51 protein-coding genes and 1 pseudogene (1 of these 52 running past the window's edge) are annotated in these 56453 nt (G+C 73.0%); 25 read left to right on the top strand and 27 right to left on the bottom strand.

Annotated features, from left to right (window positions below; all coding sequences use genetic code 11):
• A protein-coding gene (locus AMK11_RS25500) for a winged helix-turn-helix transcriptional regulator (protein ID WP_073730402.1) crosses the window boundary here: on the bottom strand, nt 1–398 show its 5' portion. It extends 268 nt beyond the left edge of the window; 398 of the gene's 666 nt are visible here — the first part of the coding sequence; its start codon is at nt 396–398; its stop codon lies beyond the left edge, outside the window.
• A gap of 87 nt (nt 399–485) precedes the next feature.
• On the opposite strand from AMK11_RS25500, the gene AMK11_RS25495 reads away from it, so the two are divergent.
• Entirely contained in the window at nt 486–1694 is a 1209-nt protein-coding gene (locus AMK11_RS25495; protein WP_073730401.1) for a pyridoxal phosphate-dependent aminotransferase, read from the top strand.
• Here the strand turns inward: AMK11_RS25495 and AMK11_RS25490 are convergent.
• On the bottom strand, nt 1675–2766 hold the full coding sequence (locus tag AMK11_RS25490) for a hypothetical protein (protein WP_073730400.1): 1092 nt from the start codon (nt 2764–2766) through the stop codon (nt 1675–1677). The genes AMK11_RS25495 and AMK11_RS25490 overlap by 20 nt on opposite strands.
• A gap of 133 nt (nt 2767–2899) precedes the next feature.
• A complete protein-coding gene (locus tag AMK11_RS25485; protein ID WP_073730399.1) occupies nt 2900–3733 on the bottom strand; it encodes a helix-turn-helix transcriptional regulator in 834 nt (277 codons plus the stop codon).
• Between the two features lie 99 nt (nt 3734–3832).
• Between AMK11_RS25485 and AMK11_RS25480 the strand changes: the two genes are divergently transcribed.
• The 3 genes from AMK11_RS25480 (at nt 3833) to AMK11_RS25470 (ending at nt 5609) form a co-directional block, all read left to right on the top strand.
• Nucleotides 3833–4438 (top strand): histidine phosphatase family protein, encoded by a 606-nt coding sequence (locus tag AMK11_RS25480; RefSeq protein ID WP_073730398.1) that lies wholly within the window; start codon nt 3833–3835, stop codon nt 4436–4438.
• Between the two features lie 37 nt (nt 4439–4475).
• Nucleotides 4476–5114 carry a hypothetical protein gene (locus tag AMK11_RS25475; RefSeq protein WP_073730397.1) on the top strand — a complete coding sequence of 213 codons (639 nt, stop codon included), beginning with the start codon at nt 4476–4478 and terminating at the stop codon, nt 5112–5114.
• Nucleotides 5115–5186: 72 nt separating this feature from the next.
• Nucleotides 5187–5609 carry an acyl-CoA thioesterase gene (locus AMK11_RS25470; RefSeq protein ID WP_073730396.1) on the top strand — a complete coding sequence of 141 codons (423 nt, stop codon included), beginning with the start codon at nt 5187–5189 and terminating at the stop codon, nt 5607–5609.
• A 154-nt stretch (nt 5610–5763) separates the two neighbouring features.
• Here the strand turns inward: AMK11_RS25470 and AMK11_RS38725 are convergent, their stop codons facing one another.
• Nucleotides 5764–6294: a hypothetical protein gene (locus AMK11_RS38725; RefSeq protein WP_073730395.1), complete on the bottom strand. Its 531-nt coding sequence runs from the start codon at nt 6292–6294 to the stop codon at nt 5764–5766.
• Nucleotides 6295–6681: 387 nt separating this feature from the next.
• Here AMK11_RS38725 and AMK11_RS25460 point away from each other — a divergent pair, with 387 nt between their 5' ends.
• Together AMK11_RS25460 and AMK11_RS25455 are read left to right on the top strand one after the other, a co-directional pair.
• Nucleotides 6682–10278, top strand: coding sequence for an ALF repeat-containing protein (locus AMK11_RS25460; RefSeq protein WP_073730394.1), 3597 nt, complete (start codon nt 6682–6684; stop codon nt 10276–10278).
• Nucleotides 10278–10649: a DUF6086 family protein gene (locus AMK11_RS25455; protein WP_073730393.1), complete on the top strand. Its 372-nt coding sequence runs from the start codon at nt 10278–10280 to the stop codon at nt 10647–10649. The genes AMK11_RS25460 and AMK11_RS25455 overlap by 1 nt, the downstream gene beginning before the upstream one ends.
• A 158-nt stretch (nt 10650–10807) precedes the next feature.
• On the opposite strand, the gene AMK11_RS25450 is transcribed toward AMK11_RS25455, so the two are convergent.
• The 8 genes from AMK11_RS25450 to AMK11_RS25415 all read right to left on the bottom strand — a co-directional run bounded on the left by AMK11_RS25450 (nt 10808) and on the right by AMK11_RS25415 (nt 18040).
• Nucleotides 10808–12196: a nucleobase:cation symporter-2 family protein gene (locus AMK11_RS25450; RefSeq protein ID WP_073730392.1), complete on the bottom strand. Its 1389-nt coding sequence runs from the start codon at nt 12194–12196 to the stop codon at nt 10808–10810.
• Nucleotides 12197–12434: 238 nt separating this feature from the next.
• Nucleotides 12435–13850 carry an 8-oxoguanine deaminase gene (locus tag AMK11_RS25445; RefSeq protein ID WP_073730391.1) on the bottom strand — a complete coding sequence of 472 codons (1416 nt, stop codon included), beginning with the start codon at nt 13848–13850 and terminating at the stop codon, nt 12435–12437.
• A 72-nt stretch (nt 13851–13922) separates the two neighbouring features.
• Nucleotides 13923–15338, bottom strand: a complete 1416-nt coding sequence (locus AMK11_RS25440; protein ID WP_073730390.1) for a nucleobase:cation symporter-2 family protein — start codon at nt 15336–15338, stop codon at nt 13923–13925.
• A gap of 64 nt (nt 15339–15402) precedes the next feature.
• Nucleotides 15403–16338, bottom strand: a complete 936-nt coding sequence (gene pucL, locus AMK11_RS25435; RefSeq protein ID WP_073730389.1) for a factor-independent urate hydroxylase — start codon at nt 16336–16338, stop codon at nt 15403–15405.
• Between the two features lie 7 nt (nt 16339–16345).
• A complete protein-coding gene (gene uraH, locus AMK11_RS25430; RefSeq protein ID WP_073730388.1) occupies nt 16346–16747 on the bottom strand; it encodes a hydroxyisourate hydrolase in 402 nt (133 codons plus the stop codon).
• 2 nt (nt 16748–16749) lie between these two features.
• On the bottom strand, nt 16750–17259 hold the full coding sequence (gene uraD / locus AMK11_RS25425; RefSeq protein WP_073730387.1) for a 2-oxo-4-hydroxy-4-carboxy-5-ureidoimidazoline decarboxylase: 510 nt from the start codon (nt 17257–17259) through the stop codon (nt 16750–16752).
• Nucleotides 17260–17408: 149 nt separating this feature from the next.
• The gene (locus tag AMK11_RS25420; protein WP_073730386.1) at nt 17409–17777 is read right to left on the bottom strand and encodes a helix-turn-helix domain-containing protein; all 369 of its coding nucleotides are present in this window, start codon (nt 17775–17777) and stop codon (nt 17409–17411) included.
• Nucleotides 17774–18040 (bottom strand): hypothetical protein, encoded by a 267-nt coding sequence (locus AMK11_RS25415; RefSeq protein WP_073730385.1) that lies wholly within the window; start codon nt 18038–18040, stop codon nt 17774–17776. The genes AMK11_RS25420 and AMK11_RS25415 overlap by 4 nt, the downstream gene beginning before the upstream one ends.
• A 141-nt stretch (nt 18041–18181) precedes the next feature.
• On the opposite strand from AMK11_RS25415, the gene AMK11_RS25410 reads away from it, so the two are divergent.
• The 5 genes from AMK11_RS25410 to AMK11_RS25390 all read left to right on the top strand — a co-directional run bounded on the left by AMK11_RS25410 (nt 18182) and on the right by AMK11_RS25390 (nt 22967).
• Complete coding sequence (locus tag AMK11_RS25410) at nt 18182–19021, top strand: TIM barrel protein (RefSeq protein WP_073730384.1); 840 nt, start codon at nt 18182–18184, stop codon at nt 19019–19021.
• A 47-nt stretch (nt 19022–19068) separates the two neighbouring features.
• Nucleotides 19069–19959 carry a 2-hydroxy-3-oxopropionate reductase gene (locus AMK11_RS25405; protein WP_073730383.1) on the top strand — a complete coding sequence of 297 codons (891 nt, stop codon included), beginning with the start codon at nt 19069–19071 and terminating at the stop codon, nt 19957–19959.
• Between the two features lie 176 nt (nt 19960–20135).
• Nucleotides 20136–21599 carry a catalase gene (locus tag AMK11_RS25400; protein ID WP_073730382.1) on the top strand — a complete coding sequence of 488 codons (1464 nt, stop codon included), beginning with the start codon at nt 20136–20138 and terminating at the stop codon, nt 21597–21599.
• 443 nt (nt 21600–22042) lie between these two features.
• A complete protein-coding gene (locus AMK11_RS25395) occupies nt 22043–22294 on the top strand; it encodes a hypothetical protein (RefSeq protein WP_073730381.1) in 252 nt (83 codons plus the stop codon).
• A 55-nt stretch (nt 22295–22349) separates the two neighbouring features.
• Nucleotides 22350–22967 carry a TIGR04222 domain-containing membrane protein gene (locus tag AMK11_RS25390; RefSeq protein WP_073730380.1) on the top strand — a complete coding sequence of 206 codons (618 nt, stop codon included), beginning with the start codon at nt 22350–22352 and terminating at the stop codon, nt 22965–22967.
• 63 nt (nt 22968–23030) lie between these two features.
• Here AMK11_RS25390 and gcl read toward each other — a convergent pair whose 3' ends face one another.
• The gene (gene gcl / locus AMK11_RS25385) at nt 23031–24815 is read right to left on the bottom strand and encodes a glyoxylate carboligase (protein WP_073730379.1); all 1785 of its coding nucleotides are present in this window, start codon (nt 24813–24815) and stop codon (nt 23031–23033) included.
• A gap of 154 nt (nt 24816–24969) precedes the next feature.
• Between gcl and AMK11_RS25380 the strand changes: the two genes are divergently transcribed.
• The 5 genes from AMK11_RS25380 to AMK11_RS25360 all read left to right on the top strand — a co-directional run bounded on the left by AMK11_RS25380 (nt 24970) and on the right by AMK11_RS25360 (nt 32487).
• A complete protein-coding gene (locus AMK11_RS25380; protein WP_073730378.1) occupies nt 24970–25656 on the top strand; it encodes a hypothetical protein in 687 nt (228 codons plus the stop codon).
• A gap of 462 nt (nt 25657–26118) precedes the next feature.
• Nucleotides 26119–29472 (top strand): ALF repeat-containing protein, encoded by a 3354-nt coding sequence (locus tag AMK11_RS25375; RefSeq protein ID WP_079187698.1) that lies wholly within the window; start codon nt 26119–26121, stop codon nt 29470–29472.
• Nucleotides 29473–29638: 166 nt separating this feature from the next.
• On the top strand, nt 29639–30454 hold the full coding sequence (locus AMK11_RS25370) for a hypothetical protein (protein WP_073730377.1): 816 nt from the start codon (nt 29639–29641) through the stop codon (nt 30452–30454).
• Nucleotides 30409–31416 (top strand): DNA/RNA non-specific endonuclease, encoded by a 1008-nt coding sequence (locus tag AMK11_RS25365; RefSeq protein WP_073730376.1) that lies wholly within the window; start codon nt 30409–30411, stop codon nt 31414–31416. The genes AMK11_RS25370 and AMK11_RS25365 overlap by 46 nt, the downstream gene beginning before the upstream one ends.
• Nucleotides 31417–31446: 30 nt before the next feature.
• Complete coding sequence (locus tag AMK11_RS25360) at nt 31447–32487, top strand: hypothetical protein (protein WP_073730375.1); 1041 nt, start codon at nt 31447–31449, stop codon at nt 32485–32487.
• Between the two features lie 12 nt (nt 32488–32499).
• Here the strand turns inward: AMK11_RS25360 and AMK11_RS25355 are convergent, their stop codons facing one another.
• Both AMK11_RS25355 and AMK11_RS25350 read right to left on the bottom strand, forming a co-directional pair.
• Nucleotides 32500–34107 carry an AMP-binding protein gene (locus AMK11_RS25355; RefSeq protein WP_073730374.1) on the bottom strand — a complete coding sequence of 536 codons (1608 nt, stop codon included), beginning with the start codon at nt 34105–34107 and terminating at the stop codon, nt 32500–32502.
• Nucleotides 34104–35777, bottom strand: coding sequence for an AMP-binding protein (locus tag AMK11_RS25350; RefSeq protein ID WP_073730373.1), 1674 nt, complete (start codon nt 35775–35777; stop codon nt 34104–34106). The genes AMK11_RS25355 and AMK11_RS25350 overlap by 4 nt, the downstream gene beginning before the upstream one ends.
• Before the next feature lie 123 nt (nt 35778–35900).
• On the opposite strand from AMK11_RS25350, the gene AMK11_RS25345 reads away from it, so the two are divergent.
• From AMK11_RS25345 to AMK11_RS25315, 8 genes and pseudogenes are all read left to right on the top strand, one after another.
• Nucleotides 35901–36743, top strand: coding sequence for a helix-turn-helix transcriptional regulator (locus AMK11_RS25345; RefSeq protein WP_073730372.1), 843 nt, complete (start codon nt 35901–35903; stop codon nt 36741–36743).
• A gap of 109 nt (nt 36744–36852) precedes the next feature.
• On the top strand, nt 36853–39705 hold the full coding sequence (locus AMK11_RS25340; RefSeq protein ID WP_073730371.1) for an ATP-binding protein: 2853 nt from the start codon (nt 36853–36855) through the stop codon (nt 39703–39705).
• A 464-nt stretch (nt 39706–40169) separates the two neighbouring features.
• Nucleotides 40170–40397: pseudogene (locus tag AMK11_RS38215) on the top strand (RNA polymerase sigma factor); the annotation flags it as partial.
• A gap of 530 nt (nt 40398–40927) precedes the next feature.
• Complete coding sequence (locus tag AMK11_RS38720) at nt 40928–41074, top strand: hypothetical protein (RefSeq protein WP_241847083.1); 147 nt, start codon at nt 40928–40930, stop codon at nt 41072–41074.
• 29 nt (nt 41075–41103) lie between these two features.
• Nucleotides 41104–41241 (top strand): hypothetical protein, encoded by a 138-nt coding sequence (locus AMK11_RS38715; protein ID WP_241847082.1) that lies wholly within the window; start codon nt 41104–41106, stop codon nt 41239–41241.
• A 90-nt stretch (nt 41242–41331) separates the two neighbouring features.
• Nucleotides 41332–42225 carry a polysaccharide pyruvyl transferase family protein gene (locus AMK11_RS25325; RefSeq protein ID WP_073730370.1) on the top strand — a complete coding sequence of 298 codons (894 nt, stop codon included), beginning with the start codon at nt 41332–41334 and terminating at the stop codon, nt 42223–42225.
• Nucleotides 42226–42281: 56 nt separating this feature from the next.
• On the top strand, nt 42282–42590 hold the full coding sequence (locus AMK11_RS25320) for a DUF3040 domain-containing protein (protein ID WP_073730369.1): 309 nt from the start codon (nt 42282–42284) through the stop codon (nt 42588–42590).
• Nucleotides 42591–42668: 78 nt separating this feature from the next.
• Nucleotides 42669–42869 carry a hypothetical protein gene (locus AMK11_RS25315; protein WP_073730688.1) on the top strand — a complete coding sequence of 67 codons (201 nt, stop codon included), beginning with the start codon at nt 42669–42671 and terminating at the stop codon, nt 42867–42869.
• A gap of 78 nt (nt 42870–42947) precedes the next feature.
• On the opposite strand, the gene AMK11_RS25310 is transcribed toward AMK11_RS25315, so the two are convergent.
• From AMK11_RS25310 to AMK11_RS25255, 12 genes are all read right to left on the bottom strand, one after another.
• Nucleotides 42948–43844, bottom strand: coding sequence for a glycosyltransferase family 2 protein (locus tag AMK11_RS25310; protein ID WP_073730368.1), 897 nt, complete (start codon nt 43842–43844; stop codon nt 42948–42950).
• Nucleotides 43841–44776, bottom strand: a complete 936-nt coding sequence (locus AMK11_RS25305; RefSeq protein ID WP_073730367.1) for a glycosyltransferase family 2 protein — start codon at nt 44774–44776, stop codon at nt 43841–43843. Before AMK11_RS25305 ends, AMK11_RS25310 begins: the two co-directional genes overlap by 4 nt.
• Entirely contained in the window at nt 44773–45801 is a 1029-nt protein-coding gene (locus tag AMK11_RS25300; RefSeq protein ID WP_079187696.1) for a glycosyltransferase family 9 protein, read from the bottom strand. Before AMK11_RS25300 ends, AMK11_RS25305 begins: the two co-directional genes overlap by 4 nt.
• Nucleotides 45798–47192, bottom strand: a complete 1395-nt coding sequence (rfaE2, locus tag AMK11_RS25295) for a D-glycero-beta-D-manno-heptose 1-phosphate adenylyltransferase (RefSeq protein WP_073730366.1) — start codon at nt 47190–47192, stop codon at nt 45798–45800. Before rfaE2 ends, AMK11_RS25300 begins: the two co-directional genes overlap by 4 nt.
• A complete protein-coding gene (locus tag AMK11_RS25290; RefSeq protein ID WP_073730365.1) occupies nt 47189–47788 on the bottom strand; it encodes a D-sedoheptulose-7-phosphate isomerase in 600 nt (199 codons plus the stop codon). Before AMK11_RS25290 ends, rfaE2 begins: the two co-directional genes overlap by 4 nt.
• Nucleotides 47788–49005, bottom strand: a complete 1218-nt coding sequence (locus AMK11_RS25285; RefSeq protein WP_073730364.1) for a glycosyltransferase family 4 protein — start codon at nt 49003–49005, stop codon at nt 47788–47790. Before AMK11_RS25285 ends, AMK11_RS25290 begins: the two co-directional genes overlap by 1 nt.
• On the bottom strand, nt 49002–49952 hold the full coding sequence (locus AMK11_RS25280; protein WP_073730363.1) for a glycosyltransferase: 951 nt from the start codon (nt 49950–49952) through the stop codon (nt 49002–49004). The genes AMK11_RS25285 and AMK11_RS25280 overlap by 4 nt, the downstream gene beginning before the upstream one ends.
• A complete protein-coding gene (locus AMK11_RS25275; RefSeq protein WP_073730362.1) occupies nt 49949–50938 on the bottom strand; it encodes a glycosyltransferase family 9 protein in 990 nt (329 codons plus the stop codon). Before AMK11_RS25275 ends, AMK11_RS25280 begins: the two co-directional genes overlap by 4 nt.
• Nucleotides 50935–51606, bottom strand: coding sequence for a D-glycero-alpha-D-manno-heptose-1,7-bisphosphate 7-phosphatase (locus AMK11_RS25270; protein WP_073730361.1), 672 nt, complete (start codon nt 51604–51606; stop codon nt 50935–50937). Before AMK11_RS25270 ends, AMK11_RS25275 begins: the two co-directional genes overlap by 4 nt.
• Entirely contained in the window at nt 51603–52637 is a 1035-nt protein-coding gene (locus AMK11_RS25265; protein WP_079187695.1) for a glycosyltransferase, read from the bottom strand. The genes AMK11_RS25270 and AMK11_RS25265 overlap by 4 nt, the downstream gene beginning before the upstream one ends.
• A complete protein-coding gene (locus AMK11_RS25260) occupies nt 52634–54274 on the bottom strand; it encodes a carbamoyltransferase family protein (protein ID WP_073730360.1) in 1641 nt (546 codons plus the stop codon). The genes AMK11_RS25265 and AMK11_RS25260 overlap by 4 nt, the downstream gene beginning before the upstream one ends.
• Nucleotides 54275–54443: 169 nt before the next feature.
• A complete protein-coding gene (locus tag AMK11_RS25255; protein ID WP_073730359.1) occupies nt 54444–55436 on the bottom strand; it encodes a UDP-glucuronic acid decarboxylase family protein in 993 nt (330 codons plus the stop codon).
• A 130-nt stretch (nt 55437–55566) separates the two neighbouring features.
• Between AMK11_RS25255 and AMK11_RS25250 the strand changes: the two genes are divergently transcribed.
• Nucleotides 55567–56355, top strand: a complete 789-nt coding sequence (locus tag AMK11_RS25250; protein WP_383580111.1) for a polysaccharide deacetylase family protein — start codon at nt 55567–55569, stop codon at nt 56353–56355.
• Nucleotides 56356–56453: the final 98 nt, after the last annotated feature.

Genomic DNA, 56453 nt, shown 5'->3' with positions numbered 1-56453 from the left:
CCGGCCTCCCGCAGCGCCCGCCGCAGGGGCAGCGCGGACCAGTGCGCCCGGACGGCGTCCGTGGGCCGCCGCTCCCCCAGTTCGCGGGCGCCCCACGCGCCGAGCGCCTCCAGCACCGGCAGCAACCCGCTGCCGCGCTCGGTGAGTTCGTAGACGTACGCGGCTCCGGGCGGGGGCAGCCGGCGCCGGGTCGTCAACCCCTCGCGCTCCATGTCCTTCAGCCGTGAGGCGAGTACGTCCGTGCTGACGCCGGGCAGGTCGGCGTGCAGGTCGGTGTAGCGCCGCGGACCGGCCAGCAGCTCGCGGACGATCAGCAGGGTCCAGCGGTCGCCGACGGCGTCGAGGGCGCGGGCGGCGGAGCAGTACTGGTCGTAGCTTCGGCGAGGACGAGGTGACATGCGACGCAGTGTAGACAAGTTGTTGGACTTTCCAAGCTGCTACTTGGTAAAACCAAGCAACACCAGATTCCGGAGGGGTAGCGGCGCATGGAGTTCCGGCAGTCGAACAAGCTCAGCGAGGTCTGTTACGAGATCCGCGGCCCGGTGATCGAGCACGCCAACGCGCTGGAGGAGGCGGGGCACAGCGTGCTGCGCCTGAACACCGGCAACCCGGCCCTCTTCGGCTTCGAGGCGCCGGAGGAGATCCTCCAGGACATGATCCGGATGCTCCCGCGGGCGCACGGCTACACCGACTCGCGCGGCGTCCTCTCCGCCCGCCGGGCCGTCGCCCAGCGGTACCAGGCGCTCGGCCTGGAGGTGGACGTGGACGACGTCTTCCTCGGCAACGGCGTGTCCGAGCTGGTCTCCATGGCCGTACAGGCGCTGCTGGAGGACGGCGACGAGGTACTGATCCCCGCCCCCGACTTCCCCCTCTGGACGGCGGTGACCACACTCGCGGGCGGCAAGGCGGTCCACTACCTGTGCGACGAGCAGGCGGAGTGGTACCCGGACCTGGCCGACATGGAGTCGAAGATCACCGACCGCACCAAGGCGGTCGTCATCATCAACCCCAACAACCCCACCGGCGCGGTCTACCCCAAGGAGATCGTCGAGGGCATCCTCGACCTCGCCCGCCGGCACGGTCTGATGGTCTTCGCCGACGAGATCTACGACCAGATCCTCTACGACGACGCCGTCCACCACTCGGCCGCCGCCCTCGCCCCCGACCTCGTCGTCCTGACCTTCTGCGGCCTGTCCAAGACGTACCGGGTGGCGGGCTTCCGCTCCGGCTGGCTGGTGGTCACGGGTCCGAAGCAGCACGCGAAGGACTACCTGGAGGGCCTGACCATGCTGGCCTCCATGCGGCTGTGCGCCAACGCGCCCGCCCAGTACGCCATCCAGGCGGCGCTCGGCGGCCGCCAGTCCATCCACGAACTGACCGCACCCGGCGGACGCCTGCGCGAACAGCGGGACGTGGCCTGGGAGAAGCTGAACGAGATCCCCGGTGTGTCGTGTGTGAAGCCCAAGGGGGCGCTGTACGCGTTCCCGCGCATCGATCCGGCCGTGCACAAGATCCACGACGACGAGAAGTTCGTCCTGGACCTGCTGCTGAGGGAGAAGATCCAGGTGGTCCAGGGCACCGGCTTCAACTGGCCGAGCCCGGACCACTTCCGCATCCTGACGCTGCCGCACGCGGAGGACCTGGAGGCCGCCATCGGGCGGATCGGGCGGTTCCTCAGCGGATACCGGCAGTAGCCGCCGCTTCAAAACCCGGGGAGTGCGTCCTTGGTGCGGCCGTCCCCTGGTCGAGCGGCAGGCTGGAGACCGTGAAGGGGAGGCTCTCCGGTGGAAGACCGGCGACCCAGCGGTTGTACTGGCTGTTCACGACGAGAAGGCGGTCGTGGTCGGTGAGGGCCGCGGCGGACGGATGCAGGAGCCCGTCCGGCGGCACCAGCCGGTCGACGAAGCGGCCGTGGGTGAGGTCGTCGTCCATCTCGACGACGGCGACCTGCGGCTGGGTGCCGGGATCGGCGTACAGGTTGCCCTGGGTCACGTAGAGGCGGCCGTCCCGCCAGGCCAGGGCGTCGCCGTTGGCCAGGGTGCGTCCGCCGAGGTCGACCTCGGCGGTCCGGCCGGTGGAGCGGTCGATGCGCCACAGCTTGCCGGTGTTGCTCTGCACGGCGAGCAGGTGGCCGGTGCCGACCGCGACGATGCCGTTCAGGTTGTGCTGTCCGGCGACCCAGTCGATGCCCGAGGCGGCGACGTCCAGCCAGTGCTCCAGTTTCCACCGGCCGCGCTCGTCCTCGGTCAGGCGGTACACGACCGGCTTGAAGGAGTCTGTGACGTAGGCGGTGCCGTCCGCGGCCACCGTGACGTCGTTGACGAAACCGCCCTTCGCGCCGTGTTGTGTGGTCAGCAGGGTGCCGGTCGCCGTGTCGTAGACGCGCAGCGTGCCGGTGCCGCCCCCGTTGACGTAGAGCCGCCCCTCGCTGTCGATGGTCATGCCTGCGGTGAAGGAGCGTCCGTCCCTCCCGGCGGGCGACCAGACCCGTGCGGTGGGTTTGCGCACATGCCCTCGGTAGAGGGTCCCGTCCTGGGCGCTGCCCACGTAGTAGTGCCCGCTGCGCGGATCGTAGGCCACGCCGGTGGGGAAGGCCTTCTCCCCCGGGATCACATAGTGGTCGGGGAGCCGTGCGGCGGCGGTCCCGGACCCGGTGGCGGGTGCGGAGTCGCTGGCGGGTGCGGAGCCGGTGGCGGCCTGGGAGCCGGTGGCGGCGGTGAGGGCGAGCGCGGTGACGGCTGCCAGGGCGGACGCGAACAGGCGCATGGAGGACCTCGCGGGGCCGGTGGGGCGGATGGTCCTGTCATCCTGGTCGGGTCGCGGCCCGGCTCCCTCCGCTCTGTCTCACCGAGGGCACGCCGAACCTGGGTACTCCCAGTCCCCCCTCACCGGCCTAGGCCTAGGCCTTGGCCATGACCCGCAGAGCCTCCTCCTCGGGCGAACCCGGAGCCGCCGTGTAGACCAGGAGGCTGAGTTCGGGGTCCTGGGGGAAGTGGGTGATCTCGTACGAGAGGGTGAGCGGGCCGGCCTCGGGGTGGTCGATGCGTTTGAGACCGTGGGACTTGGTGCGCACGGTGTGCTGCCGCCAGTGCCGCCGGAACTCCTCGCTGCCCTCGTTGAGCTCGTCGACCAGCCGCCACAGTTCGGGATCCTCGGGAAAGCGGCCCGCAGCGATGCGGAGATGGCCCACCGCCTCGCGGGCGATCATTTCGCGGTCCGGGTAGCGGCGGCCGATCTCGTCGTTCAGCAGGTGGAGCCGGCACAGGTTGCGCTCGGCGACCGGCAGTGCGGCGAAATCGGTGATGAGGGCGCACAGGGGCCGGTTCCAGGCGAGTACGTCCATCCGGCGGCCCATGGCGAGCGCCGGAGCGGTGATCCAGTCCAGCAGCCGACGCACTCCGGGGCGCGTCGCCCCGTCGACGGCCTCCTCCCGCGCAGTGTCCGGTTCCGGCTGCCGGGGCCGCGCCAGCCGGAAGAGGTGGGCGCGCTCGTCATCGTCCAGCCGCAGCGCGGCGGCCACCGCCCCGAGCACGGCGTCCGAGGCGCTGCGGTTGCGGCCCTGCTCCAGGCGTACGTAGTAGTCGATGCTCACCCCCGCCAGGTGCGCCAGCTCCTCACGGCGCAGCCCCGGCACGCGCCGCAGGCCCGAGCCGGAGGCGAAGCCGACGTCCTCGGGCCGGATCCTGGCCCGCCGCGAACGCAAGAAGTCCCCCAACTCGCCGCGTGACTGCATGATTTCATTATCACCTTCCTGCGCTCTCACCGTCCGCGGGCTGTGCGTCGCAGGCGCCTGCGCACCGATCGCCGGGCCTGCGACCGTAACCTGGGCGCCATGGGTGATCTTTTTCTGATCCGGCACGGTGAGACCGAGTGGTCGCGGTCCGGGCGGCACACCGGGCTGACGGACGTGCCGCTGACCGAACACGGGCGGGAGCAGGCACGGAGTCTGGTGCCGTTGATCCGGTCGCACCGCATCGGGGCCGCCTTCGTCAGCCCCTTCCAGCGGGCCCGGGAGACCGCCGAGTTGATCGGACTGCAGTCCGACGAGCTGCGCGTCGATCCGGACCTGCACGAGTGGGACTACGGCGGGTATGAGGGGATCACGACCGTCGAGATCCACCGGAGCCGGCCGGACTGGTTCCTGTTCACGGACGGGGTCGACCCCGGGCCGCCGGAGCATCCCGGGGAGACGCCCGAGCAGGTCGGCGAGCGGGCCGACCGGGTGCTGGCCAGGGCGGAGGCCGCGTTCGCCAACACCGAGGGGTGCGTGGTGCTGGTGGCGCACGGGCACTTCCTGCGGGTGCTGACCGCGCGGTACCTGGGGCTGCCGCCGTCCGACGGCGCCCTGTTCCAGCTGGGCACGGGGACGCTGTGCCGGCTGGGCACGGAGCACGCGCGTCCGGTGATCGCCGCGTGGAATGTCAGACCCCCGTCGTAACCTTCCGAGGTGTGGGCCAGGAGGGGAGGAGGACGCCGTGGCACTGTCGCCGACCGCCGCGCAGCGGCGTGTCATCGCCGCCGCCGACCCCGTGACCGGGCGGCTGAAAGGCACGGACGCGCAACTCGCGGCGCTGGTGAAGCGGGGGCTGGCCTTCCGGCATCCCCGTCCGCCGCACGATCACTTCCTGACCCCGGCGGGGCACCGGATGCGGGAAGCCCCGGCGGGGGATGCGGCGCCTTCGGCCGACCGGCCGTCCTCCCCGGACTCCGGTGGCGTGTTCGCCGCGCGGGTCGGCGGCGAGGATCCCGCGCCGGCAGGCGGTCCGGCGCGGCTGCGCGAGGTGCTCAGCGCCTGGCAGGGACTGCTGGAGCTGCGCCGGATGACGCATTCCGACGGGGCGACGGACCGGCCGTGCGGGTGGGAGCGTACGCATCTCGTGCCGGCCGCCGCGCTCGCCCTGGAGGCCGCCGGGCACACCCCGGCGACGGGTGACGGTCACGGTTACCGGGTGCGCGCGACGCCGCAGCCCGAGGCCGTCGCCGTGTACGAGCCCGACGGCACAGCGCTGCGGGCCTGTGCGGCGACGCTGGAGCGGGCGGGCTGGCAGGTCGGGGAGCACACCGAGCCGCGCAGCAGGGCCCGTTATCTGCTGGCCTCGCCGCGGAAGGTGTGACGCCCGCATGTCAGGATCGGCCGGTCAGCAGACGCAGTACGCGCAGTACGTGTGTGAGGAGAGGCAGCAGCCGTGAGCGAACCGTTCTCCGTGCCCGTGACCGTCCGCGGGTACGAGACCGACACACAGGGCCATCTCAACCAGGCCGTGTACCTGAACTACGCGGAGCACGCCCGCTGGTCGCTGCTCCAGGCCGCCGGCATCCGGCAGGCCGACCTCGTGGCCCGGGGTGTGGGGCCGGTCGCCCTGGAGACGACGATCCGCTTCCGGCGGGAGTTGTTCGCCGGTGACGAGGTAGAGGTGACCTGCGCCTTCGAGTGGGGCGAGGGCAAGACGTTCCGGATCGTCCAGGCCGTCCGCAAGGCGGACGGCACCGTGGCCGCCGAGATCGAGGGGGTGGGCGGGCTGATGGACCTGAACGCCCGCAGACTGGTGGCCGATCCGCTGCGGCGGTTCGCGGAACTGGCCGCGGAGCCCGGAGTCCTCGGACTGTGACCCGCGGCCCCCGGGCCTCCATGGACGGGTGCGGGTGACCGGCGCCCGAACGGCCCCCAGGGCCGGCCCCGAAGGCGGCCCAGCCCGGTATCGGCACCGGGACGTTCAGGGGCCGTCCGGCCGGTCATCCTCATGTGGCCTCAGTCGGATTCGGTCAGCCTGTGACGCGGATTTCGACCAGAACGGACTGCTTACCCCCGGAAGGAAGGTCTCCCTCGCCCACGGTGACGAACTGCCCCTCGGCGACATTCACGGTGGTGGTCTCGCCCTCGGCGGTCAGGTCGGCACTGATGGGTCGGTCCGCGGCCTCCAGAGCGAACACGCGCGGAAGTTCCAGGGTGATGTAGCCGGACGCGCCAGTGGCCTTGAAGCAGTACAGCTCTTTCCGGCCCACCGTCGGGTCAGCGACGGTCTGCACCCGGATCTGATCGACCGAGAAGTCACAGTCGGCCAGCGTGACGTGGCCGTCGCCCCTCTTCAGGAGAATGCCTTCCTCTTCGAGGACACGCTCCGCGTTCGGGTAGTTGAAGTCCTCGACCGCGAACGGGGGCGAGTCCGCCGCTGCGGCGCCCGCCGAAGCCGAGGACGGGGGCGACGCGGCGAAGGCGATCGAGGTCACCCCTGCCACGGACACGGCCGTCGCAGCGATACCGACCAGCATGCGTCTGCGTACGCGTGATGTCATCAAAGGTCCTTTCAGGCAGCGCGGGGTGACACCAAGTCCGAAACGGCGCACCCAGACCCTTGCCTCCCGTCACGCTGTACCAGCTGACGATCAGAATCCCGCTGAAGATTAACTTACCGTCAGGTGGCGCCGCCTGTGCGATCCGTCACATGCGAGGCCACTCGCCTTCCGGAATCGATCACCTTCCCGGCGGCGTCCGACAGCGAAGGCCGAAACACACCGCTTTACCCAACTACCCCCGCCGCGCACTCTTCTCACAAGCCGTCACCCGAAGCCTAAGATCACGCGACACCGTGATCGGCAGCCGGTGAGAGCTGCCTCGGACGAGACGAGTATCTGGTGAACCGAAGAACCCAAGGGCCGAGAGGCCCGCGCGGGACCTGGCGTGTGATACGCGCCTCCGCGCTGGGCTTGTTGCCCTTCGCCCTGACCGTGAGCCTGCTGGGGTCCACACCCGCCGTGGCCGAGGAGGCGCCGGCGTCGGCGGTGCAGCTCGCCATCCTGGCGGAGGCGACTCCCACGGACCGCGGCCGGGTCGTGGACTACTGGAAGGAGGGCGGCCCCGGGGTCAAGGCAGCGGCCGAGGCCGCCCTGACCGGGACCGATGCCGACCTCCAGGCGTTCCTCGCAGCTGTGGACGGGATCGCGCACCAGGACAACCGCGTGACCACCGCCCAGATGGCCAGTGTCGGCGGCACGGAGCTCCTGACCGCCGCACGAGCCGCACTGTCCGACACCCCGGCCGCGCTGGAAGACTTCCTGGACGACGGCTGGCAGGATCCGCTGGAGCAGGATCAGCGTGTTCAGGTCGCGCAGATCATCAGCACCGCGGGGCCGAACGTGCAGGACGCGGGGCGGGCCGCGCTGAACGGTACGGCGGAGGACGTCAGCGCGTTCCTCGGCGAGGGTCAGTACACCGCCCGTGAGCAGGACGAGCGGGTGCAGGTCGTCCAGATCATCAGCGTGGGCGGCGCCAATGTGCAGGCCGCGGGGCGTCTGGCGCTGTACGGCACACCGGAGGACCGCCGGGAGTTCCTGGAGGTCGGCCAGTTCGTCGCGCGCAACAAGGACGTGGAACACGCCACGGTTGCCCAACTGGCCCGGCAGACGCAGGAGGCGGGCCGGCAAGCGGCCAAGGAGACCAAGGCTGCCAAGAAGGCATCGGCGGAAGCGATCGAGGCGTCCAAACTGGCCAAGGAAGCGGCTCTGAAGGCCGCAGCCGAGGCCGAGGCCGCCAAGGACGACACCGACAAGGCCGCCCGTGCCGCGGGCCGTGCCGCCAAGGCCGCCACCCAGGCCGCCGCCGCGGCCCAGAAGGCGATCAACGCGGCCCGGGCCGCCAACAATTCCGCGCGCGTAGCGGCGAACGCGGCCTCTCAGGCGGCGGCCGCCGCGGCTGCCGCGTCGCAGGCCGCCGCACGCGCCCAGGCCGCGGCAGCCGACGCCGCCGTCGACGCGGACAACGCGGACGCCGCGCGCACCGCCGCGGAGAACGCGCGCAACATCGCCAAGGGCGCCGACCTGGCCGCTGACGCCGCCGACGAGGCATCCAAGGCAGCCACTGCGGCCGGTGACGCCGCCGCCTCGGCCAAGAGCGCGGGCAGCAATGCCAATCTCGCGGCTGACGCCGCGACGGCGGCCAGTGGCTACGCGGGGGACTCCAGCGCCGCCGCCGCCGAAGCGCGTGCCGCCGCTGCGGCCACCAGGCGCCACGCGCAGGAGGCCAACCGCGCCGCCGCTGAAGCGGAGAGACTGGCCCGCAAGGCCGCCACGGCCGCGGGGGACGCCCGCGACGCCGCTCGATCGGCGGCGACTCACGCGAGGAACGCCGCGACCGCGGCGGACGATGCAGCCGAGCACGCGGGTGACGCCGCCACGGCGGCCACCAAGGCCACCGCGCACGCCAACGCCGCCACCACGGCAGCGAACACGGCGTCGACCACCGTGGCCAAGGCCCAGGAGATCTACACGCTCGCTCGCGAGGTGGAGGCCGCGGAGCTGCTGGGCCGCACCAACGCCGGCATCGAACGTGCCAGGGACCAGAAGGCGGCGTACACCGCCCACGCCGAGGGCCAGGCGGAGTTGGAGCAGGCAGTCCTGGACCGGGACGCCGAACGCGACCGGCTGGTGGCGCAGGCCGCCGAACCGGGCGCCGACCGGGCCGCGACAGCGACTCAGGGCCGGAAGCTGGCCGTGCTGGCGATGAAGAACGGAACGGCCTGGGGACGAGCGGCAGCCGAGGCCGCACTGGCCGGTCCGGACGACGTCGTCCTCGACTACCTGGAGAACGGCTGGGAGACCGCCGAGCAGCAGGAAGCGCGCTCCTACGTCGCGCGCCTCGCCGAAGAGAGCGCGACCCCGGAGATCCGGGCAGCGGCCGAGGCCGCACTGGACGGTGACGCCGCGACCATCACCGCCTTCATCAACGGCGGCCAGTACCAGGCGGCCGCCCAGAGCATGCGCGTGGCCATCGCACAGATAGTCTCCGAGGCGGGCCCGGTCGTCACCGAGACGGGCAGGGCGGCGCTCAACAGCGGCGACCCGAAGAAATACAGTGAGTTCCTGGTCGAGACGCAGTACACCGCGCGGAATCAGGACGAGCGGGTCGCAGCCGCGCAGCTGGTCTCCGTCGGCGGGCCCGAGGTCAAGTCCGCGGCCCGGATCGCGCTGGAGGGCTCGCCTGCGACGCTGCACGCCTTCATTGCCTCCGGCCAGTACAAGGCGGCGCGCAAGGACCACCTCACGGCCACTCACGTGGCCCAGGTCCAGAAGCTGATCGCCGACGCGTCGAAGGTCGCGGCGAACGCCCAGAAGGATGCCGCGCTCGCGCAGAAGGTGGCCGCCACGGCCCGTAAGGCCGCCGAGGAGGCCAACGGCTGGGCGGCGAAGGCGGACGAACACGCCGACCGGGCCCAGGGATACGCCGACGAGGCGGCCCAGCACGCCAAGGACGCCGAAGCCTCGGCGGCCAGCGCTGCCGAGTCCGCCGCGACCGCACGCTCCGCAGCCCGGGACGCCGACCTCGCAGCCGAGGACGCCGCCCTGTCCGCCACGGACGCCACCCTCTCCTCGGAGATGGCTCAGGTGTCGGCGTCCCGCGCATGGGTCGCCTCCGACCAGGCACGCGCCTCGGCGATCGCCGCCGGCAAGGACGCCGATGCCGCACTCGCAGCCGCCACCGAGGCCTTCACCATCGCGGTCAAGAAGTATCGGGAAGAGGAGGAGGCCCGCCGCAAGGCCGCCGTCGCCGCCAAGCAGGAGGCGATGAACGACCCTGGTGCCCAGGCCCGCAAGCAGTACCGCTGCGGACAGGCGATCGTCCCCTGCGACCCGCAGGAGTTCGCCCGCTGGTGTCAGCACAACGAGGTCTACTGCGACATCATCGCCTACGGGGACGAGTTCGGCGACGCCATGGAAGAGCTGTGGGGCGTCACCGCAGAACTCACCGGCCTCACGGAACTCGAAGCGTGCCTCGACAAGAAGGACCTCTCCAACTGCGGATCCCTTGCGGTGGATGTCCTCATCTCCAGCAAGCTCAAGGCACTGAACAAGGCCTACGAGGGCCTTACCTGGGCCAGGCGCGGCTGCAAGGTCGTCTCCGGTGTGACGACCATGATGGCCGCGCAGGCGGCGGGAGTCGGCAAGGGCTGCCTCGAGGGCAAGAAGGACTACGATGTGTTCGACCCCGACACGGGGAAAAAGATCACAGACATCGACCTCTTCGAGGACGACGTCCTGTGGGAGGACAAGAGCGTTCTCGGCTACTGGGCCGACGAGGGCTGGCTCAATAAGCACATCGAGGAGAAGTTCGAGAAGTACCTGAAGGCCCGCAAGCAGCTTCCCGAGCACTACCGGGATGCCTCGATCGGCTTCCGGTTCACCCGGCCGGACCAGGACCCGAAGTTCGTGGAGGCGGTCGAGGCCCGGTTCCAGAAACTGAGGGAGAAGTACCCGGACGTGCACATCATGACGAAGTGGTTCTGATGGGTTACCCGTTCCAAGCCGCTGACAGGTCAGGGACTCTGTGGGATCCGGCACTCAGGGTGGGAGAGGCCTATGTGGCGCTCGCCCGGCAGGCCGGTGAACTGCACGGTGAGCAGACGGGCCTGACCGAGAACGAGCGACTCGGTGGCAGTGATGTGGACCTGGCGGTGTTCCAGCAGTTCACCCAAGGGCTCTACGACAGATACTGCTCCACGAACAACCTCGTCCTGCACGGTCTCCTGCGCGGGCTCTTGCTGCCCGCGATCGTGATGCTCGACAAGGGCGGCGCCTCGATCACTCGGACCCCCGAGGACGAGGATGGTCTGCTGGAAGACCTTGACTCCTACGTGCGCGCCATGTGGACGGACTGAGCCGGCCTTCGTGTGAACTCAGTGGCGGCCGGGCAGCCGGTCGCCCGCCGTACCGCCCCCGGAGCGCGTGTGCTTCGACGCCGGAACACGTGCGGGCCGGCGCCTCCGATCGAGGCGCCGGCCCCTCTGTAACGCCCGGGGTTCGCCCGGTGCCGGCCTCACGGGGCGGCCGGGGCCCGGGTGGCCTCGGTGATCTCCTCGCCCGCCTCCATGGGGTGGGTGACCTCCTCCGCGTCCCGCTTGCGGCCGCCGATGTGGTTGAAGACCAGGTTGAGCAGGACGGCGACGACGCAGCCGGTCGAGATGCCCGAGTCCAGGATGATCTTCGCGTTCTCCGGGAACGCGTGGTAGAACTCCGGCTCCGCGATCGGGATGATGCCGACGGCCAGGGAGACCGCCACGATCAGGACGTTGTTGTCCTTGTCCAGGCTCGCCCGGACCAGGGTCTGGATGCCGCTGGCCGCGACGGAGCCGAAGAGGACAATGCCCGCGCCGCCGAGTACCGGGCGGGGGACGACGGCGATGAGCGAGGCGGCCATCGGACACAGGCCCATCAGCACCAGGAACCCGCCGCCCGCGGCGACGACGTAGCGACTGCGGATCTTGGTCATCGCGACCAGCCCGATGTTCTGGGCGAAGGCGCTGCACATGAAGCCGTTGAAGAGCGGGCTGACCGCCGAGCCGAGGGTGTCGGCGCGCAGGCCGGCCGCGATGGTCTTCTCGTCGGCCTTGCGGTCGACGATCTCACCGAGGGCGAGCATGTCGGCGGTGGACTCGGTCATCGAGACCACCATCACCACGCACATGGAGAGGATCGCGGCGACCTGGAACTGCGGGGCGCCGAAGTGGAACGGGGTCGGGAAGCCGACGATGCTCGCGTCCGCGACCGGCCCGAAGTCCGTGACGCCGAACGGGATCGCGATGAGCGTGCCCGCGACCAGGCCGAGGAGCACGGCGATCTGCTTGACGAAGCCCCGGGTGAAGCGGCGCAGGACGAGGACGATGACCAGGGTGATGGCGGCCAGGCCCAGGTTGGTCGAGGAGCCGAAGTCGTCGGCCTCGGGGCTCGGTCCCTGTGCCCACCCGAAGGCGACGGGCAGCAGGGACACGCCTATGAGGGTGATGACGGTGCCGGTGACGACCGGCGGGAAGAACCGGATCGCCTTGCTGAAGAAGGGTGCCGCGAAGAAGCCGAGGAGTCCGGCGACGATGACGGCGCCGAAGATGATCGGCAGCGCGTCGGACTTGTCCTCGGTGGAGGCGACGATCGCGGTCATGGGGGCGACACCGGCGAAGGTGACGCCGTTGACGAAGGGCAGCCGGGCACCGATCTTCCAGATGCCGAGCGTCTGCAGGAAGGTGGCGAGGCCCGCGGTGAACAGGCAGGCGCCGGTGAGGAAGGTCAGTTCGGTCGCGGAGAGGCCGATGGCCGCACCGACGATCAGGGGCGGGGCGACGACTCCGGCGTACATGGCGGCCACGTGCTGCAGGCCGGTCGTCGCCATTTTCAGTGGCGGGAGTTTCTCGTCAACAGGGTGGTCGGCCACGGCGGCGTTCCTCCGGTCGGTTACACGTCGGCATTGACGCGGGTGTCAGGGAGGTGGTGCGGGTGGTCGTGCGGGACCGGGACGGACCCCGTTCGGGGAAACGGGAACCGCTCCGGGGGCGTGCGTATGGGACGCACGCCCCGGAGACGGCCGCCATGGGCCCCGCTCGGGTCCATGGCTACCGGCCGGGAGCCGTCCCTCCCGGCCGGAGATCAAGTGGTGTTCGGTTCTTCGGTGTTCAGGTCTGTGCGGCCATCGTCGCCAGTCGTCGTGCCTCGTCCCGGGTGGAGCGGGCCACGGCGTCCTCGTCGACCGTGAGCAGCCGGCCGTCCTCGACGATCTGGCGGCCGTCGGCGAACGACGCCGTGACCGGCGCCGCGGCGCCGAAGACCAGGGCGGTCACCGGGTCGGCGATCGAGGAGTGGGCGAGCGTGTCCATCCGCCACAGCACCAGGTCCGCGAGCTTGCCGGCCTCCAGGGAGCCGGTCTCGGCGGCGCGGCCCAGCACCCGGGCCCCGCCGTACGTGCCCAGGCGCAGCGCCTTGCGGGCGTTCAGCGCGGCCTCGCGGTGGGCGCCGAGGCGGTTGACCAGCAGGGCGCCTCGGAGTTCGGTGTGGAGTTCGCCGGACTCGTTGGAGGCGGTGCCGTCGACGCCGAGGCCGACCGGGACGCCGGCGGCGAGCATGTCGGGGACCCGGGCGATGCCCGCGGCCAGGCGGGCGTTGGAGGACGGGCAGTGGGCGACGCCGGTCCCGGTGCGGGCGAAGGCGGCGATGTCGGAGTCGGTCATGTGGACGCAGTGCGCCATCCACACGTCGTCGCCGAGCCAGCCGGTCGACTCGAAGTAGTCGGTCGGGCCCATGCCGAACAGCTCGTGGCAGAACTTCTCCTCCTCCACGGTCTCCGACCCGTGGGTGTGCAGCCGCACGCCCAGCCGGCGCGCCAACTCAGCTCCCTGGCGCATCAGTTCGGTGGAGACGGAGAAGGGCGAGCAGGGCGCGACGGCGATCTGCGTCATCGCGTCGAAGGAGGCGTCGTGGTGCTTCCGCACGGTGGCCTCGGTGGCGGCGAGCGCGTCGTCCAGGCTCTCCACCGCGAAGTCCGGCGGCAGTCCGCCGTCGGACTCGCCGCGGTCCATGGAGCCGCGGGCGAGAGTGAAGCGGACGCCCGTCTCGCGGGCGGCGCGGATGATCGCGCCGGACAGGTCGCCGGCGCCCCGGGGGTGGATGTAGTGGTGGTCCGCCGCCGTGGTGACGCCGCCCCGGGCCATCATCGCGAGGGAACCCTGGGCCGCCGCGTACGCCATCGGCTCGTCGATGCGCGCCCAGGTCGGGTAGAGCGCCACCAGCCAGTCGAACAGGTTGTGGTCGGTGGCCAGGCCCCGGGTGAGCCACTGGTAGAAGTGGTGGTGGGTGTTGACCAGACCGGGCGTGACCAGGTGTCCGGTCGCGTCGATCCGGCGTACGACGTTCTCCAGGTCCTCGGGTGCCCGCCCCGCGCCGACCGTCTCGATCCGGTTGCCGGCGAGGACGACGTGGCCCGAGGCGTACTCGGTGTCGTCCGCGTCGACGGTCGCGATGGCGCAGTTCTCGATGACGATGCGATCGGGTGCCGTGGTGGCGGCGACGCGATCGGCTGCCGCTGATGCTGCCATGCTGCTTCCTTCTCTTTCGGTGCGGCCCGCGGGCGGGGAGTCGAGTACCCGCGGGGAGGGCACGGCAGGACCCTAGGAGGATTTGAGTGCCGCGGCCGCGGGGCGGCCTCGGGTGCCGAGATGGTGGAAGAACAGGTTGAGCGTGACCGCGACGAGCGCGCCGGCGCTGATGCCGGAGCCGAGCACGGTCTGCGCCCAGGCGGGGAACTCGGCGTAGAAGGTCGGGGCGGCCAGCGGGATGATGCCCGCGCCGAGCGCCACGGCGACCAGGATGATGTTGGAGCTGTCGTCGAGCCCGGCCTCGGACAGCGTACGGATGCCGCTGACCGCGATCGAGCCGAAGAGGACGATGCCCGCGCCGCCCAGGACCGGCATCGGCACCAGGGAGACCACGGCGCCCAGGACGGGGAAGGCACCGAGGACCAGCAGGGTGGCGCCGGCGACGGCGACGACGTAGCGGCTGCGGACCCGGGTGAGCGAGACAACGCCGACGTTCTGCGCGAAGGCGGAGGTGGGGAAGCCGCCGAAGACGGGGCCGACCAGGGTGGCGAGGCCGTCGGTGCGCAGGCCGCGGGTGATGACCTTGGAGTCGGCGCGGCGGTCGCAGATCTCGCCGAGGGCGAGCATGCCGGCGGACGACTCCGTCATCAGGACCAGCATCACGATGCACAGCGACAGGATGGCCGCGGGCTGGAACTCGGGGGCGCCGAAGGCGAAGGGCGTGGGCAGGGCGGCGACCGGCGCGGACTCGAGGCCGCTGAAGTCGGCCATGCCGAACGGGATGGCGGCCAGGGTGCCGATCAACATCCCGAAGAGCAGGGCGACCTGCTTGACGAAGCCCTTGCCGAAGCGCTGGATGACGAGGATGACGCCGAGGGTGAAGGCGGCGAGCGCGAGATTGCGCATCGAGCCGAAGTCGGCGGCGGCCTTGTCGCCGCCCTGGGCCCAGCCGACCGGGACCGGCATCAGCGTGACGCCGATGAGGGTGATGACCACGCCGGTGACCAGGGGCGGGAAGAAGCGCAGCAGGCGGCCGAAGAAGGGGCCGACGGCGAGGCAGAAGACGCCGGCGACCATCACCGCGCCGTAGATGGCGGGGAGTTGGCTGCCCTCGCTGTTGGTCTCGGCGATCGCGAGGATGGGCGCGATGCCGGCCGAGGAGGCGGCGTTGACGAAGGGCAGGCGGTTGCCGACGAAGCCCTTGACGCCGATGGTCTGGATCAGGGTGGCGATGCCCGCGATGAGCAGGCTCGCCGCGATCAGCCGGGTGCGGCCCTCGATGTCGAGGCCGACGGCCTGGCCGATGATGAGCGGAGGAGTGACAACGCCCGCGTACATGGCGGCGATGTGCTGGAGCGCGGCGGGGACGAGCCGCGAGGGGTGGAGCTTCTCGTCGACCGGGTGCACGGACGTGACGGCGTCCTTCGTGTGCTGTGGTGACGGGGTGGAACTTGAGCCTTTCGCCGGCTCCGTTGCAGGCTGTGCCATGGTGTTCCCTCCGGTGTGGCGCGCCACCGGCCCGAGCGGCCGGGCCGGTGGCGCGCGTCCCGCGTCAGAGGTTGGTCATGTCGACCGGGATCAGCTGTTCGGCGCCGTCCCGCAGGATGGTGGCCTCGATCAGGCCGTAGGGCCGGTCGGCGGCGTAGTACACGGCGCCGTCCTTGGCCTCGTTGTCGATCCCGAACGGCGACAGGTCCGAGCGGAAGTGGTGCTTGTTGGGCATCGAGAAGCGGATCTCGTCGACCTCGTCGCGCGAGTTCAGCACCCGCACACCCATCTCGAAGAGGGTCTGCTGGAGCGAGTACGAGTACGTCTCGGCGAAGGCCTGGAGCGCGTGCTTGCGCACCCCGTTGTACGACCGGTCCCAGTCCGGGGCGTGCGAGTCGACGCCGTCCCAGTTGTGCCGCCACCAGGTGGAGACGGTGGTGGCGAGGATGCGGTCGTAGTCCTCCTTGAGGGTGGTGTACTTGTCCTTCAGGTAGCCGAAGAACTCGGAGTTGGTCGAGTTCAGGACGGTGAGGTCCTTGAAGCCGGAGAGCACCTGGATGCCGTGGCCGTCGTAGGTGATCTCCGCGACGCGGGTCTCCTGGCCCGTACGGACGAAGGAGTGGGCGATCTCCTCGGAGCCGACGAAGCGGGCGCCGCCCTTCGAGGTCTCGATCCGCTCCCAGCCGAACTCCTCGATGCGGATGCGGGCCCGGTGGATCGGCTCGTTGTTGTCGACGAAGTGGCGGGCGAGCTTGACGCCGAGGTCCTCGGCGCTCTCGATCCCGTGCTCCTTGGCGAAGGCGAACACCGTGTTCTTGGTGGTGTCGGTCGGCAGGACGTTCGCGTTGGACCCGCTGCGGTGGACCTCCTCCATGTCGCCGGAGAGGGCGACGGAGACGTTCAGGTCCTTGATGTGGTGCGTGTCGCCGTCACGCGTGATCTTGACGACGCGGTTCTCTGCCTTGCCGTACTGGTTCTGTCCCAGGACGAAACGGGTCATGTGTCGGTCAGCTCCCTCGGTAAACGGAGTAGCCGAACGGGTTGAGCAGCAGCGGAACGTGGTAGTGCTCCCCGGGCACCACCGCGAAGGTGATGGTGACCTCGGGGAAGAACACCGGCCGGCCGTTCTCGCTGTCCCGGAGCGCGGGGGCGTCCTGCTGGGCCGCGGCTTGTTTCTTGGCGAAGTACGTCTCGGTGTCGAAGTCGAGCCGTACGTGTGTGGTGCCCTCCGGCAGGGCCGGGAGGTCCTTGCACCGGCCGTCGGCGTCGGTCGCGGAGCCGCCGAGCGTCTGCCAGTCCGCGTCGCTGCCCGAGCGGGCGGCGAGCTGGACGGCGACTGCCTCGGCGGGGCGGCCGACGCTGGTGTCCAGGATGTGCGTGGACACGGAGGCGGTGGTGCTGGTGCTCATGGTCAGGCGTCCTGTTCGACGAGTCGGGAAAGGCGGATGCGGTTGATCTTCCCCAGTTCGGTGCGGACGATCTCGCGCTCCTGCTCGGGCGAGTTGCCGATCCGCTCCTTGACCGCGTCCCGCATCTGCTCGCCGGTCCGGCCGGTGGCGCAGATGAGGAAGACGTGGCCGAACTTGTCCTGGTAGGCCAGGTTGAGTTCGAGCATCTCCGCCTTGAGTTCCTCCGAGGCGCCGGCCATGCCGGCCTGCTCCCGGGAGGAGGTCGGGTCGCCCGGCTTGGGGCGGCCGATGGGCGGGTGCCCGGCCATCGCCTCGGCGAGGTCGTCCGCCGTCAGCTCGGCCATGGCGGCGTCGCTGGCGGCGTACAGGTCCTCGGTGGTGGCGCAGGGGCGGGCGGCGAGCAGGTGCCGGGCCCACGCCGTCGAGGCACACGCCTCGTGGAGTTCCGCGAGTGCCGCGGACTCCTCGAGAGCGTTGAAACGGGCCAGGCCCGACGCGGAAGTGGACGTCACGGGAGCCTCCGTGGCCTTGTGCTGAACGGGCGTGCCGATAGCTAACGCCCTCGGAAACAAGGCGTCAACACTTTGTTGAAAATTCGCTGTGACGAAAGCCGCCGTCCGGATACCGGACGGCGGCTCGTGATGCGCGGCTCCCGCGCAGGTCAGGAGTCCTTCTCGCGGTTGAGGTAGTTGTAGACGGTGAAGCGGCTGACGCCGAGGGCGCTCGCGACGGTCTCCACGCCGTGCCGCACCGAGAAGGCGCCGCGCGCCTCCAGGGTGCGTACGACCTCCTGCTTGGCCCGCCGGTCCAGGTCGGCCAGCGGCCTGCCCTGCCGGCGCTCCATGGCGGCGAGGATGTGGTCCAGGGAGTCGGCGAGCTGGGGCAGGCGCACGGCGACGACGTCGGCGCCCTCCCAGGCGAGGACGACGTCGTCCTGGCCCGCCTCGTCCGGCGGCAGCATCTCACCCCCGATGGCGTCGACCAGGGGCTTCACGGCCGCGATGAAGGGCTCCTCCCCCGGTCCGCTCACCGCTCGTCCTCCCCTTCGGCGTCCTGCCCGACCACGTTGACCTGGAGGGAGATCCGGGTGGCCCCGGCCTCCAGGGACCGGCGCAGCAGCGCGTCCACGGCGGTGAGCACCGCGTCGGCGCCACCCTCGGCGGTGTTGCCGAACGGGCCGACGTCCACCTCGTCCAGCTCCGCGGCCTCGACGACCTCACGGGCGACCACCGCGTGCGCGGGCGCCTCGTCCAGGTCGAAGGGCTCGGTCGTGAACTCCACTCTCAATCGCACCCGGTCAACCTAACGCGCGGTGACCGTTTTACGCCGCCCCCTCTTGACAAGTGTGGAGCTCCACCGGCAATCTTCCATTACGCAGAAACGAACTTCCGTAATGCGGAACAACGAACGAAACGGAAGGGAGCGCGGCACCCGATGGGCTTCGCAGATCAGCGCTTCAACGTCAACCTGTCGATCCTCTTCACGGAACTCCCGCTCCTGGAGCGTCCCGCGGCCGCCGCCGCGGCCGGCTTCACCGCGGTCGAGCTGTGGTGGCCCTGGATCGACTCGCCCACCCCCGAGCAGTCCGAGCTCGACGCCCTGAAGAAGGCGATCGAGGACGCGGGCGTCCAGCTCACCGGGCTGAACTTCTACGCGGGCAAGCTGCCCGGCCCCGACCGCGGCGCCCTGTCCGTCCCCGGCGAGGAGTCGGACCGCTTCCGCGCCAACATCGACGTGGCCGCCGACTTCGCGAAGTCGCTCGGCTGCACGGCGCTCAACTCCCTGTACGGCAACCGCGTCGAGGGCGTGGACCCGGCCGAGCAGGACAAGCTGGCGCTGGAGAACCTGGTCCTCGCCGCCCGCGCGGCCGACCGGATCGGCGCGATCCTGCTGATCGAGGCGCTCAACAAGCCCGAGTCGCCGCTGTACCCGCTGGTGTCGGCGCCGGCCGCGATCGAGGTCGTCGACAAGGTCAACGAGGCCACCGGGCTCGGCAACGCCAAGTTCCTCATGGACCTCTACCACCTGTCCATGAACGGCGAGGACCTGCCGCAGGTGATCGACGCGTACGCCGCGAAGACCGGACACGTACAGATCGCCGACAACCCGGGCCGCGGCGCCCCCGGCACGGGCTCCCTCCCGCTCCAGGAGCTGCTCGACCAGCTGAAGAAGGCCGGTTACGACGGCTGGGTCGGCCTGGAGTACAAGCCGGGCGACAACCCCAGCGCCGAGGCCTTCTCCTGGCTGCCGGCCGAGGCCCGCGCGGCCCGCTGAGCGCCACCCGCAGGAATTTTTCGCAGATTTTCAGAGAGGTACCCATCATGAGCACGCTCCCCAAGGTCGCCTGGGTCGGTCTCGGCATCATGGGCTCCCCCATGTCCGAGAACCTGATCAAGGCGGGTTACCAGGTCACCGGCTTCACCCTGGAGCAGGAGAAGCTGGACCGCCTGTCCGCCGCCGGCGGCACCGCGGCCGGCTCGATCGCCGAGGCCGTGCGCGACGCCGACGTCATCGTCACCATGGTGCCCGCGTCGCCGCAGGTCGAGGCCATCGCCTACGGCCCCGACGGCATCCTGGAGAACGCGAAGTCCGGCGCGCTGCTGGTCGACATGTCCTCGATCACGCCGCAGACCTCGATCGACCTGGCGAAGGCCGCCAAGGACAAGGGCGTCCGCGTCCTGGACGCCCCGGTCTCCGGCGGCGAGGCCGGCGCCATCGAGGCCGTGCTGTCCATCATGGTCGGCGGTGAGCAGGCCGACTTCGACGAGGCCAAGCCGCTGCTGGAGGCGCTGGGCAAGACCATCGTGCTGTGCGGTCCGCACGGCTCGGGCCAGACCGTGAAGGCCGCCAACCAGCTGATCGTCGCCGTGAACATCCAGGCGTGCGCCGAGGCCGTGGTCTTCCTGGAGAAGTCGGGCGTGGACCTGAAGGCCGCCCTCGACGTCCTCAACGGCGGCCTGGCCGGCTCGACCGTGCTGACGCGGAAGAAGGACAACTTCCTCAACCGCGACTTCAAGCCGGGCTTCCGCATCGACCTGCACCACAAGGACATGGGCATCGTCACCGACGCCGCCCGCAACGTCGGGGCCGCGCTGCCGGTCGGCGCCACGGTCGCCCAGCTGGTCGCCTCGCTGCGCGCCCAGGGCGACGGCGGCCTGGACCACTCGGCCCTGCTGCGGGCCGTGGAGCGCCTGTCCGGCGCCCAGGTCTGACCTGCGGTCCCACGAGACCTCCGGGCGGCGCCGTCGCTGACACCTGTCCTGTCGCGCCCGAGCGGCGGCGCCACCCGGAACCCACTTCAACAAACTGTTGACGTGTATGCCGCCCAAACTTAGGCTCCACGAAGCGGAAACAGTTTTCCGCTGACCCCTCGCACGGAAGGTCCCCGATGTCGCAGCGCGTGCTCACGACAGAGTCCGGCGCCCCGGTCGCCGACAACCAGAATTCTGCCTCCGCCGGCATCGGCGGCCCCCTCCTGATCCAGGACCAGCACCTCATCGAGAAGCTGGCCCGTTTCAACCGCGAGCGCATCCCGGAGCGCGTGGTGCACGCCCGCGGCTCCGGCGCCTACGGCCACTTCGAGGTGACCGACGACGTCACCGGCTACACGCACGCCGACTTCCTGAACACCGTCGGCAAGCGCACCGAGGTCTTCCTGCGCTTCTCCACCGTGGCCGACTCCCTCGGCGGCGCGGACGCGGTCCGCGACCCGCGCGGCTTCGCGCTGAAGTTCTACACCGAGGAGGGCAACTACGACCTCGTCGGCAACAACACCCCGGTGTTCTTCATCAAGGACCCGATCAAGTTCCCCGACTTCATCCACTCGCAGAAGCGCGACCCGTTCTCGGGCCGCCAGGAGCCGGACAACGTCTTCGACTTCTGGGCGCACTCCCCCGAGGCCACGCACCAGGTGACCTGGCTGATGGGCGACCGCGGCATCCCGGCGTCGTACCGCCACATGGACGGCTTCGGCTCGCACACCTACCAGTGGACGAACGCCAAGGGCGAGTCGTACTTCGTCAAGTACCACTTCAAGACGGACCAGGGCATCCGCTGCCTGACCGCCGACGAGGCCGCGAAGCTGGCGGGCGAGGACCCGACCTCGCACCAGACGGACCTGGTGCAGGCCATCGAGCGGGGCGTGTACCCCTCCTGGACGCTGCACGTGCAGCTGATGCCGGTGGCCGAGGCGGCGAACTACCGCTTCAACCCGTTCGACGTCACCAAGGTGTGGCCGCACGCCGACTACCCGCTCAAGCGCGTGGGCCGGCTGGTGCTGGACCGCAACCCGGACAACGTCTTCGCCGAGGTCGAGCAGGCCGCGTTCTCCCCGAACAACTTCGTTCCGGGCATCGGCCCCTCCCCCGACAAGATGCTCCAGGGCCGCCTGTTCGCCTACGCGGACGCGCACCGCTACCGCCTGGGCGTCAACCACACCCAGCTCGCGGTCAACGCCCCGAAGGCCGTGCCCGGCGGCGCCGTCAACTACGGCCGCGACGGCTTCATGGCCTCCAACGGCCAGGGCCGGGACGCCAAGAACTACGAGCCGAACTCGTACGAGGGCCCGGCCGAGACCGGCCGCCCGCTGGCCGCCCCGCTCCCGGTGTCCGGCCACACCGGCACCCACGAGGCCGCGCAGCACACCAAGGACGACGACTTCTTCCAGGCCGGTGAGCTGTACCGCCTGATGTCCGAGGACGAGAAGAAGCGCCTGATCGCGAACATCGCCGGCGGCCTGTCCCAGGTCTCCCGCAACGACGTGGTCGAGAAGAACCTCGCGCACTTCCACGCCGCCGACACGGAGTACGGCAAGCGCGTGGAGGAGGCGGTCCGCGCCCTGCGCGAGGACTGATCCACCAGCTCGCGTACGGAACCCGGCGGGGAGGCCGGGACCGTGCGCGGCCCGTGAAGGCACCGGAGCGGCCCGGATGAGGGGTGGCCGCCCGGGGCCGGCACGGGCAGGGCGAGGACCGCGGCGGCCTGCGAGCCAGTGCGGTGGTGAAAGGCCCGGACGCTTCTCCTACGACCTGAGGGGAGCGGCGTCCCGGACCCGTCGCACCGCCGCGGTCCCAGCCACCCGCCCCTTCGAGCAGGGGCCCCAGAAACTCCGTCCGGCGGCGCGAACGACCTGTCGCGCCCAGCCTCGCGCTGTCGGACGGACACCATGTGAAGAACCTTCACCGGCTGAGCAGCGCCGGATGCGGACGGTCCCGCATCCGGCGCTTCTCGGCGTTTCCCGGCGCTTCCCGGCCTGCACCGGGTGCGGATTCCCGCCCCCCGCAGCAGCCTGGAGACATGGCAACGGCACACCCACCCGAGCACCCGCACATCGTCGTCCACGCCCCCGCCCTGGACGGCTCCCGCCGGGTCACCTCCGGCGACGAGACCCTCGGTGTCGCCTCGCACGCCGACGACGTCGCCGAGCTGCTGCGGCTGGCCGACCTGTACGTGACCGACGTCGAGGAGAGCGACCTGGTCGAGTGGCAGGGCGGCGGCCCGGACGACTGGCCGGGGCTGCACGAGCACCACGAGCACCATCGGGGCTGAGCACGCGTAGCGGCCCCCGGCAGCGGGCACAACCCCGGCACACGGGGGTGGTGTCGTGGACGACGACAGGACGGTCCGGCTCGAACCGCACGAGGTCGCGCTGCTGCGCGGCGGCCCCCGCGCCGCCGTGACGGTCGCCGTGGTCGACCTGTACATGCGCGGGGCCGTCGAAGCCGGCCCACCGGCCACCGTGCGTGCGCTGGGCTCCGAACCGGGGGCGGCAGCGACTCCGTTGCCGCCGCTCGCGGAGACGGTGCTGCGGTGCCTCGACGAACCGCTGAGCATACGGAGGCTGGCCCGGCGGCCGGACGTCCGCCTGGCCGTGGCGCTGATGCGGATGCCGCTGGCCGAGGACGGGATGCTGCGCTACCCGCTGCTCGGCCCGACCCGGGCCGCCCGCCGCCGGGTGCGGTCCCTCCAGGAGCGGCACCCGCTGCCGACCGGCCGACGGGGCCTGACGGCCGACGACCGGCTGCTCGCCGTTGCCCTGCACGACGTGGACGCCCTGCGCGCCCTCTTCCCCCGCTTCGCCCTGCGGGCCGGACTCGTGGAGCGGGTGGAGGTGGGCGGAAAGCCCCTCCTCAAGAACTCCCCGCGGGACTCGGGGAGCGGATCGGCGGGCGGCATGGCGTACTACTGCGGCGGCGGGGGCGGGGGCGGCGGCTCCGATTGAGAGCGGGCACGTGAAAGAGCGGCCCGTCCTCCGGGGACGGGCCGCTCTCGGGTACTTCGCGGGTCAGGCCTTGAGCGTCCTGACGGCCGTCGGGGCGTGCCCCGGCTCGGTCGCCAGCTCCTCGAACTCCATGACGTTGCTGATGTCGTTGGTGCCCGACATGGAGATGTTGGTGACGCGCTCCAGGATGGCCTCGACGACGACCGGCACCTGGTGCTCGGCGGCCAGCTTCTTGGCCTGCTCCAGGGCCGCGCCCAGCTCGTTCGGGTCGGTGACCCGGATCGCCTTGCAGCCCAGGCCCTCGGCGACCTTGACGTGGTCGACGCCGTAGACGCCCAGCTCCGGCGAGTTGATGTTCTCGAACTCCAGGTTGACCTGGAAGTCGATCTCGAACGCCCGCTGCGCCTGGCGGATCAGGCCCAGGTAGGAGTTGTTGACCAGGACGTGGACGTAGGGGATCTTGTGCTGCGCGCCGACGGCCAGTTCCTCGATCATGAACTGGAAGTCGTAGTCGCCGGAGAGCGCCACGACCTGCGCCTCGGGGTCGGCCTTGGCGACGCCGAGCGCGGCCGGGACGGTCCAGCCGAGCGGGCCGGCCTGGCCGCAGTTGATCCAGTGCCGCGGGCGGTAGACGTGCAGCATCTGGGCGCCGGCGATCTGGGAGAGGCCGATGGTGGAGACGTACCGGGTCTCCGGGCCGAAGGCCTTGTTCATCTCCTCGTAGACGCGCTGCGGCTTGATCGGGATGTCGTCGAAGTGCGTACGGCGCTGGAGGGTGGCCTTGCGCTCCTGGGCGGAGGCGGCCCACGCGGTGCGGTCGGGCAGCTTGCCGGCCGCCTTCAGCTCCTTCGCCACCTCGACGAACAGCTCCAGAGCCGCCTTGGCGTCGGAGGCGATGCCGTAGTCCGGGGCGAAGATCTTGCCGATCTGGGTCGGCTCGACGTCGACGTGGACGAACTTGCGGCCGGCGGTGTAGACGTCCAGCTTGCCGGTGTGGCGGTTGGCCCAGCGGTTGCCGATGCCGAGGACGAAGTCCGACTCCAGGAAGGTCGCGTTCCCGTAGCGGTGCGAGGTCTGCAGGCCGACCATGCCGGCGTTCAGCTCGTGGTCGTCGGGCAGCAGGCCCCAGCCCATCAGGGTGGGCACGACCGGGGTGCCGGTCAGCTCGGCGAACTCGACGAGGAGGTCGGCGGCGTCGGCGTTGATGACACCGCCGCCGGCCACGATCAGCGGGCGCTCGGAGGCGTTGAGCAGGCCGATGGCCTTCTCGATCTGGGCGCGGCTGGCGGTGGGGCGGTAGACCGGCAGCGGCTCGTAGGTCTCCGGGTCGAACTCGATCTCCGTCATCTGGACGTCGATCGGCAGGTCGATCAGGACCGGGCCGGGGCGGCCGGAACGCATCAGGTGGAAGGCCTGCTGGAAGACGCCGGGGACCTGCGCGGCCTCCAGGACGGTCACCGCCATCTTGGTGACCGGCTTGGCGATGGAGGCGATGTCGACGGCCTGGAAGTCCTCCTTGTGGATCACCGCGGTCGGCGCCTGGCCGGTGATGCACAGGATCGGGATCGAGTCGCCGATCGCCGAGTAGAGGCCGGTGATCATGTCGGTGCCGGCCGGACCGGAGGTGCCGATGCAGACGCCGATGTTGCCCGGGTGGGTGCGGGTGTAGCCCTCGGCCATGTGCGAGGCGCCCTCGACGTGCCGCGCCAGGGTGTGGTTGACGCCGCCGGAGGCCTTGAGCGCCGCGTAGAAGGGGTTGATCGCCGCGCCCGGCACACCGAACGCGTCGGTGACGCCCTCGCGCTTGAGGATCTCAACTGCCGCTCGGGCAGCGGTCATACGAGCCATCGAGTACTCCTGCTTCGGCTGTCGGATTCGCACTCCCGTCGCGCCCCGCGGTGAGCTCTTCCGTAGCGACTTTGCGATTTCCGTATAGTGGAAAATGGTTTCTACGATCTGGAAGTAATGTAAGTGGGCAGCCGGAGGCCGTCAAGGGAGGACGATGGGCGTCATGTCCGAGACCGTCTCGGTGTGCTGCACCGCCTGCGGGCGCCGGCACCGCTACACGGCACCGTCGTACCCCTGTGCGTGCGGGGAGCCCGTCACCCCGGAGCTCGATCCGCGCCGGGCCGCCACTCCCGTCACCCACCGGAGCTGGGAAGAGGAGTGGATCGGGCTGCGCTGCGCGGCCTGCGGGGCGCGGAGCCGGTGGCCGCGCCCGGAGCTGGGCTGTCCGTGCGGGACCGTGCTGCGCGTGCCGGTGGACCCGGCGGCCGCCGGCCGGTCCGGGCGTACGCCGGGGTCCCGGGTGCCGGCCCACCGGTCCGTACCGATCCGCACCGCCCGCGACGCGGTCACCGCGGCGGTGCTGTATCTGCGCGGGCTGGGACACCGGGACGTCCGGCGCGCCGACCAGCGGCCCGTGGCCGGCATCGGACTGGCCGCGCCCGGTCTCGTGGTCCAGGTGGACCCGACCGTGGGCCCGGCCTCGGCGCGGGACGTGGAGTGCCTGTGGCTGACGGCCATGGCGGAGTCCGCGGCCCCCGTCTACTTCTCCCTCACCGGGTACGCCGAGCAGGCCCGCGCCCGCGCCGACCTGCTGGGCGTGCCGCTCTTCGTCCTGGACCCGGCCGGGGTACCGCGCCCCGTCAACGCGTCGGCCGTGGCACTGGACGCCACGGCCCGCTGAAACTCGGAATATCGCCCGGAAACGACCGCCGGGCTATTCACCGCCGCCGATCGCCGTGAAGCCGCCCGCACATTCCGGCATTCCGCGAACCCGGGGACCCGGCAGCGCCTCTCCCTGCCCCGAATTCATCGAGAACCGTCCGGAAATCGCCGGTGTTCGAGGTACCGGTTCCGCCGGTCCCTGCCATGACATCGTGCACCCGCCGGTCGCGTCCACCGCATGAAGTACCGCAAAAAGGGCCCTACTTGAAGAGGGTGTGTGACGTCCGCCATCTTCCGGGAAGGTTGTGCACTCGAATGTGAAGATCTCGCGCAGAGCCGATGATGCGGCCGCTCCGCGCACCTGACACTCCCTCAACTCCCCTTCGGTGACGTTGATTTCCCATTCGCGGCGCCTTTGAATGGGTTCAGCTCGAACTCACATTCGCTGTTGCTCATCACAGACGACGAGGACGACTTTCTTATGCAGACGATGTTCTGGAGCCGCAGACGGCTCCTGACGACGGCCGCCGCCGTGGCCGCCGTCGCCTCCACTCCCTTGTCGCTCGCGCTGCCCACGCGCGCCTCGGCCGCGGACGCGGACCCGGCCGACTCGCTCACCCTGCCGGACACCGACCGCGCGAAAGTGGTCAAGGCCTGGCTGACGGGCGGCCGGGCCACCAAGGCGGCGGCGGCGTACGTGCTCCACGGCACCGACGCCGAGGTCCAGACGTTCCTCTCCGAGACCCTGCCCAGGGTCAGGACGGAGGACAACCGGGTCGCCGTCACCCGGTACCTCGCCCGTTCCGGCAAGGGCCTGCGCCGCGAGGCGGGCACCGCCCTCGACAACGGGGACGCCGCCATCGCGGCCTTCCTGGACGAGGGGTTCAAGGACGCGCTGCTCGAGGACCTGAGCGTGGCGACGTCCACGGTGCTGGCGAGCGGAGAGCGGGCCGTCCGGCGGGAGGCCTCGGCCGCTCTGGAAGCCGGCACCCAGGAGGCGTTCGAGGCGTTCCTCGTCGACGGCCAGTACGAGGCCCGCCTGGAGGATGCCAGGGTCCAGGCCTCGGCGATGCTGGTCGACGCCGGGCCCGAGGTGCGCAAGTACGCGGGCCGCGCCCTGAGCGGCACGGCGGCGGACATCGAGTGGTTCCTCGACACCGGCCAGCACATCGCCCGGGCCCGGGACCAGGAGTCGGCCACCATCGCGGAACTCGTCGCGGTCGTCGAACGGGAGGGCAAGCGGGCGCAGGCCCAGACCGACCAGGCCGTCGAGGCCGCCGCGCGTGCCGAGACCGCCGCCGCGAAGGCCAAGGAAGCCGCCGAGAAGGCGGTCGCGGAGGCGGCCGCCGCCAAGGAGGACGTGAAGAAGTCCGCCGCGGCGGCCCGCAAGGCGGCGAGCGCCGCCAAGGGCGCGGCGAACGCCGCCCGCAACGCCATCGCCGCCTCCAACGCCGCCGTGACCGCCTCGCGCCGTGCCTCGTGGGCCGCGGCGGCGGCCTCCCAGGCGGCCGCGACGGCCGGCAACGCGGCCTCGCGCGCCTACAACGCCGCCATCGCCGCCTCCAGGGACGCCGACAACACCGAGGCGGCCAAGAACGCGGCGATCGCCGCCCGCAACGGGGCCGCGAAGGCCCGGTCCGCGGCCAGGGCCGCCGACTACGCCGCGGCCGCCACCGCGCAGGCCGCGAACGCCGGCCACTCGGCCGCCAACGCCGCCCGCAACTCCGCCGCGGCCGCCACCGCCGCCGCGCAGGCCGCGGCGGCCTCGGGCGCCGCGCAGTCCGAGGCCGCCGAGGCCAAGCGCCAGGCCTCGATCGCGACGACCGCCGCCAACCGCGCCACCAACGCCGCCTCCACCGCCCAGGCCCTCGCGAACACCGCCGCCGCGGCGGCACGCACGGCACGCGACGCCGCCAACTCCGCAGCCGCACACGCGGAGAACGCGGCCGAGGCCGCCGAGGAGGCGGTGAAGTACGCGGGTCAGGCCGTCGACTACGCCAACAAGTCCACCGCGCACGCGGCCAAGGCCGTGGAGGCCGCCGACAACGCCACCAAGGCGGTCGAGGAAGCGATGGCGGTGGAGAAGGCCGCCCGGGAGGCGGAGCTCGCCCGCCTGGAGCAGGACAAGCTGCAGGCCATGGACGAGGCCCGGCTGCTGGCGCGGATCGAGGCCGACGAACAGGCCGAGTTCGAGGACAAGAGGAAGCAGGAGGAGCAGACCGAGCAGGCCGTCAAGGACCTGATCGCGGCGGCCGAGAAGGCCCTGTTCGAGACCGGCGACCTGGCGCTCGCCGTCACGCTGGGACGCCGGGCCGCCACCGGCCTGCTGGAGGCCAAGGGCTCGTGGACGCGGGAGGCGGCGCGGTTCGCGCTGGCCGGCGGCGACAACGAGGTGCTCTCCTGGATCGACCTCGACCGGGCCCTCGCCCAGCACCAGGACGACCGGGAAACCGTCCTCTACCTCGCCCAGATATCCAGCCCCGCCATCGCGGAGGCGGCCCACGCGGCGCTGGCGAGCTCCACCTCCACGGCGGTGGGCGACTTCCTCACCTCGGGAGTGATCCGGGCCTCGCAGGACGACAACCGGGTGCAGATCTCCCGCATCATCGGCCAGAACCCCGGCAGGGCGGTCATCCGGGCGGCCAACGACGCGCTGGACAAGAACACCCCCGAGGCACTGCAGGACTTCTTCGACCGCACCTACCCCGAGGCGATGCGGGAGGACGACGCGGTGGCCACCGCGACGGCGATCGCCAACGGCGGCGAGTACGTCAAGTCGCACGGCGAGGTGGCCCTGGAGGGGCCGACCTGGATGCGCCGGAACTTCGTGCAGAAGGTGCAGTACAAGGCGGCGCAGCTCGACCACGACTCCGCCACCCACGTCGCGGCGGTCCGCGGCGCGATCGCGGCCGCGGCCAAGATCGCCTACAAGGCGCAGCAGAACGCGGCGCTGGCGTCCGAGGCGGCGGCCAACGCCCGTAAGGCCGCGAGCGAGGCCCAGGAGTGGGCCGACAAGGCGGTCGACGCGGCGAACACGGCGAGCGAGTACGCCGACCAGGCCAAGAACAACGCCGCCGCCGCGGACAGGTCGGCGGCGGCGGCGCAGACCTCGGCGAGCCAGGCCTCGTCGGCGGCGGCGACCGCGCGCAACGCCTCCCGGTCGGCGAACTACTCGGCGAACAAGGCCATCGACGCGGCCCGCTCGGCGCAGCAGTCCGCCTACAACGCTCAGGCCTCCGCCGCGAGTGCCCGCCAGTCCGCGCTGGAGGCGGGCCGGGACAAGGCCACCGCCGCCGCGGCGGCCAGTGAGGCGCGCCGCATCGAGGTGCAGAAGCGCGAGGCCGAGGTCCGGGAGGCGGCCCGGAAGGCCGCCGAGGAGGCCCAGCGCCAGCGCGAGGAGGGGAGGAACCCGGCCGACAGCGAGCAGAACGACCAGGTGAACCCGAACGGCACCGGTGAGGAGAAGGAGGACTGGTGGTCGGACGCCGGCTGGTGGGCCGACGCCGCCAACACGGTCAGCACCGCCTCGGGCCTGATCGCCGCCGGTCTCGGACTGGCCTCCCTGGCCTTCCCCCCGCTGGCGGCGGGCGCGGCGTTCTTCGCCGGGGTGTCCGTGGTCGCCGGCGGTCTGGGCACGCTCTTCACCGGCATCGAACACGGCTTCACCAGCGGTGAGTTCATCAGCTCCCTGGGGATGTCCGCCCTGAACCTGGCCACCCTCGGCCGGGGCAGCCTGCTGAAGCCGGTCATCAACAGGGCGAAGCCGGTGATCAGCAAGGTCGCCGAGGAGGGCAAGGAGCTCGTCTCCGACATCATCTACGTCCTCGCGGCCTGACCGGCCGGAGCTTCCCGGCAGTTGACCGACGACGGGCCGGCCGTGACGGCCGGCCCGTCACCCCTGAAAGGACAGTCGCACGATGAGACCGTCGTTCCGAATACCGTGCTTCAGACCGCCGCGACCACGGCGCTCCCGAGCGGCCCGAGCAACCCGGTCCCGGCGCGTGGTCCTCTCCCTGCTGGCCGTCATGGCGCTGGGCGCCACCACGACGGCCATGGCCCCGGCGCAGGAGACGCCGAAGGCGCCGGAGCAGCTCGGGCGCCAGGTCGACCGGATCGACCTCGCCGACCTGCCGGACGCCTCCGCCCCCGTCGAGACCGAGCCGGTCCCGGTGACTCCCGGGGAGCACTGCCGGCCCACGCCGGCCGGGTCCCGCGAGCGCAGGGCGGGTGCGGTGGAGGCCTGCGTCACCATGAGCACCACGCCGGTGACGCGAGCCGGCCGGCAGCCCCTCGCCGCCGCGCAGCAGTCGGCCCCGGCCGCCGCCAACGAGGCCACCTGCGAGATCACCAACCCCGGGCAGTGGAACTACAGCCGCTTCGGCTACTGCGTGAGTGGCCTGACCGTGCTGTACGTGCTCAAGGACAGCACCGGGAAGCAACTGGGCACCGGCACGCTGAGCGTCGCCACGAGTGCCCTCCTGCCCGCCGAACTCGCGAAACCGAAGTGGAACGAGTACGTCACGGTGGCCATGACCGGCGCGACCGGGGCCGTCACGTCCCTGACCGCGAAACTCAGAGCCGCGTGCACGACCGGCTGCAAGGTGACCAAGCCCGCCCCGTGGTGGGGAGGCGACCTGGTCAAGGGCAAGTCCGTCAACGGCTACGTGACCTACTCCTCCTCCCCGGGCGCCGGGAAGGCGGCCGAGTTCACGACGTCCTACCAGCTGTACGTCACCTCTCCCGGCGCCCAGATCACGGACCCGAACGCCTCATGGAGCAACCCGAGGAAGATCTCTGGGGCCGTGACAAGCCGCTGACCCGGGCGAAGAGCGGCATCGCCGACCGCACGAGCAGGACCTGCGGAAGCGGGAGTTCGAAGCCGTTCCAGGCCCGGACGGACGTCCCGGGCGACAGCTGCGGCGCGTTCCCCTTCGCGGCCACCCACGAAGGAGGAACCGACGGCGCTCAGTGCACCGAGGTCATCCCCAACTACAGCAGCGGAGGGTGGGACGTCTACGTACTGGACGGCGGCACCGGCAGCCCCTGCGTGCGCGCCCACGTCCCGCTCGCGGACAACCGGTCCGCCGAGCAGCAGCTCTCCGACGGCTTCGCGAACCAGCGAGTGCTGGAAGCCGAGCAGTTCATGGTGAACATCACCGCGTCGGCACCCGAGCCGCAGGGCGACTGCCTCAAGAACTGGTCGACCGGGGCGCTGCCTTCCGGCAACGGGTGGATCAAGAACACCACCGAACCGGTCCCCCACACCAACAAGACCACCAACCCGCTCGGTCCGGCGGGTACCCGGGCGTCCACGGCCCAGGCGTGCATCGGAAAGCAGCTCGGCACGGGCAGCGACGCCGAGGGGGACATCACCGGCTGGGAGGACGCACGGCTGTACCGCGACCAGCACTTCCCCACGACCGGGCTCGCCCGGTGTCACCTGATCGCCAACATCCTCGGCGGAAAGGGCGGGCGCACGGACGGCGGTCCGGACAACCTCACCCCGTGCTGGCAGGTGGGCATGAACACCGGAACACCCAGCATGCGAACCTATGAGTTCGCGGCCCAGAAGGCGGTGGCCAACAGCGCCTTCGGACCGAACGACGCGATCCTGTACCAGGTCACGCCCGACTACCAGGACACCACCAGCACGATCCCGATGGGGGTCACGATGACCGCTACCATCCAGCGGGCGGACGGAACGTCGCAGCCGCTGTTCCCCGACGTCTACATTCCCAACACCAAGGGCAAGACCGGGAAGTACAACCTCGGAAACTGAACCAGCCGATTCACGCCACCGGGAGCCAGTATGAGTCGCACCACCCCGCCGCGGCCGCTCGTCGTCACCGCGCTCTTCCCTCAACTGGCCCCCCTGGCGCGCACGGCGACCCGGCTGCACCCTCGGGCCGGGTCGCCCTCCCGGCACGACAGTTCGGTCGGCGGGCCGCTGCTGTGGCCCGCCGACGAACCCTGGCCGTTCTGCGAGGGCCCGCACACCTGCGACCAGGTGGGCGCCGCCTTCTCCCTGGAAGGGGAGCGGGAGGACCGGGGCATCGTGGCGCCGGGCACGCGACGGGACGACCACGACGCGTACGACGAGCACGAGGCCGGCGACTGGGCGTTCGAAGACCTGGCCGACGGCGACCAGCCGTGGCCCGGAGGGCCGATCGCCATGCTGCCCGTGGCCCAGCTGTACCTGCGGGACATCCCCTCGCTGCGCCCGCCCGGGCAGGTCGAGGCCGATCTGCTCCAGGTGCTGTGGTGTCCCTTCGACCACCCGGAGCACCCCAGGACCGCGCTGTTCTGGCGGTCCGCCGCCACGGTCACCGATGTCCTCGAAGCACCCCCCGAACCGCCCGCGGTCGAGTTCCCCGGCTACCTTCCCCAGCCGTGCCTGCTCTCGCCCGAGGAAGTCACCGAGTACCCCGGTTTCCCGGAGCTGGGCAAGGAACTCCAGGAGCAGCTGGCGGACTGGGACAGGTGGCAGGCGGCCGGAGCGGCGGTGGACGCCTCCTACGCCGTGGCCCCGGACTCGTTCTACACGAACAAGCTGTCCGTCTCCCCCGGCTGGAAGGTGGGAGGCTGGTCCCGGTGGGGTCTCACCGATCCCGTGCCCCGGACCTGCTCCGCGTGCGGCGCGGGGCTGGAGCCGCTGCTGACCATCGCCTCGACCGAATGGAACAGCGGCACCGAGAGCTGGGCCCCCGAAGGGGACCGGGCCCGCGACCCGCTTCCCCCCGGTGTTCCGCCGGCCAACTACACCCGTACCGTCATCGCCGGCGGCCACAGCCTGCAGCTCCACGCCTGCCCGGTGTCCGCCGACCACCCGCACCTCGAACTCATCCAGTGAGGGCCGGGCCCGTCAGCCGCCGTACCGCTGCCTCAGCTCCACCTTGCGCACCTTCCCCGAGACGGTCATCGGGAAGGTGTCGAGGAGCTGCAGGCGGCTGGGCACCTTGTAGTGGGCCAGCCGGTCCGCGCAGTAGGCGCGCAGTTCCTCCAGGGTGAGCGGGTCGGCCGCGTCGCGCGGGATGACGCAGGCCAGCACCTCCTCGCCGTAGCGCTCGTGCGGTACGCCGACGACCTGGACGTCCGCGATCTTCGGGTGGCCGTAGAGGAACTCCTCGACCTCGCGGGGATAGATGTTCTCGCCGCCCCGGATGATCATGTCCTTGATGCGGCCGACGATCTCGACGTAGCCGTCCTCGCGCATCACCGCCAGGTCCCCGGTGTGCATCCAGCGGCCCTCGTCGATGGCCTCGGCGGTCTTCCGGGGCTCGTCCCAGTAGCCGAGCATCACGCTGTAGCCGCGGGTGCGCAGTTCACCGGCCTCGCCGCGCGGCACGGTCACGCCGGTCACCGGGTCGGCGACCTTCACCTCGATGTGGGGCAGGACGCGGCCGACGGTGCCGGTGCGGTGTTCGAGGTCGTCGTCCATCCGGGTCTGGAGGGAGACAGGGGAGGTCTCGGTCATGCCGTAGCAGATGGAGACCTGCTCCATGTGCATCTCGGCGACCACCCGCTTCATCACCTCCACCGGGCAGGGCGAGCCCGCCATGATGCCGGTGCGCAGGGAGGTGAGGTCCCAGGAGGCGAAGTCCGGGTGGTTCAGCTCCGCGATGAACATCGTCGGTACGCCGTACAGGGACGTGCACCGCTCCCGCTGCACCGCCTCCAGCGTGGCGGCCGGCTCGAAGGACGGGCCGGGGATGACGATGCAGGCGGCGTGGGAGGTGGCGCCCAGGTTGCCCATGACCATGCCGAAGCAGTGGTAGAAGGGGACGGGGAGGCACACCCGGTCCTGCTCGGTGTAGCCGACGGTACGGCCCACCCAGTAGCCGTTGTTGAGGATGTTGTGGTGGGAGAGGGTGGCGCCCTTGGGGAAGCCGGTCGTGCCGGAGGTGTACTGGATGTTGACCGGGTCGTCGCAGCTCAGCTCGGCCGCCGCCGCGGTCAGTCGCTCCGGCGGCACGGAGGCGGCGGCCGCCGTCAGCGCGTCCCAGGACGGGTCGCCGATGTAGACGGTCTCGCGCAGCGCGGGGCAGTCGCCGCGGACCTGCTCCACGATCGCCCGGTAGTCGCTGCTCTTGTGGGCGAGGGAGGCGACCAGCACGGTGATGCCGGACTGCTTGAGGACGTACTCCAGCTCGTGCGCCCGGTAGGCGGGGTTGACGTTCACCATGATCGCGCCGATGCGGGCGGTGGCGTACTGGACGAGGACCCACTCGGGGCAGTTGACCGCCCAGATGCCGACCCGGTCGCCCTTGGCGACGCCCTTCGCCAGCAGTCCGCGCGCCACCTCGTCGACGTCCGCGCCGAACTCGGCGTAGGTCCAGCGCCGTCCGGACGGTACGTCGACCAGGGCCTCGCGGTCCGGGTGGGCGGCGATCGCGCGGTCGAGGTTGGCGCCGATGGTGTCGCCGAGGAGGGGCGTGGCGCTGGTGCCGTGGGCGTAGGAGAGTTCGGTCACCGGAAGTCCTCCTCGCGGTACTCGTCCTGGGAGCCGGCCGCCGTGGCCTCGCGCAGTTCGATGCGGCGGATCTTGCCGGAGACGGTCTTGGGCAGCTCGCCGAACTCCAGGCGGCGCACCCGCTTGTAGGGGGCGAGGGCCTGCCGGGCGTGCTCGAAGAGCACCTTCGCGGTGTCGGGGCCCGGCTCCCAGCCGGCAGCCAGCACGATGTACGCCTTCGGCACGGCCAGGCGCAGCGCGTCCGGGGCCGGTACGACCGCCGCCTCGGCGACCGCCTCGTGCTCCAGCAGGGCGCTCTCCAGCTCGAAGGGACTGATCTTGTAGTCGCTGGCCTTGAACACGTCGTCGGCCCGGCCCACGTAGGTGAGGTAGCCGTCCTCGTCGCGGGCGCCGATGTCGCCGGTGCGGTAGTAGCCGCCGGCCATCGCCTCCGCCGTGCGGTCGGGGTCGCCGTGGTAGCCGGTCATCAGGCCGACGGGGCGGTCGGCGAGGTCCAGGGCGATCTCGCCCTCGGTGGCGCCGGGCACGCCGGTGACCGGGTCGAGGAGTTCGACGCGGTAACCGGGGCTGGGGCGGCCCATCGAGCCGGTCTTCAGCACCTGGCCGGGGCTGTTGGAGACCTGGACGGCGGTCTCGGTCTGGCCGAAGCCGTCCCGGATGGTCCGGCCCCACACCCGGCGGACCTGCTCGATCACCTCGGGGTTCAGCGGCTCGCCGGCGGCGACGACCTCGCGGGGCGGGGTGGCGAGCTGCGCCAGGTCGGCCTGGATGAGCATCCGCCACACGGTCGGCGGGGCGCAGAAGGTGGTGACGCCCGCCCGGTCCATCTCGGCCATCAGGCGGGCCGCGTCGAACCGCGTGTAGTTGTAGAGGAAGACGGTCGCCTCGGCGTTCCACGGCGCGAACAGGTTCGACCAGGCGTGCTTGGCCCAGCCGGGCGAGGAGATGTTCAGGTGCACGTCGCCGGGGGTCAGCCCGATCCAGTACATGGTCGCCAGGTGCCCGACGGGGTACGACACGTGGGTGTGCTCGACGAGCTTGGGGCGGGCGGTGGTGCCGGAGGTGAAGTACAGCATCAGCGGGTCGTCGGCGGCGGTGGGGCCGTCGGGGGTGAAGGCGTCGGAGGCCGTGTGCACCTCCTCGTACGCCCGCCAGCCCTGCTCCGTCGTCCCGCCGACCGCGACGCGCGTGTAGTCGCCGGGCACGTCGGCGAACTTGCCGGTGTCCTCGGAGCGCACGATCACGTGCCGCACCCGGCCCCGGTCGACGCGGTCGCGCAGGTCGGCGGGGCCGAGCAGCGGGGTGGCCGGGATGACGACGGCGCGCAGTTTCATCGCGGCGAGCGCGGTCTCCCACAGTTCGGCCTGGTTGCCGAGCATGACGAGGATGCGGTCCCCGGGGCCGACACCCCACGCGCGCAGCCGGTTCGCGACCCGGTTCGAGCGGGCGGACATCTCCGCGAAGGAGACCCGGACCTCGGAGCCATCCTCCTCGACGATGTGCAGCGCGGTGCGTCCGTTGCCCTCGGCGATGGCGTCGAACCAGTCCAGCGCCCAGTTGAAGTGCTCGGGCCGGGGCCACCGGAACCCCTCATAGGCGGCGGTGTAGTCCTCGCGGTGCTCCAGCAGGAAGTCCCTCGCGCTGCGGAACAGCTCCGTGGCCGTCGTCATGTGTCCTCCTTCGTGCCGGACCTTGCCGGGCGGCTTGCTGCCATCGTGTAATCCGTGATGCAGGTCTCACTACCCCCGAACGGGGGTGCGCGCCCCGGGACGGGCGCGGGGAAGGCGGAACGAGTGGCGGTGGACGCGGCCGACGGGGTGGAGATCCGCAGCGCGCTGGTGCGGCTGCGGCGTACGACCGGGCTGCCGGTCGCCTTCGGCGGGCTGGTGGAGTCGGGGCGGCGGCAGGTGCGGATCAGCGAGCTGAGCGGCACCGCGACGGCCGCGCTCAGCGCCCTGGCGGTGACCTCCGGCAACGGCCTGGGCGGCAAGGCGGTCGCGCTGTCGCGGCCCTGCGCGGTGACCGACTACTCGGTCTCCCGGCAGATCAGCCACGAGTACGACCTTCCCGTCGCCGCCGAGGGACTGCGCTCGGTGGTGGCGGTGCCGGTGGTCGTACGGCGCCGGGTGCGCGGGGTGCTGTACGGCGCGCTGCGTTCGGCCCAGCCGCTGGGCGACCGCACGCTGGGCGCGGCCGTGGCGGCGGCGCGGGACGTGGAGCAGGCGCTGGTGCTGCGGGACGAGGCGGACGAGCTGCTGGCGGCGGCCCGGCCGCAGCCGGTGCGCGAGGCCGCGGGTTCCGCCGCCGCCTGGGAGCAGGTACGGGAGGCACACGCGGCGCTGCGGGCGCTGGCGCCCCGGATCGCCGACCCGGCACTGCGGGACGAGCTGCTGCGGGCGTGCGGGCTGCTGGCGCCCGCGACCGGGCCCGGTGCGCCCGAGGTCCGGCTGACGCCGCGCGAGGTGGACGTGCTGGCCTGCGTGGCGGCGGGCGCGACGAACGCGGCGGCGGCCGAGCGGCTCGGGGTGGGCCCGGAGACCGTCAAGGGCTATCTGCGCTCGGCCATGCGCAAGCTGGGGGCGCGGACCCGCGGCGAGGCCGTCGCCGCCGCGCGCCGGGCGGGCCGGCTGCCGTGACGCCGTCACGGGGCAGCGGGACAGCGCCGTTCGCGGCGTGTTATTTCCCTCACCTCGTCGTCCCGCCGTCATGCACGCGACGTTTGCCTAACATTGCCCGGGACACGACATGCGGAGGGGAGCGGTCACCGTGCGACGGGACTTCGCGGAGTCTGCCGGGCGCCGTTCCGACCTGGTCATCGGGCGGGAGGAGTCGTTCGGCGCGGCGCGCGAGCAGCTCGCCCGGGGCGGAAGCGTGCTGCTGCACGGGCCCGCCGGAATCGGGAAGTCGACCGTGCTGCGGACGCTGGCCGCGGAACATGCCCGCACCACGCCCACGGTGTTGCGCTGCTCCGCCACCGAGTCCGAGTCGCACCTCCCCTTCCTCGCCCTCGCCGACCTCCTGGGCATGGTCCTGGACCAGGTGTTCGACGCCCTGCCCGCCGCCCAGCGCACCGCCCTGGAGTCGGCGCTCACCGGCCGCGGCGAGTCCACGCTCCAGCGCGACGGGCTGGCGCTGCGCCTGGCCGTGCTCTCCACGCTGCGCGCCCTCGCCGCCGAGGGGCCGGTGCTGGTCGTGGCCGACGACCTCCAGTGGCTGGATCCGGCCAGCGCCGAACTCCTCGGCTTCGCCGCCCGCCGCCTGGGCGACACCCCGGTACGGCTGCTGTGCGCGGTGCGCACCGAGGAGCCCCGGGCGGAGGGCGCGGAGTACGACCGCCACCTGCGCGCGTCCCCGCCGGACACCCGCGCGGTACGGCTCGGCCCGCTGACCCGTGCGCAGGTGTCGGCACTGCTCGACGAGCGGGGCTACTCGGGCCTGCCCCGCTCCACGGTCCGCGACATCCACCGCACCAGCGGCGGCAACCCCCTGTTCGCGCTGGAGCTGGGCCGGGCGCTGGCCGAGAGCCCCACCCCGCCCCGGCCGGGCGAGCCGCTGCCGGTGCCGACCTCACTGCGCGCCCTGGTCCTGACCCGCCTGGAGATGCTGTCGGACGAGGCGCGCCGCACCCTCCTGGTCGCGAGCGCCGGCGCCCGTCCCACCCCGGCGCTGCTGCACGCGGCGGGCCGGGAGAACGCCGAGGCCGAGACGGCGCAGGCGGCGACGCTGGGACTGCTGGCGACCGACCCGGAGGGGCCGGCCGTACGGTTCGCGCACCCGCTGATCTCGGCCGCGCTGTACGCGGAGGCGCCGGCGCCGGAGCGGCGGGCCGCGCACGCCGCGCTGTCCACGGCGGCCTCCGACCCGATCGAACGCGCCCGGCACCTGGCCCTGGCCACCACCGGCACCGACCCGGAGGTGGCGGCCCGGCTGGCCGAGGCCGCCGCGCTGGCCCGGGACCGGGGGGCGCCGTCGGTGGCCGCGTCACTGGGGCTGCTCGCGGCCCGGCACACCCCGCCGGACAGCGCGCCGGGGCCGGACGAGCGCCGGGTCACGGCCGCCGAGGACGCGATCACCGCCGGCGAGCCGGACCTCGCCCGGGACATCGCCCGCGAGGTGCTGACCCGGGCCGGCGCGCCCGGCGAGCGGGTACGGGCCTGGATGGTGGTGATCGAGGCCGCCGGGCAGGCCATCGGCGACGTCGACGCCGCCTTCCCGCAGGCCCTCGCCGACGCGGGCGACGACCCGCGCCTGCTCGCCCTGGTCCACTACCAGCTGGCCTGGCGTTCCCTGGTGGTGCAGGGCGACTTCGCGCAGGGCCGCGAGGAGGCCGCGCACGCGGCGCGGCTGGCGGCCGAGGCCGGGGACCGGCGCAGCGAGCTGCTCGCCCTGGCGTTCCAGGCGCAGGCCGAGACGCTGATGGGGCATCCGGACGCCCCGGCGACCATCGGGCGGGCCCTGGCGGAGCCGCAGGACGCGCGGGTGGCCTGCCACCACAACGGGGCCGGTTCCACCCGGTTCCGGTGGCTGGTGATGAACGACCGGCTGGCCGAGGCGCGCACCGCCGTCACCGGGCTGCTGCGCGAGGTGCGCCGGCGCGGCATGGCCGAGAGCGAGGTCCACTACCTGCGCTTCCTGGCCGAGACCGAGCTGCACTCCGGGCACTGCGGCCGGGCCCTGGAACTGTCCCGGGAGAGCCTCACGCTGGCCCGCGACGCCGGCATCGGGGAGGGCGCGGGCGCGATGCAGGCCGCGCTCGCCGAGGCGGCCGGCGGGGACGTGCGGCGGGCGGTCACGCTGGCGCGGGAGGCGGTGCGGCGGACCGAGGAGGAAGGCGACGCCGTGTACCTGTCCCGGGCGCTGGCCGCGCTGGGCCACGCGAGCCTGGTCGCGGGCGACGCGGAAACGGCGGTGCGGGCGCTGCGCCGGGTACGGGAGCTGGAGGCGGGCGCGGGGATCACCGACCCGGCGCGGGGCCGGTGGCAGGGCGACCTCGCGGAGGCGCTGGTGCGGACCGGGGAGCCGGCCGAGGCCCTGGACGTCATCGAGGTCACGCGCGCGCACGCGCTGCGGCTCGGGCGCGGGAGTGTGCTCGCGGTACTGGACCGGGCCGAGGCGCTGGTGCGGGCGGCGCGCGGCGAACACCGGTCCGCCGTCACGCGGTTGACGTCGGCGCGGGAACGGCTCGCCGGGCTGGGCTACGGCCTGGAGGAGGCGCGGGCCGCCTTCGCGCTGGCGGAACTGCGGGCGGACCGGCCGGGACGGGCGCCGGGGGCGGGGTCGTACGACGAGGCTGCCCGGCTGTTCCGGCGCTGCCGGGCGCTGCCCTGGCTGCGACAGGTGGAGGCGGCGGTCGCGGCCCGCACGGCCGAGCCGCTCCCGGCACCGCCCGCCGTTCCCGACGCGCTGGCGGGGCTGGCCTCGATGGAGCGTCAGGTGGCGGCGCTGGTCATGGAGGGCGCCACCAACCGGGAGATCGCGGGCCGCCTGTTCGTCAGCGTCAAGACCGTCGAGGCGACGCTGACCCGGGTCTACCGCAAGCTGGGGATCCGTTCCCGGGTCGACATCGTCAGACTGGCGGCGGGCCGGCGCGAGGAGTGACCCGGAGTCAGAGGGGTGACCGGCCGGTGTTTGGCGCGCGCCGACCGAGGGTTTTCCCTTCCGGGCTCACCTAGGGGGTTCCCTCATTGGGGGGTCTCCGCCGCCGGTTCTAGCGTGTGCACGTGCCGCTCGCCCGGGCATACGGGGGTCTGTCCCGAGACCCCCGTGCAACCCCCCACGCCCGTGCGACCCCCCACCGGCAAAGCTTGAGGAGACTCATGTCCGGGATCGTCCGCACCAGACCCGCCGCTCCCTCCGCCGCCGCGCCCGCGTGCCCGGCGGGGACGCCCACAGCGTGCCGGCCGCGCAAGGCTCCTGAGTAACCCTCAGGCGACAGACCGGGGGGCGCTGCGGGCCTCCACGAGCGGCCCGCAACGCCCCCTCTCCATGTCAGCCGCGGATGCCGTACGCACCCTCCGAGGTCATCGGGCACGCCGTTCACGGCGGGACCGGACACCCATCCGGACGTGCTGCGTTCCCGGCGTCCCGTGGCGGACCTGGACAGCGTGCCCGAGCCCGTCGCGCCGGACCACGTCGCCTCCCCCGCACGGGCCGCCGAGTCGCACGCCGCCGCGGCGGAGCTGGGGCGGTCGCTGTCCGCGCTCTCCGCGGAGCAGCGGGTGTGCTGGGTGCTCAGAGAGCTGGAGGGCCCGTCGTACGAGACCATCGCGGAGACGGTCGGGATCAGCGAGGACCCGCGCCCGCGCGCCTGCCCGCACTGCGCGGCGGCCGTGCGGCAGTTGGACCTGCTCGGCGCGGCCGTGCGCGAGGCCTCGCGCGACGAGCGGGAGCCGGACTGGGACGCCGGGGCGCTGACCGCGCGGGTCATGGACGTGGTCCGGCTGGAGCTGCGGCCCGGGCGGCCGCTGCCCCTCGGGGAACGGGAGGAGCACCTGTGGGTGCGCGAGGCGATGGCCGCCAAGGCGCTGCGGGCCGCCGCCGAGACCGTCCCCGGGGTGCGCGCTGGCTCGTGCCGCATCCGGCCCGGCGAGCGGGGCGGCACGCCCACGCGCGGGCCGGCCCGGGTGCGGCTGGAGGTCGTGGTGCCGCTCGTGCCGGGGCTGCACGACCCGGCGGAGGAGATCCGCCGACGGGTGCGCGGGGTGGCGGACGACACCCTCGGGCTGCCGGTGGAACACGTGGACGTACACATCACCGACGTGGTCGACACCACGGAGGAAGCAACGGAAGAAGCATCGGAAGAAGAAGGAGAGGTGCGACCGTGACCGCTGCCGCCACCGGCCGTGACGCGCTCGCCGGCACCGTCGCGCGGGTCGCCGCCGAGGTACCCGGTGTCGCGTTCCTGCGGCCGGGACTCGCCGAGCTGATCCGCGGTTCGCCGGACGGACGCCCGCCGGGGTGCGGGTGACCCGGGGCTCCGGGACCGGACCGTGGGAGGTGGACGTCCAGCTCGTCGTCCGCCGCGGCCACCGCGCCCTGACCGTCGCCCGCGCCGTCCGCGACGCGGTGACCGCCGCGCTGGCCCGGACGGCACCCGGCGCACAGGTGACGGTCACCGTCACCGGCGCCGTGTGAACCGGCTCCGCGTGCACCGGCCTCGCCGGTGATTGCCGCATCCGCCCCGGGGCACCCGTGCGCACTGTGCACGGACGAGACAGGATCCTGGTGACCGGCTGGTTCAGCTTCCTGCACGGGGAGGCGACCGCCGGGGACGTGCTGGCGCTGCGGCGGGTGGAGGAGGTGCTAGGGGGCGCCGGGCTCGCTTACGACGTCGTGTGGAGCCCCGGTTTCAGGGCGGACGGACTGCACTTCGCGGACGTGGACCCGGCGGCGTACTCCCGGCTGGTCTTCGTGTGCGGGCCCGCGCACGGACCGCAGGTCGAGGAGTTGCACCGGCGGTTCGCGCACTGCCTGCGGATCGCCGTCGGTGTCTCCGTGGTCGACCCCGGCTCCCCGGCCGTCACCGGTTTCCACCGGGTGCTGGCACGGGACGCCGCGGGCTCCGCTCCGACCCTGGACCTCGCCGCCCGCGCGCCGGCCCTGCCCGCCCGGCCCGTGGTCGGGGTCGTCCTCACCCACGGCCAGCACGAGTACGGCGGTCAGCGGCGGCACGAGGAGGTCGCCGCCGGGCTGACCGGCTGGCTGGCCGGCAAGGACTGCGCCCGGCTGGAGCTGGAGACCCGGCTCGACGCGCACGACTGGCGGCTGTGCGGCACGCCGGCCCAGCTGGAGGCCGTACTGGCCCGGCTGGACCTGGTGGTCACCGACCGGCTGCACGGGCTGGTCCTGGCGCTGCGGGCCGGGACGCCGGCGCTGGCCGTGGACCCGGTCGCGGGCGGGGCGAAGGTGACGGCGCAGGCCCGCGCCTGCGGCTGGCCGGCGCTGGTCGCCGCCGACGGGCTGACGGACGGGGTGCTGGAGCACTGGTGGGACTGGTGCCTGACCGGCGGGTGGGAGGAGGCCGGGCGGATCGGCGCCGGGTTCCGCGCGGCGGACGCGGCCGGGGACGCCGCGGACGGTCTCGTGACGGCGCTGGAGGCGGCGCGGCCGACCGGTTAGCCACCGGTCCCCCGGGGCACTCGGTGGCCGTCGGTCCGCCGCCGGGAGGAGACATCGTGAGCATCGGCCGACTCCCCGAGCACGAGCAGCGCATACTCGACGAGGTGGAGCGGGCACTGAGCCGCGACCGCCGGCTGGACCGGCGCCTGCGCACCCTGCGGCTGAGCCGCCGCCCCGACCCCGCCCGCCTGCTGTCCTACCGCCCGCGCACCCTGACCGTCCTCCTGCTGCTCGCCCTGTCGGTCACCTTGCTGGTCACCGGCATCGTCACGTCCGCGCCCGGCGTGATCTGGGCGTTCGCCGCGGTGTGGCCGGTGACGCTGTTCGCGTCGTTCCGGCTGCTGTGCAGGTGGACGGAGGGTTAGGGCCTGTCCGTGCGGCGGTGGGCGGCGGTTTGCCTCGCGGTGGGGCCGGGGACCCGGGCGGCACAGGAGGTGATCGTCGTGCCCGAGCCCGGAAGCAAGAAGTACGACACCCGGCGGGCCCGGCTCCGCAAGGAGGCCGAGCGGTCGGGGATCTCGGATCAGGACGCCAACCGGGCAGCCAACGAGGAGCTCCAGGAAGGCGGCGAATGGGGCAGCCGCGGACCGCGCACGGAACGCGGCCGGGGCCCGAAGGGCGAACGCCCGTCAGGCTCCGACTGACCCCCCGGAACCGGCCCCGCGTCCCCTCGGCGCGGGGCCGGTCCGTGTGATGGCCGGCTGTGGTGGCCGGCGGCCGGGTCAGCCCGTGTAGCTGCGGGCCTTCGAGTCGCGCTGGGCGGGTTCCAGCGAGCGCAGGCGTGCCTCGACCTCGGGCGGCAGTACCCGGCGTTCGCGCAGCACCCACGGCAGGGCGGCCGTCGCCTCGGCGAAGGCGCGCAGGGAGGCGGCGTCGCGGGGGACGGTGCGGGCCAGGTGGAGGGTGCGGCGCAGGGCGGGACCGGCCGGGCGGCGCAGCCAGGTGAACCACAGGGTGTTGCGGATGCCGTGCGCCCGCCGCAGGGTCGAGTCCCGTACGACGGACGGGTGGTGGTGGATCGTCAGGTCGTCGGCGTACGTCAGCCACCAGCCGTCCGCCGCCAGGTCCGCGGCGAGCAGTTCCTCCTCGCCGCCCAGCCACAGCCGGGGGTGGAAGCCGCCCGCGGCCCGGAAGGCGTCGGCGCGCAGCACGGTCGCGGCGGCCAGGAACGACCCGAGGGCCGGTCCCGGGAGCCAGTCGGGCCGGGGTACGGGCGAGTCGCGCAGTTCCTTGACGATGGGGTCCTCGGTGCCGTCCGGTTCGACGAGGATGCGGGCGGTGACCGAGCCGACCGCCGGATACCGGTCCAGCAGGTCGGCGGCCCCGGACAGGGAGCCCGGCGCCCACCAGGAGTCGTCGTCGCAGAAGGCGACGTAGGGGGTGCGGACCTGCCGGACGGCGAGGTTGCGGCCGACGGCGCCGAGGTTGCGGCCGGGGCGCAGGAGTTTCACCTGCGGGTGATGGCGGGCGACGGCGGAGGCGGTGCCGTCGGTGGAGGCGTTGTCGGTGACGATCACCGGGGGCCGTTCCGGGAGTTCGGCGAGGCGGTCCAGGGTGCGCAGGAGTTCGGGGCGCCGGTTGTGGGTGATGACGACGACGGTGGTGCGGGTGTCCGTCATGAGGTGGCTCCGTTCGCTCCGTCCAGCAGGCGGGCGGCGCGCTCCACGTGCGGGGGCAAGGGCCTGCGGGCGCGCAGGGCGGCGGGCAGGCGGGCGAGCGTCTCGCGCAGGGCGCGCCGGGCGTGCGGGTCGTGGCGGGCGTCGGCGGCGAGGTCGCGGGTGCGGGCCAGCGCGTGCGGAAGGGGGCGGCGCAGCCAGGCGGTGAGCAGTTCGTTGCGGCGCACGACGGCGGAGCGGCCGGTGCGGGGGCCGGGGTCGGGGTGGTGGTGGGCGGTGACGTCGGGGCAGTGGGTGACACCCCAGCCGCGGGCGGCGAGGTCGTAGGCCAGGAGGGTCTCCTCGGCGCCGAAGAAGAGCAGCGGGTGGTAGCCGCCGGCGTCGAGGTAGGCGGTGCGGCGGGCGACGGCGGCGCAGCCGAGGAAGCCGAGCACCTGGGTGCCGGGCAGATCGGTGGCGGTGCCGAGGGGGGAGTCGGCGAGCAGGTCGTTGAGGGGGTCCGCGTCGTCGCCGGGCCCGACGAGGGTGCGGGCGGAGAGCAGGCCGAGCCTCGGGTGGGCGTCGAAGTGCCGGGCGGCGGCGGCGAGGGCGCCGGGTGCCCACCAGGAGTCGTCGTCGCTGAACGCCACGTACGGGGTGTCGAGGGCGCGGACGCCGTGGGTGCGGGCGAGGGCGCCGCGGTTGAACGGCAGGGAGACCACCCGGACCTGCGGGAAGTCGCGGGCGAGCAGGGCGGTGGTGTCGTCGGTGGAGGCGTTGTCGACGACGAGGATCTGGGGCCGCTCGGGCAGGGCGAGCAGGTTCCGCACGGTGACGGCGAGGCTCGCCGAGCGGTTGCGGGTGGCGATGACGACGCCGACGGGGGCGGCTTCGGTGCGGTCGGCGCGGGTTCGTTCACGGGTGGTCGAGGGGCCGTGGCCGGTGGCGTGGTTCATGGTGCCTCTCCCAGGGCGTCCAGGGCGTCGAGCGCGTCCAGGACGTCGTCGGTGCCGATCCGCAGCAGCGCGGGGTCGGTGTCGTGGCCGTGCGGGTCGCCGTCGGGGCCCGGGTGCCACAGGGCGCGGTGGCGGGGGTGGTCGGGCGGTCCCCAGCGGCTGGGCGGTACGGGGCCGAAGAGGGTGACGGAGGGCGTGGCGTGGGCCACGGCCAGGTGGGCGATGCCGGTGTCGCCGCTGACGACGGCGCGGGCGCCGGCCACCAGGGCGGAGAGCCGGTCGTAGGGCAGGCCGCCGCCGAACACGTCCGTGTCGGGCAGGCCGGCGCGCTTCGCCAGCCGGGCCACGAGGTCGCCCTCGTCCGCTCCCCCGGTGACGACGACCCGCCGCCCCCGTGCGCGCAGCGCTTCCGCCACGGCCGCGTACCGTTCCACGGGCCAGCAGCGGGAGGGGGCGCCGGCACCGGGGTGCAGGACGACGGCGCCGGGCGCGGGGGACGGCGCCTGCGGGCGGGGCAGGCGCAGGTCGGCCGGGTCGGCCTCGATGCCGTACGCCTCCAGCAGCCGGCACCACCGGTCCCGCTCGTGTTCCTCGGCGTACCAGGGCGGCCCGTCCACCTCGGGTGTCTCCGGGTGCGCGAAGGCCAGCAGCTCGCGCGGGCTCAGTCCCATGAGCAGGCGGTGGCTGGGCGGTCCGTTGCCGTGCAGGTCCACGGCGACGTCGGGCGGCGGGCCGGTCCAGTCGAGCGAGCGCGGGACGGCACGGCCGGGCTCGGCGGCGGGCAGCAGCCGGTCCACGGCGCCGGTCGCGGCGGCCACCGGCGCCAGCTCGGCGGGGGCGGCCAGCACCAGTTCGTGCGCGGGGTACGCGCGCCGCAGCGCACGGAGCGCCGGCACCCCGGCGAGCAGGTCGCCGAGCCCGAGGGCCCGCAGTACGAGCACCCGGGGCTCCGGCGAGCCGCCGCCGGGCTCGGCGGAGGCGGACGGGTCGCCGCCGCCCGTTCGGGCCGCCGTGCCGTGGGTCATCGCACGCCCTCCGCCGCGCGTGCCATCAGGGCCGTCGAGGAACGGCCGTCCAGGTAGGGCAGGAGGACCGCCTGGCCGCCCCACTCCTGGAGGAGGGCGGCCTCGGGGAGGTCCGCGCCGGCGTAGTCGCCGCCCTTGACCCACACGTCGGGGCGCAGGTCGCCCAGGAGGCGTTCGGGAGTGTCCTCGTCGAAGACGGCGACCGCGTCGACGCAGGCGAGGGCACGCAGGACGCGGACGCGGTCGGCGAGCGGGTTGACGGGGCGGCCGTCGCCCTTGCGGCGCTGGACGGAGGCGTCGGAGTTGACGCAGACGACCAGGCAGTCGCCGAGCCGCCGGGCGGCCTGGAGGAGGCCGACGTGTCCGGCGTGCAGCAGGTCGAAGCAGCCGCCCGCGGCGACCACCGTGCCGTGCTGGGCGCGGACGCGGTCGGCCAGGGCGTGCGGGTCGTCGGTGTCGGGGGCGGCGGTCGCCGGGCCGTCGGCGGCGGGGGGCAGGGCGCCCGCGCCGCCGGCGGCGACGAACGACGTCGCGGCGGCCACCGCGCCCTCGACGGCCTCCCCCACCAGCGCCCCGTCGGCGAGCAGCCCGGCCGCGGTGGCGGCGAAGCGGTCGCCGGCGCCGCAGGAGTCGCCGTGGTGGGCGGCGGGTGCGGGGACGAGGAGCGGGTGTTCGCCGTAGGAGAGGAGGGCGCCGCGGGAGCCGAGGGTCACCGTCACCGCGGCCACCCGCCATTCCCGTACGAGGGCGGCGGCGTGCTGCGCGGCGGCGCGCAGGCCGCCGCCCGGGTGGCCGTCGCGGGGTGCGAAGCCGTGCGCCTCCTTCTCGGCGGGCGTCACCAGCCGGGTGCCGGCGACCGGCGGGCCGCCGCGCGGGTGCGGGTCCCAGACGAGCGGCGGGCGCTCGGCCAGTACGTCCCGCAGGGCGTCGGCGGCGCCGCGGCCGTAGTCGGAGACGAGGACGGCCCGGGCGGAGCGCAGCGCCGCGCGGGCCTCGTCGGTGGCCTCGCGGACCCGGCCGCCGCCGCGGTCGAGGCGGACGACGGGACGGTCCTGCGCCAGGACGCGGGTCTTCTCCGGCAGGGTGCCGGCCAGGGGCAGCGGGACCAGCGTCAGCCAGGGTTCCAGCAGTTCGCGCAGGGCCCGGCCGGCCGGGTCGTCGCCCAGACCGGTGATCAGCGTGACGTCGCGGCCGTCGCGGGCGGCGAGGTACGCGGCGAGGGCCGCGCCGCCCGGCCGTACGCGTTCCGCGCACTCGGCGACCACCGGGACCGGCGCGTCGGGGGCGAGGCGGTCGGCGGAGCCGGTCAGGTCGCGGTCGAGCAGGGCGTCACCGACCACGACCAGGGGGGCCTTGCCGGTCGTGCGTCCCGTCGTCGTGCGTCGCGTCACCTTCCCGGCCCCTTTCCGCTTGCGCCCCGTTCCAGGGCCGCGTCGAAGGCCGCGCAGATCATGTGGACGGCGACCAGGTGGATCTCCTGGACGGTGGCCGTCGAGGCGGCGTCCACGCACAGCGACTCGTCGCTGCCCGCCATCAGCGGGTTGGGCGCGCAGCCGGTCAGCGCCCACACCCGTACGCCGGCCGCGCGGGCCGCGTCGGCGGCGGACAGCAGGTTGGCGCTGGCGCCGGAGGTGGACAGCAGCATCAGTACGTCGCCCTCGCGGCCGTGGGCGCGGACCTGGCGGGCGAAGACCTCGTCGACGCCGTAGTCGTTGGCGATGGCGGTGGTGGAGGAGGTGTCGGCGTGCAGGGCGATGGCGGAGAACGGGGGCCGGTCGTCGCGGTAGCGGCCGACGAGTTCGGCGGTGAGGTGCTGGGCTTGGGCGGCGCTGCCGCCGTTGCCCGCGGCCAGCAGCCGGCCGCCGCCGCCGAGGACGGCCGCGAGCCGGTCGCCCCAGCGCTGGGTGACGTGCGCGGAGGCGCGGAACGCCGCCAGCGCGTCCTGGAGTTCGTCGCAGTGCCCCACGACGGGCGGGTGCACGGTCATCACGCCACCTCCTTGGACAGTGCGTGGTCGGCGAGGGTCAGGCGGTACACCTGTTCCGCGCCGTCGGCGACGCGCGCCCAGGTGTAGTGCCGAAGGACGCGTTCGCGGCCGTTCCTGCCGTACTGGCGGCGCAGCCGTTCGTCGGCGAGGAGTTCGCGGGCGGCCTCGGCGATGGCGCCGGGGTCCTGCGGGGTGACGAGGCGGCCCGTGGTGCCGTCGGCGACGGAGTCGCGGTGGCCGCCGACGTCGGTGGCGAGGACGGGCACGCCGCAGGCCATCGCCTCCAGCGGCACGATGCCGAAGGGCTCGTAGAGGGGGGTGCACAGCACCAGGTCGGTGCTGCGGAGCAGGGCCGGCATGTCCTCGGGGTCGACGGCGCCGAGCAGCCGGACCCGGTCGGCGACGCCGGTGCGGTGCGCGAGCGCGGTCAGGCGCCGGGCCTCGGGGTCGGCGTCGAGGCCGCCGGCGGGCGGGCCGCCCGCGATGAGGAGTTCGGTGTCGGGGACGTCGGCCAGGGCGCGGATGGCCTGGTCGTAGCCCTTGCGGGGCACGAGCCGGCCACAGGCGAGCAGCCGGTGGCGCTGCTTGCGGTCGGGGGTGCGGCCGGTGTCGGCGGTCGGGCTGAAGTGCTCGGCGTCCACCCCGCAGGGCACGACGGAGACCTGGCGGGGCGGTACGCCCATGTCGCCGAGTTCCACGACCTCGTCGGTGCAGGTGGCCAGGACCCGTTCGCAGGAGCGGCCGATCTGCCGTTCGATGCCGATGCGTTCGTACGGGCTGGTGTCCCGCATGCCCTGGTGGCGGCGCTTGACGGTGCCGAGGGCGTGGAAGGTCTGCACGAGGGGGATGCCGAGGGGCCGGGCGCCGATCTGGGAGGCCATCCCGGACATCCAGAAGTGGGCGTGCGCGACGTCGGGGCGCTCCCGGGCCCAGGCGCGGGCCAGGTGGGCGCCGAAGGCGGGCATGTGCGGGAAGAGTTGGTCCTTGGGGACGGCCGCGGGTGGTCCGGCCGGGACGTGCTCGACGACCGCGCCGCCGGGCAGCGGCACCCGGTCGGGCAGGTCGGTGGCGTCACGGCGGGTGTAGACCGTGACGTCGTGGCCGCGCTTGGCCAACTCCTCGGTGAGGCGGGCCACGTAGACGTTCTGTCCACCGGCGTCGACGCCGCCGAGCGCGGCGAGCGGGCTCGCGTGCTCGGACACCATGGCGATCCTCATCGGGTCACCTCCTTCAGCAGCCGCTCCCAGTCGTCCAGGAAGCGGGACAGCCCGTAGCGGGACAGGGCCGCCGCACGGGCCCCGTCGCCGACGGTCCGCGCGTGCAGCGGGTCGGCGAGGAAGTCGCGTACGGCGTCGGTCAGTACGTCGATGCGGTTGGAGACCACCCCGGCGCCCGGGGGCACGGCCTCGGTCACCTCGGTGGTGGCGAGGGCGACCACGGGCATGCCCAGGTGCATGGCCTCCAGCAGGGACAGCCCGAGGGAGGTCCAGCGGACGGGGTGGACGTAGACGCGGCGGCGGGCCAGTTCGGTGTGCAGGTCGCTCTGGGGGACGTCCTGCGTGCGGCAGCGGCCGGGGTCGACGCCGATGTGCTCGGCGAGGCCTTCGGTGCGCATGCCGAACACGTCGAGCGGGGCTGCCCGGGCGAACTCGGGCAGCAGGTCGGTGCCGGTCGTACGCCCGCGCCGGATCGGCTCGTTGACGACGACGGCGGCGCGCTCCAGCTCGCCGGTCCAGCGGTGACCCGGGTCGACGATGCCGTGCTCGATGACGGTCGTCTCGGCCCTCCCCGCGTCCCACATCAGCCGGTTGAAGTGGGTGACGTGGACGAGGGTGACGCCGGGGAGGTCCGCGGCGGGATGCCGGGTGTCGGGCACGTCGCCGTCGGGGGCGTTGTGCTCCAGGTACACGATGGGCGGCCGACGTCCCAGCCACTGGTCGACCAGGGCGATCTCGTGGGGCCGCTGGACGATCACGAGGTCGACGTGCTCGTCCCGCAGCCGCTCCGGCGGTACTTCGACGACGGAGGCGGGCCAGTCCCAGGTGCGGGCGCGGCCGAGGCCGTCGGGTCCGCGGTCCGGGGTGACCGGGACGAGGTAGGTGTGCGGGCCCTGCACGAAGGCCGTGGTCCACGACCCGTGCACGTGCCAGATGAGGATCCTCATGCCTCCCCCAGGAGTTTCTCGACGGCGGCCGCCACGTCGGTGGCCGTGACGGTGTTCAGGCAGGGGTGGCCGGGGACGGGGCAGTCCCGGGCCCGGCTGTCGGCGCAGGGCGCGTCCTGGTCGCCGAGCAGGGCGTACGGGACGCCGTACGGCCGCCAGCGCTCCGCCGGTACGACGGGGGCGAACAGGGAAACGACCGGGGTGCCGACGGCCGCCGCGAGGTGGGCGGGCGCGGTGTTGCCGGTGACGACGACGGACGCGCCCGCGAGGACGCCGGACAGCTCCGGTGCCTCGGTCCGGCCGCCGAGGTCGGTGCCGTGCTCGCCGGCGACGTAGGCGGTGAGGTCGCGTTCGTCGGGGCCGCCGGTGACCAGGACGCGGTGCCCGGCGGCGGCCAGTTCGCGTACCGCCTCGGCGCTGCGCTCGGCGCTCCAGGCCCGGGCGGGGACGCTGGCGCCGGGATGCAGGACGACGTACGGGCCGGGGCCGGTCAGGTCGTCGGTGCGGGGCGGTGTGCGCACCCGCAGCCGTCCGTCGTCGGGCCGCGGGAAGCCCGCCGCCTCGGCGAGGTCCAGCGCCGCCTCGGCCTCGTGGGCGTGCGGGGCGCGCTGGTGGCGCAGATCGAGCAGGGAACCGGGGTAGTCCACGCTGTCCGCGGCGATGTGCCGGACCCCGGCCAGGCGCAGCACCAGGGCGGTGGGCAGCGGGGACTGGTGGAAGGAGGTGAGGACGAGTGCCGCGTCGGCGTCGATCCGTGCCACCAGCGCGTCGATGTCGGCCCGGTCGACGTCGGGCGGCCGGAACCCGCCCCACGGCGCGTCCCAGACCAGCACCTCGTCCACGCCGGGCAGCAGGCGGGCGGCGGGCGCACCGCGCGATCCGCACAGCATGGTGACGTGGCCGGCCCGGGCGGCGACGGCGCGCACGGCGGGCCCGGCGAGCAGCACGTCGCCGAAGCTGTCGAGCCGGGTGACCAGTGCCTTCATCGCGGCCTCCCGCGGGTGTCGACGGCGGCACGCGAGCGGGCCGCTTCGGCGTCGGGGGCGGCCCGGCGGGGGACGTGGGCGGAACCTGGGGTGCTCGCGTCGAACGCCGCCTCGATGGGCCGCTCGTCCACCAGGACCCGGCCCTCGGGCGGGCCGTCCAGAACCGCCCGAACGGCGGTCAGGAGGTCCGGGGCGACATGGGCCGCGGTCCTCGTCTCCTCGGGGCGGGTCTGGTCGTTGGGGACGAGGATGCCGTGGGCGCCGGCGCGTTCGGCGGCTTCCATGTCGGCGCCGATGTCGCCGATGACGACGCAGTCGGCGGGGCCGGCGCAGACGCGGCCGGCGGCCCAGAGGATCATGCCGGGCTGCGGCTTGCGGCAGTGGCAGCCGTCGTCGGGGCCATGCGGGCAGACGGCCCACACGTCGAAGGGGCCGACGAGTTCGTCGATCCGCCGGTTGACGTGACGGACGTCGGAGTCGGTGATCAGGCCGCGGGCGACGCCGGACTGGTTGGTGACGACGCCGACGCGGATGCCGTGTTCGCGCAGCAGCGCCACCGCCTCGCGGGCGCCGTCGACGGGGCGGACCCGGTCGGGGTCGCCGTTGTAGGGCACGTCGTGGACGAGGGTGCCGTCGCGGTCGAAGAGGACGGCCTTGACGGGGCTCATGAAGCCACCTCCCGCCAGGCGGGGGCGCGGCGGTGCCGCCACTCGCCGGTCAGCCGGTGCCAGGTGGCGGCGGGCGGGATGAGGGCGCTGGTCGTCAGCATCGTGACGATCTCGTCGCGGGTGCGCGGTCCGGGGGTGATGCGGGCCCAGGCGAACTCGGCGGTGCCCGCGGCCCAGGCGAGCCCGGCGGCCGCGGCGGCCCGGGGGCGGCCGGCGGCGGTGAGGGCGAGGGCGGCGAGTCCGGCGGCGGTGATCGCCGCGTGGCGGCGGATGCGGCCACGGGGGGCCACCGCCTTGGCCCACCAGTCGGGGCCGTGCAGCCGCCGCATCAGCGCGTCGTCGGCGTTGCCCCGCTGCTGCTTGAGGGACACCCAGCGGGAGGCGTCGCGCACGGGGTGGCGGGTGGTGCGGCGGCCCCGCCGGATGCGCCAGCCCGCGTCCAGGACGCGCAGCGCCAGGTCGGCGTCCTCGCGGAAGGCGCGGGGGAAGCGTTCGTCGAAGCCGCGCACCTGCTTCAGCACGTCGGTCCGGTAGGCCATGTCGGCGGTGATCCAGCGGGCCTGTGCGAGGCCGGCGGTGCCGCGCTCCCAGTCGGTGGGGCGGCGTTCACCGGGCAGCGGCACGGCGATCACGCCCTGCACGGCACCGGTGTCGGGGGCCGCCTCGGCGAGGTCCTGGACCAGCTGGTCGCACCAGTGCGGGCCGACCTGGACGTCGTCGTCGAGGAAGGCGGTCCACGGCGAGGTCACCGCGCGGATGCCGGTGTTGCGGGCGGCGGCGGGGCCCCGGCCCCCGCTGCGCAGCACCACCGTGCGCTCGCGCAGGTCGCCGAGGACGGTCAGGGGGTGTTCCAGCGCGGCCGGGTCGGCGTCGGGTCCGGGCCGGTCGTCGACGAGGACGATCTCGTCGGGCCCGGGGCCGGTCGCGGCGGCCAGCGCGGCCAGGCAGTCGGCCAGCGTCGCGCGGGCGAGCGTGGGGACGACCACGGCGTAGCCGGTCATGGCGCCCCCGGTCACGGGATCGCCGCTCATCCGAACGCCCTCCCCCGGCGCACCGCGAACGGACCGATGGCCAGCAGGTCCACCGGTGCGGAGCCGAAGCACTCCAGCGCGTCGCGCGGGTCGTCGACCATGGGGCGCCCGGCGGTGTTGAGGCTGGTGTTGACGACGACGGGCAGTCCCGTGCGCTTCTCGAACGCGGCCAGCATCCGCGCGACCAGCGGCTCGCGGCGCTCCTCGACGGTCTGGATGCGGGCGGTGCCGTCGACGTGGACGACGGCCGGGATGCGGTCCCGCCAGGCGGGGGCGACGTCGTGCACGAAGAGCATGTACGGGCTGGGGACCGGGCCGGTGAAGATGTCGGCGGCGCGGTCGGCCAGCACCATCGGCGCGACGGGCCGGAACTCCTCGCGTCCCTTGACGTGGTTGAGGCGTTCCAGGTTCTCCGCGCGGCCGGGGTGGGCCATCAGCGAGCGGTGCCCGAGGGCGCGCGGCCCGAACTCGCTGCGGCCCTGGAACCAGGCGACGACCCCGTCCCGGGCCAGTTCCTCGGCGACCGTCTCCGCGATGTCGTCGGGCTCCTCGTACGGAATCGCGGCCGTCTCCAGCCAGGCCCGGATCTCGTCGTCGCTCCAGCCCCGGCCGAGGTCGGCGCCGGGCATCGGCTCGGGAGCGGCGCCCTCCTGGGCGGCGGCGACGTGCAGGGCGCCGCCGAGGGCGGTGCCCGCGTCACCGGCGGCGGGCTGCACCCACACGTGGCGGTACGGGCCGCGCGCGGCGATCTTCGAGTTGGCGACGCAGTTCAGGGCGACGCCGCCGGCCATGGTCAGGGCCTGGCCGCCGGCCTCGCGGTGCAGCCAGTGGACGAGTTCGAGGAGCAGTTCCTCCAGGACGGCCTGGGTGCTCGCGGCGAGGTCGGCGTGGGCCTCGGTCCAGTCCTCGCCCTTGGCGCGCGGCGGCGCGAGGGCCGCCCAGTCGACGCCATGGGCGCGAAAGCCGCCGTCGCCGGTGGCGTGGACGTGCTCGCGCAGCTGGTCCACGAACCGGGGCTTCCCGTAGGAGGCGAGGGCCATCACCTTGTACTCGTCGCTGCTGCGCAGGAAGCCGAGGTGCTCGGTCAGTTCCTCGTAGACGAGGCCCAGCGAGTGCGGGAGCGCCTGCGTGGCGAGGGTGTCGAGCTTGCCGTCGCGGTAGCGGCCGGCCAGGTGGGAGGCGGACTCGCCGCGTCCGTCCAGGACGAGGACGTCGTTGTCGGGGTGCGGTGAGGCCGGTCCGGCGGAGGCGGCGTGCGCCACATGGTGCGGGACGAAGACCACCTGGTCGGGGTCGAGGCCGGGCAGCGCCTCGGCGAGGAACTCGGGCGCCCGGCGGGCGTACTCCAGCCGCAGCGGGTCCCAGGGGTCGTCGAGACCCATGTCGCGGGCGGGACGGGCGAGCTTGGGATCGAAGGAGTACGCGACGGCGTCCAGCTCCTCGGGCCGCACCCCGGCGTGCTCCAGGCACCACCGCGCCGACAGCTCCGGCACCTCCCACGCAGAGAACGGCACCGGCCGCTTGCCGTGCTTGCGGCGGCTGAAACGCTCTTCCTCGGCGGCCGCGACGGTCCGGCCGTCGACGACGAGCGCGGCGGCCGGGTCGTGGAACAGGGCGTTGATACCAAGGATGCGCATGGGTGGTGCTCCGTCCCGGGCGACTGCTGGGGTCTCTCCGACGTCAGTGGTCTCTGCCGTCTCGCGGGTGCCGCAGTGCGGCTGGGTCAAACACTTGGAGACAGCTCAGTTCCAGAAATGAACGGACATGTCACGTAATGTGATGGTCTGTGGGTCCGCTCTCGGGGGCCTACGCGGCGACGGAGTGCGCGAACCAGCCGATGGTCCGCTCCAGCCCTTCGCTCCAGCCGACCCGCGGCTGCCAGCCGAGCCGCTCCCGGGCCAGGGTGGTGTCGGGCTTGCGCCGGCCGGGGTCGTCGACGGGGCGGTCGACGAAGCGGATGCGGGAGCCGGAGCCGGTGAGCTCGACGACGCGGCGGGCCAGCTCCAGCATGGTGATCTCGTCGGCGCCGCCGATGTTCACCGGCCCGGTCTCGCCGGACGCGGCGAGGGCCAGGACGCCCTCGACGGTGTCGTCGACGTAGCACAGGGAGCGGGTCTGGCCGCCGTCGCCGGCGACGGTGAGTGGCATGCCGTCCAGGGCTTGGGCGATGAAGGTGGGCACGGCGCGGCCGTCGCCGGTGCGCATGCGGGGGCCGTACGTGTTGAAGATCCGCACGATGGCGGCGTCGGTGCCGTGCACCTGACGGTGGGCGGTGACCAGGGCCTCGGCGAAGCGCTTGGACTCGTCGTAGACGCTGCGCGGGCCGATCGGGTTGACGTTGCCCCAGTACGTCTCGCGCTGCGGGTGCTCCAGCGGGTCGCCGTAGACCTCGGAGGTGGAGGCGAGCAGGAAGCGGGCGCCGTCGGCGCGGGCCCGTTCCAGGGCGTTGCGGGTGCCGGTGCTGCCGACGTCGAGGGTCTCCAGCGGCAGCCGCAGGTAGTCGGCGGGCGAGGCCGGACAGGCGAAGTGCAGGACCAGGTCGAAGCGTCCGGGCAGGCGGCGCAGGGCGGCCGGGTCGGTGGCGTCGGCGTGGACGAACCGGAAGCCGCGGTGCCGCTCCAGGTCGGCCACGTTGGCCCGGGAGCCGGTGGCCAGGTTGTCGAGGCACACGACGTCCGTGCCGGCGTCGAGCAGCCGGCCGCACAGGTGGGACCCCACGAATCCGGCGCCGCCGGTCACCAGGGCCCGTCGCCAGAAGCTTCCGCTCACCGGGCTGCCGCCCACCGGGCTCTCGCTCACGGGGTCCTCCTCACTCTCAGCGTCACTTGCGTGTCGGCTGAGTAACCCGGTGAGGGCCCCCACTACCTCGAACCTGCGTTCGACAGGGTCACTATAAACTGCGTATATACTCGCTGTGTATAGTCCTCGCATGCTTTCGCTGACCAGGAAGATGACGAAAACGGGGACCGGGTTGCGCGCTGCCGCGACCCTCGCGGCAGCCGCCTCGCTGACGCTCGCACTGAGCGGCTGCACGAAACTGGAGACGACCTCGCCCAGCTCCGTCCGGGGCGCGTCCGGCCCTCAGGCGCGGGCGGCCGATTTCGGCACCGTCGACTGCCGCCACACCAAGTGCATCGCGCTGACCTTCGACGCCGGACCGAGCGAGAACTCCGCCAGACTGCTCGACATACTCAAGGAGAGACAGGTCCCGGCGACCTTCTTCCTGCTCGGCAAGCGGCACATCGACACCTATCCCGAACTTGTCAGGCGCATGGCTGACGAGGGCCACGAGGTGGCCAGCCACACCTGGACCCACAAGATCCTCACGGACGCCGAGCCGGACGAGATACGCGAGGAACTGGAGCGCCCGAACAAGGAGATAGAGCGCCTGACCGGGAAGCGCCCCACCCTGATGCGCCCGCCGCAGGGCCGCACGGACGACACGGTCCACGAGATCTGCCGCGAGCTGGGGCTGGCGGAGGTGTTGTGGAGCGTGACCGCGAAGGACTACAAGACGAACGACTCCGACCTGATCACGGAGCGCGTGCTGGACCAGTCGTCCCGGGACGGCATCATCCTGCTGCACGACATCTACGACGGCACCGTCCCGGCGGTACCCGGGATCATCGACGCGCTCAAGGAGCGGGGGTACGTGTTCGTGACGGTGCCCCAGCTGCTGGCACCCGGGAAGGCGGAACCGGGCAAGGTCTACCGCTAGGCCCTGTCGTCAAATTCCCGTCGTCCGCCCGGAGGGCGTGCCAGGCGTCGCCGGGCAGGCGGGAATTTGACGACAGGGCCTAGGTGTGCTGTCCCGCG

Origin of the sequence: Streptomyces sp. CB02414 (genome assembly GCF_001905385.1) — a bacterium.
GTDB lineage: Bacteria > Actinomycetota > Actinomycetes > Streptomycetales > Streptomycetaceae > Streptomyces.
This window is presented reverse-complemented; position numbering and strand designations above follow the sequence as displayed.

Coding starts and splice junctions, on each gene's coding strand:
- AMK11_RS25485 (WP_073730399.1), bottom strand. CDS start 3,733: ATGCAGTCACGCGGCGAGTTGGGGGACTTCTTGCGTTCGCGGCGGGCC.
- AMK11_RS25260 (WP_073730360.1), bottom strand. CDS start 54,274: ATGCGCATCCTTGGTATCAACGCCCTGTTCCACGACCCGGCCGCCGCG.
- AMK11_RS25480 (WP_073730398.1), top strand. CDS start 3,833: ATGGGTGATCTTTTTCTGATCCGGCACGGTGAGACCGAGTGGTCGCGG.
- AMK11_RS25280 (WP_073730363.1), bottom strand. CDS start 49,952: ATGAGGATCCTCATCTGGCACGTGCACGGGTCGTGGACCACGGCCTTC.
- AMK11_RS25285 (WP_073730364.1), bottom strand. CDS start 49,005: ATGAGGATCGCCATGGTGTCCGAGCACGCGAGCCCGCTCGCCGCGCTC.
- AMK11_RS25440 (WP_073730390.1), bottom strand. CDS start 15,338: ATGGCACAGCCTGCAACGGAGCCGGCGAAAGGCTCAAGTTCCACCCCG.
- AMK11_RS25265 (WP_079187695.1), bottom strand. CDS start 52,637: ATGAGCGGCGATCCCGTGACCGGGGGCGCCATGACCGGCTACGCCGTG.
- AMK11_RS25495 (WP_073730401.1), top strand. CDS start 486: ATGGAGTTCCGGCAGTCGAACAAGCTCAGCGAGGTCTGTTACGAGATC.
- gcl (WP_073730379.1), bottom strand. CDS start 24,815: ATGGCTCGTATGACCGCTGCCCGAGCGGCAGTTGAGATCCTCAAGCGC.
- pucL (WP_073730389.1), bottom strand. CDS start 16,338: ATGACCCGTTTCGTCCTGGGACAGAACCAGTACGGCAAGGCAGAGAAC.
- AMK11_RS25405 (WP_073730383.1), top strand. CDS start 19,069: ATGAGCACGCTCCCCAAGGTCGCCTGGGTCGGTCTCGGCATCATGGGC.
- AMK11_RS25340 (WP_073730371.1), top strand. CDS start 36,853: ATGCGGAGGGGAGCGGTCACCGTGCGACGGGACTTCGCGGAGTCTGCC.
- AMK11_RS25380 (WP_073730378.1), top strand. CDS start 24,970: ATGGGCGTCATGTCCGAGACCGTCTCGGTGTGCTGCACCGCCTGCGGG.
- AMK11_RS25445 (WP_073730391.1), bottom strand. CDS start 13,850: ATGGCAGCATCAGCGGCAGCCGATCGCGTCGCCGCCACCACGGCACCC.
- AMK11_RS25395 (WP_073730381.1), top strand. CDS start 22,043: ATGGCAACGGCACACCCACCCGAGCACCCGCACATCGTCGTCCACGCC.
- AMK11_RS25350 (WP_073730373.1), bottom strand. CDS start 35,777: ATGACGACGGCCACGGAGCTGTTCCGCAGCGCGAGGGACTTCCTGCTG.
- AMK11_RS25310 (WP_073730368.1), bottom strand. CDS start 43,844: ATGACGGACACCCGCACCACCGTCGTCGTCATCACCCACAACCGGCGC.
- AMK11_RS25300 (WP_079187696.1), bottom strand. CDS start 45,801: ATGACCCACGGCACGGCGGCCCGAACGGGCGGCGGCGACCCGTCCGCC.
- AMK11_RS25305 (WP_073730367.1), bottom strand. CDS start 44,776: ATGAACCACGCCACCGGCCACGGCCCCTCGACCACCCGTGAACGAACC.
- uraH (WP_073730388.1), bottom strand. CDS start 16,747: ATGAGCACCAGCACCACCGCCTCCGTGTCCACGCACATCCTGGACACC.
- AMK11_RS25400 (WP_073730382.1), top strand. CDS start 20,136: ATGTCGCAGCGCGTGCTCACGACAGAGTCCGGCGCCCCGGTCGCCGAC.
- AMK11_RS25375 (WP_079187698.1), top strand. CDS start 26,119: ATGCAGACGATGTTCTGGAGCCGCAGACGGCTCCTGACGACGGCCGCC.
- AMK11_RS25270 (WP_073730361.1), bottom strand. CDS start 51,606: ATGAGCCCCGTCAAGGCCGTCCTCTTCGACCGCGACGGCACCCTCGTC.
- AMK11_RS25360 (WP_073730375.1), top strand. CDS start 31,447: ATGAGTCGCACCACCCCGCCGCGGCCGCTCGTCGTCACCGCGCTCTTC.
- AMK11_RS25365 (WP_073730376.1), top strand. CDS start 30,409: ATGGAGCAACCCGAGGAAGATCTCTGGGGCCGTGACAAGCCGCTGACC.
- AMK11_RS25290 (WP_073730365.1), bottom strand. CDS start 47,788: ATGACCGTGCACCCGCCCGTCGTGGGGCACTGCGACGAACTCCAGGAC.
- AMK11_RS38725 (WP_073730395.1), bottom strand. CDS start 6,294: ATGACATCACGCGTACGCAGACGCATGCTGGTCGGTATCGCTGCGACG.
- AMK11_RS25410 (WP_073730384.1), top strand. CDS start 18,182: ATGGGCTTCGCAGATCAGCGCTTCAACGTCAACCTGTCGATCCTCTTC.
- AMK11_RS25250 (WP_383580111.1), top strand. CDS start 55,567: ATGCTTTCGCTGACCAGGAAGATGACGAAAACGGGGACCGGGTTGCGC.
- AMK11_RS25275 (WP_073730362.1), bottom strand. CDS start 50,938: ATGAAGGCACTGGTCACCCGGCTCGACAGCTTCGGCGACGTGCTGCTC.
- AMK11_RS25490 (WP_073730400.1), bottom strand. CDS start 2,766: ATGCGCCTGTTCGCGTCCGCCCTGGCAGCCGTCACCGCGCTCGCCCTC.
- AMK11_RS25455 (WP_073730393.1), top strand. CDS start 10,278: ATGGGTTACCCGTTCCAAGCCGCTGACAGGTCAGGGACTCTGTGGGAT.